Below are 57,318 nucleotides of genomic sequence, written 5' to 3' on the forward strand. Positions count from 1 at the left end.
TATCGCCGGTCTGGACCACACCGCCATGGGCGAAGACATGACCGCCCTGTACCAGTCGATCGTCGACAACGTACCGGCGCCGGACGTTGACCGTGAAGGCTCGTTCCAGATGCAGATCTCGGCACTGGACTACAACAGCTTCCTCGGTGTTATCGGTGTTGGCCGTATCGCCCGTGGCCGCATCAAGCCGAACACCCCGGTTGTTGCCATCGATGTCGACGGCAAGAAGCGTAACGGCCGTATTCTGAAGCTGATGGGCCACCACGGCCTGCACCGCGTTGACGTCGAAGAAGCCCAAGCTGGCGACATCGTCTGCATCAGCGGTTTCGACGAGCTGTTCATCTCCGACACCCTGTGCGCCCCGGACGCGGTAGAAGCGATGAAGCCGCTGACTGTCGACGAGCCAACCGTCTCGATGACCTTCCAGGTCAACGACTCGCCGTTCTGCGGCAAGGAAGGCAAGTTTGTCACCAGCCGTAACATCAAGGACCGTCTGGACAAGGAACTGCTGTACAACGTTGCCCTGCGCGTCCAGGAAACCGATTCCCCTGACAAGTTCAAGGTATCGGGCCGTGGTGAGCTGCACCTGTCCGTTCTGATCGAAACCATGCGCCGTGAAGGCTTCGAGATGGCCGTAGGCCGTCCTGAAGTGATCATCCGCGAAGTCGACGGCGTCAAGCAGGAGCCGTTCGAGAACGTCACCATCGACATCCCTGAAGAATCCCAGGGCAAGGTCATGGAAGAAATGGGTCTGCGTAAAGGCGACCTGACCAACATGGTGCCGGATGGCAAGGGCCGTGTTCGCCTGGAATACAACATTCCAGCCCGTGGTCTGATCGGTTTCCGTAACCAGTTCCTGACCCTGACCAACGGTGCAGGCATCCTGACCTCGATCTTCGATCGCTACGACACCATGAAGTCGGGCCAGATGTCCGGCCGCCTGAACGGCGTACTGGTTTCGGTCGAGACCGGCAAGGCACTGACCTACTCGCTGGAAACCCTGCAGGCGCGCGGCAAGCTGTTCGTCGAGCACGGCCAGGAGATCTACAACGGTCAGATCATCGGCCTGAACAGCCGTGACAACGACCTGGGCGTGAACCCGACCAAAGGCAAGAAGCTCGACAACATGCGTGCTTCGGGCAAGGACGAAGTCATCGCCCTGGTACCGCCGGTTCGCCACACCCTGGAACAGGCCCTGGAGTTCATCCAGGACGACGAGCTGTGCGAAGTCACGCCGAAGTCGATCCGTCTGCGCAAGAAGATCCTGGACGAAGGCGAGCGTACCCGCGCTGCCAAGAAAGCCAAGAACTGAGTTAGCTCAGGCGCAATGAAAACGCCCCCGGTCGAAAGGCCGGGGGCGTTTTTGTTTGTGTGTCTTTTGCCGCATGTTGCACTTGAAGCACTTGCTCACGAACCAGGTTTGGCAGGGCTTTGCCCGAGCATTAGCCTGACGCTTCGGTGCGTGGCTGAGGTGTGCATGAAAGGCAAGGGATGGCGGGAGCATCTGTCGGTGGGAGCAATCGAGGTAGCGGGCGAACCATGGTGCTTGCAGCACCTGCGTGCGCATTCTCATGAAGTGCAACTGCCGGGTTCGGGCGTGCAGCCCTCCATTGCGGTGATGCTGCGCCTTGAGTATTCAAGCCATTGCGTGAGCCACGGTGCCCGACAAGGGCTCGCGCTGGATTTCGACAGCATCGGTCTGGACAGTTTGGTAATAGATCATCGAGGGATCTACCGAGCGTTCTGCCCGACGCGACATAGGCTGTCGTTGCAGCTGCCTGCCATCATGTGCAGCCTGGCCGACCGCCAATGCCTGTTTACCGGGCACAGTAACTGGCTGACGTTGGAGGGCAATCAGTTCGGCTTCCCGGAAGGCAGCCATTATGAGGTGTATTTCAATATGCGTCGTGAGGCCGCCACAAGCCTCAGGATTTATGTCGAGAGTGCCTATGTGCGGGATGCACGCCATGCAGCGAGCAGCCAAAGCCGCTTCAAGCGACATGAAAAGATCAAAGGCTGGTTGCTGATGCTCAAAAAGTTGAGGAACGAGCCCGTTCGCAGGCCCATTCGCCACTGAGCAGCGCCCAGAAATACGAAACCCCCAATGAAGGGGGTCGTATCGCGGATGCCCTTAGGGATTGATCCCTTCAACCGGCACGGCCGGAACCAGATGGCGGCGTCTTGACACCTTCCAGAAGGAAAGCTCCGTATATATCCAGACGGCTCAGATTCTATGAGGTTGATCGCAGAGCGTCAACGCCCGACCACCTTGGGCTTGTACGCGCAATACCCCGGCCGCGGCCCGACCTTGGGGTGGTTGCGGCAGGTATCCGGGCGCTTGTCGTAGATGGTGCACAGGCGGCTCTTGCGATCCAGGTACATGCAGTCATCGTTGCTCATCCGGGTCAGGGTGAAGATCCCCGATTTCTGGTTGAAGCGCTCGATGATGCCTTCCTTCTGCAGGCGCTTGGCCACGTTCTTCGGCGGTTCGTCTTTCTCGAATTCGTCCACCACGCCAATGCGGATCAGATCCTTGATCTTCACCTCCACCGGCAGGGTGCAGCAGGTCGAGTGGCAGCCACCACACATATGGCTGGCATAGCGCTGCCAGGTCTCCAGGCGGTCGACTTCGGCGGCGGCGATCAGGGTCGTTTTCATGGTTATGGGGTGAATCACGGTCTTGGGGCGCGCGATCATACCGGAGTTGTTCAATTTGTGAACAACCTTTTGCCCGATTCCCCTGGCGGATGATGAAAACCGCGAACGCTCGCTGTCGCTGTGTGTCAGAGCGTCTAGGCTGAACACTCTCCCTGCGCTTTCGCCTACTTGCCCGAGGATGCCGCATGTCCCAGGAAAACAAGGCCCGTGAGGCCAAAGCTCATACCGACGAGGTGGCCGCGTTCCGCGCCGCCGTGCTGGCCAAGCTGACCTACGCGGTCGGCAAGGACCCGGAACACGCCTTCGACCACGACTGGTTCGAGGCCATTGCCCTGGCTGCCCGCGACCATATGGTCGACCACTGGATGGATCACACTCGCCAAGCTTACCGCCGTAGCCAGAAGCGGGTGTATTACCTTTCCCTCGAGTTTCTCATCGGCCGCCTGCTGTACGACAGCCTGAGCAACCTCGGCTACCTGGAGATCGCCCGCGAGGCCCTCGAAGGGCTGGACGTCGACCTGGAGCGTATCCGCCTGCTCGAGCCTGACGCGGCGCTGGGCAACGGTGGCCTCGGTCGCCTGGCGGCTTGTTTCATGGAGAGCATGTCGACCCTGGGTATTGCCGCCCATGGCTATGGCATTCGCTACGAGCACGGGTTGTTCCGCCAGGCGGTAGTCGATGGTTGGCAGCAGGAACAGACCGAGAACTGGCTGGATTTCGGCAACCCTTGGGAGTTCGAACGGGCGGAGGTGATCTACCCGATCAGTTTTGGCGGCAGCGTCGAGACCGTGCAGGAAGGCAATGGCCAACAGCGGCAGGTCTGGTGGCCGGGCGAGACGGTGCGGGCGGTGGCCTACGACACACCGGTGGTCGGCTGGCGCGGCTCCAGCGTCAATACCCTGCGCCTGTGGCGTGCCCGGGCGCTGGAGGAGCTGCACCTGGAGCGCTTCAACGCCGGTGACCACCTGGGCGCGGTGGCCGAGGTGGCCCGCGCCGAAAGCATCTCGCGGGTGCTGTACCCGGCCGACAGTACCGAGGCCGGCCAGGAGTTGCGCCTGCGCCAGGAGTACTTCTTCGTTTCGGCTTCGCTGCAGGACCTGCTGCGGCGCCACCTGAACATGCACAAGGACCTGCTCAACCTGCCAGATGCCGCGGCCATCCAGCTCAACGACACCCACCCGTCGATTGCCGTGGCCGAGCTGATGCGCCTGCTGGTCGACCAGCACGAAATCCCCTGGGACAAAGCGTGGGCGCTGACCGTCGGCACCCTGGCCTACACCAACCACACCTTGTTACCCGAAGCCCTGGAAACCTGGCCGGTGGCATTGATGGAGCGCATGCTGCCGCGGCACATGCAGATCATCTACCTGATCAACGCCTACCATATCGACGCACTGCGGGCCAAAGGCCTGCACGACTTCGACGTGCTGCGCGCGGTGTCGCTGATCGAGGAGGACAATGGCCGCCGGGTGCGCATGGGCAACCTGGCGTTCCTTGGCTCGCACAGCGTCAACGGCGTGTCGGCGCTGCACAGCAAGCTGATGAAAAGCACGGTGTTCGCCGAGCTGCACAAGCTCTACCCGCAGCGGATCAACAACAAGACCAACGGCATCACCTTCCGCCGTTGGCTGTACCAGGCCAACCCACCGCTCACGGCGATGCTGGTCGAGGCGCTGGGGCCGGATGTGCTGGATGACCCGGAAGGCAAGCTCAAGGCACTGGCGCCCTTCGCCGACAAGGCCACCTTCCGCAAGCAGTTCGCCGCCCAGCGCCTGCACAGCAAACGCGCCCTGGCCAGCATCATCCAGGACCGGATCGGCGTGACGGTCAACCCGGAGGCGCTGTTCGACGTGCAGGTCAAACGCATCCACGAGTACAAGCGCCAGTTGCTCAACCTGCTGCATACGGTGGCGCTGTACCAGGCCATCCGCAACGATCCGGGCACCGACTGGGTGCCGCGGGTGAAGATCTTCGCCGGCAAGGCGGCGGCCAGTTACCACCAGGCCAAGCTGATCATCAAGCTGGCCAACGACATTGCCCGGGTGGTCAATAACGACCCCACCGTGCGCGGCCTGCTCAAGGTGGTGTTCCTGCCCAACTACAACGTCAGCCTGGCCGAGAGCATCATTCCGGCGGCGGATCTGTCCGAGCAGATTTCCACGGCGGGATACGAGGCCTCCGGTACCAGCAACATGAAGTTCGGCCTCAATGGCGCGCTGACCATCGGCACCCTCGATGGCGCCAACGTCGAGATGTGCGAGCAGGTGGGGGCGGAGAACATGTTCATCTTCGGCCTGACCGCGCAGCAGGTGGAGGCGCGCAAACGCAGCGGCGACTTTGGCGCCGCGTCGGCGATCGCCGCCTCCCATCGTCTGGGCGACGTGCTGCAGGCGATTCGCAGCGGGGTGTTCTCGCCTGATGATCCGGCGCGCTATGCCGGGTTGGTGGACGGGCTGATCGCCTACGACCGCTTCCTGGTGTGCGCCGACTTCGATGCCTACTGGGACGCCCAGCGGCGGGTCGAGGAGTTGTGGCACGCGCCACAGGACTGGTGGCGCGTGGCGGTGCTGAACACGGCGCGGATGGGCTGGTTCTCGTCGGACCGGACCATTCGCGAGTATGCGACCGAGATCTGGAAGGCCTTGGATTAGCACATCGGGGCCGCTTTGCGGCCCATCGCCGGCAAGCCGGCTCCCACAAAGATCCACAGCACCGCCAAACTCTGTGGGAGCCGGCTTGCCGGCAATGGGCTGCGCAGCAGCCCTAATCGACAAGCTGCGTGAACTCAAAGCCCAATGAGCCCTCTGATCTGCCACACGAGTCTCTTTGCTCGCTAGCCTGTCACTCTCCCTGTAAACTGCGGGGGTTTTTCTCCCCCTTTCCTTTTCGGAGCCATACATGTCCCGCGTTACCCTGAGTCGCTATCTGATTGAGCAGACCCGCAGCAACAATACCCCTGCCGATCTGCGCTTCCTGATCGAAGTGGTGGCGCGTGCGTGCAAGGAGATCAGCCACCACGTGTCCAAGGGCGCCCTGGGCGGCGTGCTGGGCAGCATGGGCACCGAGAACGTGCAGGGCGAGGTGCAGAAGAAGCTCGACGTGATTTCCAACGACATCCTGCTCGAAGCCAACGAGTGGGGCGGTCACCTGGCCGGCATGGCCTCCGAAGAGATGGACAATGCCTACCAGATCCCGGGCAAATACCCCAAAGGCGCCTACCTGCTGGTCTTCGACCCGCTGGATGGCTCGTCGAACATCGACGTCAACGTCTCGGTCGGCACCATCTTCTCGGTGCTGCGTTGCCCGAACGAATACCTGAGCCAGAACGAAACCCTGAACGAGAATGCATTCCTGCAGCCGGGTACCCAGCAGGTCGCCGCCGGCTACGCCATCTACGGCCCGCAGACCATGCTGATCCTGACCCTGGGCAACGGCGTCAAGGGCTTCACCCTGGACCGCGAGCTGGGCAGCTTCGTCCTGACCCACGAAAACATCCAGGTACCGGCCACCACCGCCGAGTTCGCCATCAACATGTCCAACCAGCGCCACTGGGAAGCCCCGGTGCAACGCTACGTGGGCGAGCTGCTGGCCGGCGAGACCGGGCCGCTGAAAAAGAACTACAACATGCGCTGGATCGCCTCGATGGTGGCCGACGTGCACCGCATCCTGACCCGTGGCGGCCTGTTCATGTACCCACGCGATGCCCGCGAGCCGAGCAAGCCGGGCAAGCTGCGCCTGATGTACGAAGCCAACCCGATGTCGTTCATCATCGAACAGGCCGGCGGCGCTTCCACCAACGGTTACGAGCGTATCCTCGACATCAAGCCGGAGAGCCTGCACCAGCGCGTGTCGGTGATCCTCGGCTCGAAGGAAGAGGTCGAGCGCGTCACCGCCTACCACAAGGAGTAAGTCATGCTCGCACCTTGGCAGCCGTTGCTGGAGTGGTGGTTCGGTTGGGGCACGAGTGCCCAGGCCGTGGCTGACGAGAAGAACACGCTGTGGTTCGGCAAGCATCACGACGCCGATGCCCAGGCGCTGTTCGGCGACCTGGTCGAGCAAGCCCTGGCGGGCGGGCTCGACGAGTGGCAGCAGAGCCCCCAGGGCTGGCTCGGTCTGGTGCTGCTGCTGGATCAGCTGCCGCGCATGATCTATCGCGACACGCCGCGTGCCTTCGAGGGTGACCGGCGTGCCCAGGTAGTGGCCATGCAGGGGTTGCAGAAGGGCTGGGACTACCAGCTGCTGCCGATCCAGCGGGTGTTCGTGCTGCTTGTGCTGGAGCACGCCGAGGTGCTGGATTGGCAAAACCTGTGCGTCGAGCGTTACCAGACCTTGCTGGACGAGCAGCCCGAGGCCAACCGCCGGTTGTTCGAAGGCTTCCTCGACTATGCCGAGCAGCACCAGCGGGTGATCGCCCGCTTCGGGCGCTTCCCGCACCGCAACCTGGTGCTGAACCGCCCGAGCACCAGTGAAGAGATGGACTTCCTGCTGGAGCCTGGGTCCAGGTTCTAGTGCCAGTGGGGCTGCTTTGCAGCCCTATCGCTGGCAAGCCAGCTCCCACAGGATAAGCGCTGCCCTCGGATCTGGCGCTATCCCTGTGGGAGCTGGCTTGCCAGCGATGGGCCGCGAAGCGGCCCCAGCCATTTCAGATCCTGAAGCTGCCCACCAGATGCTTCAACCGCTCGACCTGATGCTCCAGGTCGGTACAGGCACGCAAGGTGCTCTGCAGGTTCTGCACCCCTTCCTGATTCAGCGTATTGATCTCGGTGATGTCGACATTGATCGACTCGACCACGGCCGTCTGCTCTTCGGTGGCGGTGGCCACCGACTGGTTCATGCCGTCGATCTCGCCGATGCGCTGGGTGACGCTGCCCAGGCGTTCGCCGGCCTGGTTGGCGATGCCGACGCTGCGGTCGCTGTGTTGCTGGCTCTGGTTCATGGTGCTCACGGCCACCTGGGCCCCGGCCTGCAGCTCCTCGATCAGGCGCTGCACCTGCTGTGCCGAGTCCTGGGTGCGGTGTGCCAGGTTGCGTACCTCGTCGGCCACCACCGCGAAACCGCGCCCGGCTTCACCGGCACGGGCTGCCTCAATGGCCGCGTTGAGCGCCAACAGGTTGGTCTGCTGCGAAATTCCGCTGATAACATCGAGGATCTGACCAATGTTGGCCGTGTGATTATTCAGCGTCTCGATGTTGCCGCTGGCATCGCTGATGCGCGCCGATAGCTGGTTCATCACATCGATGGTCTCGCCGACCACTTGCTGGCCTTCCTCGGCCAGGCCGCGGGCGGCGCTGGAGTGCTGCGAGGCGAGGGCGGCGTTCTGGGCGATTTCCTGGGCGGCGGCGCCGAGCTGGTTGATCGCCGCGGCGACACTGCTGGTGCGGCTGGACTGCTGGTCGGCGTTGTGGATCGAGGCGTTCGAGGCGCTGACCACCTGGCCGGCCACGGCATTCACCTGGCCGGTGGCCGAGGCCACTTCGCGGATCGATTCGTGGATCCGCTCGACGAAGCGGTTGAACGACTGCGCCAGGCTGCCGAACTCGTCCTGGGCGTGGATGGCCAGGCGCCGGGTCAGGTCGCCTTCGCCCTCGGCGATGTCGCGCATGGCGCGGCCCATGACGTGCAGTGGTTCCATCAGCACGCGGATCAGCAAGCCGAGCAGGGCGATGATCACCACCACCGCGATCAGTGTCGCCACCACGGCCGAAGTGCGCAGTTCGCCGAGCATGGCGAAGGCCGCTTCCTGGTCCAGCACCAGCGCCACGTACCAGTCCGCCGACGGCACGCCATCGACGTGGGTGAAGCTGATGAACTGTTTGCGACCCTCGACCTCCACTTCCTTCAGGCCGCTGCCGATGCGTAGGTTGCTGCCAGGGTAGACCTCCGCCAGGGGCTTGAGCGCCAGTTCGCCCTTGGGGTGGATGAGCACCTTGCCCTCGCCGTTGACGATGAAGGCGTGCCCGTGGCCGCCGAAGTCCAGGGTGTTGATCAGGTTGCTGATGGTCTGCAGGTCGGTGTCGACACCGCTGACGCCGATCATGCGCCCGCCCTGTTGCACCGGAGTGGCCAGGGTAATTACCAGCTTGCCGGCCGATACCGAGATGTACGGTTCGGTGACGATGGTCTGGCCCGCTGCGCTGGCCGCCTTGTACCAACCGCGCACGCGCGGGTCGTAGTCGGAGGCGCGGTTGCCCACCGGCACCGACTGCATGCTGCCGTCCTGGCCGCCGAAGTAGGTGAGGATGAAGTTGCTGCCGTACACCGGCAGCGCCAGGATGCGCTCGAGGCTGCTCTTGGCGGGACCGTCGACGGCAATCTGCTGGGCCACCGAGTTCACCAGCTGGATGCGGCTGTCGAGCCAGGTGCGGATGTTGCCGGCGGTGAGGTTGCCCAGCGATTGCAGCGTCGACTCGGTGTCGCTACGCAGCGACTGACGCTGTCGGTAGTCGTTGAACAGGACGAAGCAAGTGAAGGCGACGGCCACCACCAGGGCGGCGGCCAGCAGGATCTTGTGGCTGAACTTGAGGTTCTTGGTCATTTTTCTTGGAGTCTGCGCACGGGCACGAAGGGGAGGGTGCGGCAAAAGGCCACACCACCGCTCTATGTCGACGCGCAGGGATAAAACATTAATCGTTTGCGCGCCAGGCGACCAACGGTGCACAACGAAACCTCGTCGGCCAGGGAACCGAGGAGCCTTTTTCCCTTCTAAGCTCCCTGCAGGCCCTCGCGCCTGTGTATCCATCTCCAGGAGTGTCCCTTCATGTCGTTGCGTTCCCTCGCCCTGTTGTCCTTGTGCGTCGTCCTGACCGCTTGCAGCAAGATCAACCAGGAAAACTATTCCAAGCTCAAGGCCGGCATGAACAAGGCCGAGGTCGAGCAGTTGCTCGGCACGCCCAAGGAGTGTTCCGGCGCGCTGGGCATGAGCAGCTGCACCTGGGGTGACGAGAAGAGCTTCATCAGCGTGCAGTACGCGGCGGACAAGGTCCTGATGTATTCCGGGCAGGGCCTCAAATGAGGCACCTGCACCTGCTGCTGGGCGTGTGCCTGGTGATGCTGCTGGGTGGCTGCGCCACCTCGGCCACCGACCCGCTGGCGCCGAAGACCGCAGGTGCGGTCGACCTCAAGCGTTACCAAGGCAAATGGTTCGAGCTGGCGCGCCTGCCAATGAAGTACCAGGACGGTTGTGCCCAGTCCGAGGCCCATTACAACCTCAAGCCCGATGGCACGGTCGGTGTGCTGAACCGTTGCCGTACCCTGGGTGATGAATGGCTGCGTGCCGAGGGCCATGCCACGCCGCAGCAGGCGGGCCACACCGACAAGCTGTGGGTGGAGTTCGACAATTGGTTCACCCGGCTGGTGCCCGGAGTGGCCAAGGGGGATTACTGGATCCTGTTCGTCGACGAGCGCTATCGCACGGCGATCGTCGGCAGCCCGGACCGCAAGTACCTGTGGATACTTTCGCGTACGCCTTCGTTGCCGGCGTGGGAGCGTGAAAACCTGCTGGCCAAGGCGCGGCAGCAGGGCTTTGATACCAGCCGCCTGATCTGGCGCACGCCCGACAAGAGCATCGTCGCCCGGCATTGAGGACGCCATCGCAGGGCAAACCCGCTCCCCACACGTACCAGTGGGAGCGGGCCCCGCGATGTTTCGACTGTCAGTCCAGCAATTGTCGCAGCACTTGTACAAACGCTGCCGCGCTTTGCTCCTCCTGTTCATGCCGCCCTTGGCGCACCACCCACTGCCCGTTGACCATCACATCGCGCACCTGGCGATCAGAACCCGCGAACAACCAGCGGTTGAGAATGGCATCGCCGTCGGCCACGGCCAGATACGGATCCTGCCCGTCCAGTACCAGCCAGTCCGCCCGCTTGCCCACGGCCAGCTCGCCGATCGGCTGCCCCAGCGCCTGGGCGCCGCCCAGCAGCGCGGCGTCGTACAAGGTGCGCCCAACCATCGGCTGATCGGCGTGATACAGGCGATTGCGCCGCTGGTCACGCAGGCGCTGGCCGTACTCCAGCCAGCGCAGTTCCTCGACCACGCTCAAGGACACATGGCTGTCCGAGCCGATACCCATCCGCCCGCCCTGGGCCAGGTAGTCCACCGCCGGGAAGATGCCGTCACCCAAATTCGCCTCTGTGGTCAGGCACAACCCGGCCACCGCGCCACTGCGGGCCATGGCGGCGACTTCGTCGGCTTCGGCGTGGGTGGCGTGGACCAGGCACCAGCGCTGATCGACATCGACATGCTCGTACAGCCATTGCAGCGGGCGGCGGCCGCTCCAGGCCAGGCAGTCATCGACTTCCTTCTGTTGCTCGGCAATGTGGATATGGATCGGGCAGGATTTGTCGCTGGCACCGAGCACATCGGCGATCTGCCCCGGTGTCACGGCGCGCAGCGAGTGGAAGCACAGTCCCAGTGCCTGCGCCGGCTGTTGTGCCAGCAATGGCGCTAGCTGCTGTTGCAGGCGCAGGTATTGTTCGGTTGAGTTGATGAAGCGCCGTTGCCCGTCATTGGGCGCCTGGCCGCCGAACCCGGCATGGCTGTACAGGACCGGCAGCAAGGTCAGGCCGATGCCGCTGGCGGCGGCGGCGGCGCTGATGCGCCGTGACAATTCGGCAGGGTCGGCATAGGCCTGGCCGTTCTGGTCATGGTGCACATAGTGGAACTCGGCCACCGAGGTGTAGCCGGCCTTGAGCATCTCGATATACAGCTGGCGCGCGATCATTTGCAGTTGTTCCGGCGTGATCCGGCCGACCAGGCGGTACATCAGCTCGCGCCAGGTCCAGAAGCTGTCGTTGGGATTGCCGGCCACTTCCGCCAGCCCCGCCATGGCCCGCTGGAATGCGTGCGAGTGCAGGTTGGGCATGCCCGGCAGCAGCGGCCCGGCCAGGCGCTCGGCGCCCTCGGCATCGGCATCGGCCATGATCGCGGCCAGCCGACCGTCGGCGGCGACCTCCAGGCGGACATTGCGGGCCCAGCCCGAAGGGAGCAGGGCGCGTTCGGCGAAGTAGGCGGGCATCGGTGAAATCCTGTTATTGTTAACTTGTATATACATATACAGCCGTTTGCCTGCCGGGTAAACTCCGGCAAGCTACCGTTCACTCCAACCGCACAAGGATTCAACGCCGTGCCGACACTTCCTGTCTCCGCGCTGGTTGCCCAGATGGGCGAAGGGCCGGCGCCGCTCTACGCCCGGGTGAAACAGATGATCATCCAGCAGATCGAGAGCGGCAGCTGGCCGCCTCATCACCGGGTGCCATCGGAAAGCGAACTGGTCAGCGAGCTGGGCTTCAGCCGCATGACCATCAACCGCGCCCTGCGCGAACTCACCGCCGAAGGCCTGCTGGTGCGCATGCAGGGCGTCGGCACCTTCGTCGCCGAACCCAAGAGCCGCTCGGCGCTGTTCGAGGTCAACAACATCGCCGACGAGATCGCCGGCCGTGGCCACCAGCATAGCTGCCAGGTGATCAAGCTCGCCGAGGAAGCCGCCGGTTCCGAACGCGCCCTGGCCCTGGACATGCGCGAAGGCCAGCGGGTCTTCCACTCGCTGATCGTGCATTACGAAAATGGCGTGCCGGTGCAGATTGAGGACCGCTATGTCAACGCGGCCATTGCGCCCGACTACCTGAAACAGGATTTCACCCGGCAGACGCCCTATGCCTACTTGTCGCAAGTGGCGCCGCTCACTGAAGGCGAGCACGTGGTCGAGGCGATCCTTGCCGAACCTGAAGAATGCAAGCTGCTGCAGATCGAGCGGGGCGAGCCGTGCCTGTTGATCCGCCGTCGCACCTGGTCGGGACGCCAGCCGGTCACCGCTGCGCGCCTGATCCATCCCGGTTCCCGTCACCGTCTGGAAGGACGATTCAGCAAATGACCCAGTTGCAGCTGTTGCGTGCCCAGGATTATCCGCGCATGCCCTGGAAAAACGGTGGCGGTTTCACCGAAGAAATCACCCGCGACGCAGGCGATAGCCTGGACGGTTTCGGCTGGCGCCTGTCGATCGCAGATATCGAGGAATCCGGTGGTTTTTCCAGCTTCACCGGGTATCAGCGGATCATTACCGTGTTGCAGGGCGATGGCATGCGCCTGCTGGTCGATGGCCAGGCCAGCAGGCCGTTGCTGCCGTTCGACGCCTTCGCCTTCAGTGGTGAAAGCCAGGTGAGCTGCAAGCTGTTGGGCGGGGCGATTCGCGATTTCAACCTGATTTATGCGCCGCAGCGGTATCGGGCGCGGTTGCAGTGGTTCGATGGTTCGAATCGGCTGTTCAGCTCGGCTTCGACGCTGTTGCTGTTTGCCGCCAGCACTCATGTCGAGGTGGGGCTGGCTGGGGAGCAGACGCAGCAGCTTGAGCGGTATGACTGTCTGCGAATCGACGGCAATGAAGGGTTGTTGGAAATGGATGTACAGGGGCGACTCTGCCTGATCGAGCTGATTTCACACTGATCTGTCATCGCTGAAAGGGGGCTGCTGTGCAGCCCCATCGCTGGCAAGCCAGCTCCCACATGGGCCAAGTGAACCCTGTGGGAGCTGGCTTGCCAGCGATGGGGCGCGTAGCGGCCCCTTTTTCGTTTTTCATCCGAGGAATGGTCACTCTTTTTTGGTTGCCTATGCTTGTACATACAAGTAAAGGTGTGTTTGTATAGTCACCACGACACACACATGCCGTCGGACGACCGCAGAGGACATCCCCGTGACTGACAACAACAAGTACCGTGACGTAGAAATCCGTGCCCCGCGTGGCAACAAGCTGACCGCCAAGAGCTGGCTCACCGAAGCCCCGCTGCGCATGCTGATGAACAACCTCGACCCGCAGGTCGCCGAAAACCCGAAAGAGCTGGTGGTATACGGTGGCATTGGCCGCGCCGCGCGCAACTGGGAGTGCTACGACAAGATCGTCGAGACCCTGACCCGCCTGGAAGACGACGAAACCCTGCTGGTGCAGTCGGGCAAGCCGGTCGGCGTGTTCAAGACCCACAGCAATGCCCCGCGCGTGCTGATCGCCAACTCCAACCTGGTACCGCACTGGGCCAACTGGGAACACTTCAACGAACTGGACGCGAAAGGCCTGGCCATGTACGGCCAGATGACCGCCGGCAGCTGGATCTACATCGGCAGCCAGGGCATCGTCCAGGGCACCTATGAAACCTTCGTCGAGGCCGGCCGCCAGCACTACAACGGCAGCCTCAAGGGCAAGTGGGTACTGACCGCGGGCCTGGGCGGCATGGGCGGCGCCCAGCCACTGGCGGCAACACTTGCCGGCGCCTGCTCGCTGAACATCGAGTGCCAACAGAGCCGCATCGACTTCCGCCTCGAGACCCGCTATGTCGACGAGCAGGCCACTGACCTGGACGACGCCCTGGCGCGCATCGCCAAGTACACCGCCGAAGGCAAGGCCATCTCCATCGCCCTGCACGGCAACGCCGCCGAAATTCTGCCTGAGCTGGTCAAGCGTGGCGTGCGCCCGGACATGGTCACCGACCAGACCAGCGCCCACGACCCGCTCAACGGCTACCTGCCGGCTGGCTGGACCTGGGAGCAGTACCGCGACCGCGCTGTGACCGACCCGGCAGGCGTGGTCAAGGCCGCCAAACAATCGATGGCCGTCCATGTACAAGCCATGCTCGACTTCCAGAAGCAGGGCATCCCGACCTTCGACTACGGCAACAACATCCGCCAGATGGCCAAGGAAGAGGGCGTGGCCAACGCCTTCGACTTCCCGGGCTTCGTCCCGGCGTACATCCGCCCGCTGTTCTGCCGCGGCGTCGGCCCATTCCGCTGGGCCGCGCTGTCCGGCGATGCCGAGGACATCTACAAGACCGACGCCAAGGTCAAGGAACTGATCCCCGACGACGCCCACCTGCACCGCTGGCTGGACATGGCCCGCGAGCGCATCAGCTTCCAGGGCCTGCCGGCGCGCATCTGCTGGGTTGGCCTGGGCCTGCGCGCCAAGCTGGGCCTGGCGTTCAACGAGATGGTGCGCAGCGGCGAGCTGTCGGCTCCCGTCGTCATCGGTCGTGACCACCTGGACTCGGGCTCGGTATCCAGCCCCAACCGCGAAACCGAAGCCATGCGCGACGGCTCCGACGCGGTCTCCGACTGGCCGCTGCTCAACGCCCTGCTCAACACCGCAGGCGGCGCCACCTGGGTTTCGCTGCACCACGGCGGTGGCGTGGGCATGGGCTTCTCCCAGCATTCGGGCATGGTCATCGTCTGCGACGGTACCGATGAGGCCGCCGAGCGCATCGCCCGCGTACTGACCAACGACCCGGGCACCGGCGTGATGCGCCACGCCGACGCCGGCTACCAGATCGCCATCGACTGCGCCAAGGAGCAGGGCCTGGACCTGCCGATGATCACCGGCTGATCGCCGCGCTTTGGATCGCACCCTTCACGGGTGATACTGAACAACAAGAAGGGGGCCATGGCCCCCATGCGATTGGAGTAGCGAAGTGACCGAATTGACCCTCAAGCCCGGCACCCTGACCCTGGCCCAGCTGCGCGCCATCCACGCCGCGCCCGTGCGCCTGCAGCTCGATGCCAGCGCCGCGCCCGCCATCGACGCCAGCGTCGCCTGCGTCGAGCAGATCATCGCCGAAGACCGTACCGCCTACGGCATCAACACCGGTTTCGGCCTGCTGGCCTCGACCCGCATCGCCAGCCACGACCTGGAAAACCTGCAGCGCTCGCTGGTGCTGTCCCACGCCGCCGGTATCGGCGCGCCGCTGGACGACGACCTGGTGCGGCTGATCATGGTGCTCAAGATCAACAGCCTCAGCCGTGGCTTCTCCGGTATCCGCCGCAAAGTCATTGATGCGCTGATCGGCCTGGTCAACGCCGAAGTCTATCCGCACATCCCGCTGAAAGGTTCGGTCGGCGCCTCCGGCGACCTCGCGCCGCTGGCGCACATGTCGCTGGTGCTGCTGGGCGAAGGCAAGGCCCGTTACAAGGGGCAGTGGTTGCCGGCCACCGAAGCCCTGGCCGTCGCCGGCCTGGAGCCGTTGACCCTGGCCGCGAAAGAGGGCCTGGCCCTGCTCAACGGCACCCAGGCCTCCACCGCCTATGCCCTGCGTGGCCTGTTCCAGGCCGAAGACCTGTACGCCGCGGCCATCGCCTGTGGCGGTCTGAGCGTCGAGGCGGCGCTGGGTTCGCGCTCGCCGTTCGATGCGCGCATCCATGAAGTGCGCGGCCAGCGTGGCCAGATCGACACCGCCGCCTGCTTCCGCGACCTGCTGGGCGACTCCAGCGAAGTCTCGCTGTCGCACAAGAACTGCGACAAGGTCCAGGATCCGTACTCCCTGCGCTGCCAGCCGCAAGTCATGGGCGCCTGCCTGACCCAGATCCGCCAGGCCGCCGAAGTGCTGGGCATCGAAGCCAACGCCGTGTCGGACAACCCGCTGGTGTTCGCCGCCGAGGGCGACGTGATCTCCGGTGGCAACTTCCACGCAGAACCCGTGGCCATGGCTGCCGACAACCTGGCCCTGGCCATCGCCGAGATCGGCTCGCTGAGCGAGCGCCGCATCTCGCTGATGATGGACAAGCACATGTCGCAGCTGCCGCCGTTCCTGGTGGAAAACGGTGGGGTGAACTCCGGCTTCATGATCGCCCAGGTCACCGCTGCCGCCCTGGCCAGCGAGAACAAGGCACTGTCGCACCCGCACAGCGTCGACAGCCTGCCGACTTCGGCCAACCAGGAAGACCATGTGTCGATGGCCCCGGCCGCCGGCAAGCGTCTGTGGGAAATGGCCGAGAACACCCGTGGCGTGCTGGCCATCGAATGGCTGGGCGCCTGCCAGGGCCTGGACCTGCGCAAGGGCCTGAAGACCTCGGTCAAGCTGGAACAGGCGCGCCAGGCGCTGCGTCGCGAAGTGCCGCACTATGACCGCGACCGTTTCTTCTCGCCGGATATCGAGGCGGCTGCCGCGTTGCTGGCCAAAGGCACGCTGACCGGGCTGCTGCCGGTTGGCGTTCTGCCAAGCCTGTAACGCCCTCGGGGGCCGCAAAGCGGCCCCCATCCCGATATCACGACCAGAACAACAATAAGGACGTGACATGCAACAAGCTCAAGGTCTCAAGCGCGGGCTATCGGCCCGGCACATCCGTTTCATGGCGCTCGGTTCGGCAATCGGTACCGGGCTTTTCTACGGTTCGGCCTCGGCCATCCAGATGGCCGGCCCGGCCGTGCTGCTGGCCTACCTGATCGGCGGCGCCGCGGTGTTCATGGTCATGCGCGCCCTCGGCGAAATGGCCGTGCACAATCCGGTATCCGGCTCCTTCGGCCACTACGCCAGCACCTACCTCGGCCCCATGGCCGGCTTCATCCTCGGCTGGACCTACGCCTTCGAGATGGTCATCGTTGCCATCGCCGACGTCACGGCCTTCGGGATCTACATGGGCTTCTGGTTCCCCGAAGTGGCACGCTGGATCTGGGTACTCGGTATTGTCTTCCTGATCGGCGGCCTGAACCTGTGCAACGTGCGGGTGTTCGGCGAGATGGAGTTCTGGCTGTCGCTGCTCAAGGTCGGCGCCATCGTCGCGATGATCCTCGCAGGTCTCGGCATCATGGCCTTCGGCTTCAGCCAGGTGGGCAGCGGGCATGCGGTCGGGGTGAGCAACCTGTTCGAACATGGCGGCTTCATGCCCAATGGCGTCAGTGGCCTGATCGCCTCGTTCGCCGTGGTGATGTTCGCCTTCGGCGGCATCGAGATCATCGGCGTCACCGCAGGTGAAGCGAAAGACCCGCAACGCGTGATCCCGAAAGCGATCAACGCCGTGCCGTTGCGCATCCTGCTGTTCTACGTGCTGACCCTGTTCGTGCTGATGTGCCTGTACCCCTGGCCGCAGATCGGCAGCCAGGGCAGCCCGTTCGTGCAGATCTTCAGCAACCTGGGGATTGGCTCGGCGGCGGCGGTGCTTAACATCGTGGTGATTTCGGCAGCCATTTCCGCGATCAACAGCGACATCTTCGGCGCTGGCCGGATGATGTACGGCCTGTCCCAGCACGGCCAGGCGCCGCGTGGCTTTGGCAAGCTGTCCAGGCACGGCGTGCCGTGGATGACCGTGGTGGTGATGGGCGCGGCGCTGCTGGTCGGCGTGCTGCTCAACTACCTGATCCCGGAGAACGTGTTCCTGCTGATCGCGTCGATCGCCACCTTCGCCACCGTGTGGGTGTGGCTGATGATCCTGGTCACCCAGGTAGCCATGCGTCGCAGCATGAGCCGCGAACAAGTCGCCCAACTCAAGTTCCCCGTGCCGTTCTGGCCTTATGGCCCGGCCATGGCCATTGCCTTCATGCTGTTCATCTTCGGTGTGCTGGGTTACTTCCCGGATACCCAGGCGGCATTGATCGTCGGCGTTATCTGGGTCGTGTTCCTGGTCGCTTCCTACCTGCTGTGGTGCAAGCCGCGCGCAGGCGATGGCGAGCCGGTTCGCGAGCCTGCCGAGCTGCACCGCTGAGTCTTACAAGGAGATCCTGATGAGAACCCTCTGGCAGCACTGCCATGCGGCAACCATGGCCGAGGGCCGCTACTCGATCATCGAGGACGCGGCGATCGTCACCAGCGCAGGCCTGATCGAATGGATCGGCCCGCGTGACGAGGTGCCGCCGGTGGCGGCCGATCGCATCGTCGATCTCGGCGGTGCCTGGGTCACCCCGGGGTTGATTGATTGCCACACCCATGCGGTGTTCGGCGGCAACCGCAGCGGCGAGTTCGAGCAGCGCCTGCAAGGCGTCAGCTATGCCGAGATCGCGGCCCAGGGCGGCGGCATCGCCAGCACCGTGCGGGCTACTCGTGCCGCCAGCGAGGACGATCTGCTGGCCAGTGCCCGTCAGCGCGTCCAGGCGCTGATGCGCGACGGCGTGACCACGATCGAGATCAAGTCCGGCTACGGCCTGGACCTCGAGAGCGAGCGCAAGATGTTGCGTGTCGCCCGGCGCCTGGGCGAGGAACTGCCCGTGACCGTGCGCAGCACCTGCCTGGCGGCCCATGCCCTGCCGCCCGAATATGCGGGGCGGGCCGACGACTACATCGCCCATATCTGCGACGTCATGCTCCCGGCATTGGCTGCCGAGGGCCTGGTGGACGCGGTGGATGCGTTCTGTGAGCACCTGGCGTTCTCCCCAGCCCAGGTCGAGCGGGTATTCATCAAGGCTCGTGAGTTGGGACTGCCGGTGAAACTGCACGCCGAGCAACTGTCGTCGTTGCACGGTTCGAGCCTGGCGGCGCGTTACCACGCTCTGTCGGCCGATCACCTGGAGTTCATGACCGAAGAAGACGCCATTGCCATGGCCGAAGCCGGCACAGTGGCGGTGCTGCTGCCGGGGGCGTTCTACTTCCTGCGCGAAACCCAGCTTCCGCCGATGGATGCCCTGCGCCGGCACGGCGTGAAGATCGCCCTGGCCAGCGACCTCAACCCCGGCACCTCGCCAGGGCTGTCGCTGCGCCTGATGTTGAACATGGGCTGCACCTGTTTCCGCATGACCCCGGAGGAGGCTTTGGCCGGTGTCACCGTGCACGCCGCCACGGCGCTGGGCCTGGGCGATAGCCATGGCTCGCTGGAAGAGGGCAAGGTCGCGGACTTCATCGCCTGGCAGATCGAACGCCCCGCCGACCTCAGCTACTGGCTCGGCGGCGACCTGCCCAAGCGCGTGGTGCGCCTGGGCCATGAGATATCCAATTGAGCGAGGGCATATGGACAAGGTATTGAGTTTTCACCAGGGCCGTCTGCCGCTGCTGATCAGCATGCCCCACGCCGGGCTGGGCCTGACCGATGCTGTGCGCGATGGCCTGGTGGACCAGGCGCGCAGCCTGCCGGACACCGACTGGCACATCCCGCGCCTGTACGACTTCGCCCGCGACCTGGGCGCCAGCGTGGTGGCGGCGGAGTATTCGCGTTTCGTCATTGACCTCAACCGGCCGGATGACGACAAGCCACTGTATGCCGGTGCCACCACCGGTCTGTATCCGGCCACGTTGTTCGAGGGCGAGCCGCTGTTCAAGGACGGGCTGGAACCGACTGGCGAGCAGCGCAAACAGTACCTGGAGCAGATCTGGCGCCCTTACCACGACACCATCCGCAACGAGCTGGAGCGTCTGCGCGAGCACTTCGGCTACGCCTTGTTGTGGGATGCCCATTCGATCCGCTCGCTGATTCCGCACCTGTTCGACGGCAAGCTGCCGGACTTCAACCTTGGCACCTTCAACGGTGCAAGTTGCGACCCGGAGCTGGCTCAACGGCTGGAGGGCGTGTGCGCTGAGGCGCAGGGCTACAGCCATGTGCTCAATGGCCGTTTCAAGGGTGGGCATATCACCCGGCATTACGGCGATCCGGCGAACGACATCCATGCGGTGCAACTGGAGCTGGCGCAGAGCACCTACATGGATGAAGTGGAACCTTTCACCTATCGCGAGGAGCTGGCACACCCCACCCAGTCGGTCTTGCGCGGCCTGCTGGAAGCCACCTTGCAATGGGGGCGTGAGCGCTACGGGCGCTGACATGCAGCAATGGCCAGCGCCGTAGCTGCGGGCGCTGGCTTGCGGCTAGTGGTGCTCGGCGCGGATGCGCTGGGTCAGCTCGGCGATCAGGTTTGCCTCCTGTCGGTCGCGCTGAGCCTCCAACGCACGGGTCGGCGCCTCCAGTTCATCCAGGCTGGCCTCTGGATGGTCGTATTGCAGGTTGTTCACTGCGCTCTGGAACTTCGTTTCGAACCGCTCAAAATCGCCAGCGTAGACCTCGCGCAGGTAATCGACCCAGAACGGCGTATAGCCGGCGAACGTCAGGAAGTCCTCCCCCTCCTCAGCCTCCCATATCCGTAACGCAGCATCCGTGGCATCTGCCGAACTCACGTCGGCACCGAACATCATTTCGTCAGCCGGGCTCAGCAGGTCCAGGCGCGAGGCCAGCAGACGCCGATAAGCCAGGCGGACTTCGGCGGCATCCTGGTGCAGTGACCTGGCGCTGGCGATTTCGTCGAGGCGCTCTTGGCGGAAATGGCGGCGCAGCAAACGATAGAGGCGCGACTCGCGATCCGCCCCGGTCGTATCCAGGGCAGTCTGGGCAATCATGTGCATCTGCTCGACCTGCTGGAACTGCAGCAAGATCCCGTCCGGGCAGGTGCCTTCGCGGATGGCCTCGGCAGCAATCGCATCGAACACCTCACGTTCATCTGGCTGGTTCGCTGCCGTTGCCAGGACACGCCAGACACGCTCTATGATGGCTGGCCTGGTGTCGGTGTTGCGATAGGGCACGGCTGTTGTCAGCTGGGTGATCAGTTGCAGCAGGTTGTCCGCATCACCGGCCTGGCGAATTTGCTGCCACTGCGCGTCCCGTGACTGGCGCAAGCTGCCGGCACCCTCAAGCCAAGGGCTGGCATCCATCTCTAGCATCGGCGTCCAGGGGGCAAAGCCATGGCGATGGTAGCTGCCGGTACTGCCCGTGCTACCGAGGCTGCCCAGCGAGCTGCCGAAGGCAACGCCAGGCTCGATACCCATCGGCGACGCGCTGAGAATGTCGAAGGGCAAGTCCATGTCGAAGGTGAAGGTCCGATCGTAGCGCTGTGACAGGTGCGCTGCGCGCATCGTCGCGGGGGTCAACGGGTTGTCGGTCAACAGGATGGCAGTGCTGCCGAACGTGCTTGGCGGGTTTTCGAGAATCGTCTGGGGCAGGGTGGTCAGGCGGTTTTCCCGCAGGTCCAAGGTGTACCTGGGCATCAGGTTGTCCAGCCAGGTCGGCCAGCTTTCCAATCCCATGTTGCGCAGTGCAAGGCGATCAAGGCGTGGGGCCATGCCATTGAGGCTACGCAATTCCGGGCTCAGCCGGTTGCCAGAGATGTCCAGTTCCCGCAAGGCGGGTATGCGTGCGATCACGCGCATCGCCTGATTGTCGATTTCCAGTCCCTGGTTGATCACGCTCAAGCGGCTGAGCGCGGGCAGCCGGGTCAGTGCCTCGGGTAGCCGCGAAAGCGGCTGGACATGGCTGTCGAGGGTCAAATGGGTGATGTGCGTGAAACGCTCAAGCCACTGGTCAAGCTGCTCTGGCGTGCCCTGCATGCGGGTTAGTCGGACAATATCGGCGCAGCGGATGAAGAACTCCGGCAGTGAAGGTGGGAAGTGTTCAACACTGAAGTCATCCAGGTGCCAGGGGCTCAGGGAGTCGTCACGGACACGGCGTTCCCAGAAGTCGAGGATAGATTGGGCGATTCTGGCTCGGGCGTTTGCCGTTTGGCCGTCAGGCACCGACGTGGACGTGGAGGCCATGCTCCACTGGTCCAGGGTGTCGCGTAGCGCTTGATACTGCTCGATGACGAGATTGTGCCCCAGGCTGAAAACGAACCGGCGACGCAGGTTTGTCTGGCTGCGGTGCATATCCAGCAACTGCGCCGGGCGTATGGCATTGCCATCGAGCAGTACACGGGTGTGCGTGCTCTCGCTTTCGGCGTTTTCCAGTAGCAGTGTCGGTACGCGGGTCAGGCTGTTGTGTTGCAGCGACAAGGTGCCGATCCGTTCCAGCGCTGCCGCGTCAAGCCAGTCCGGCCACTGCGCCAGTGCCATCCGCTCCAGACCCAGGTAATCCAGATACCAGTCCGGGAGGCTGAAGCGCGTGAGTGGAGCAAGGCGGTTGCCGCTCAGGTCCAGATAGCTCAACTGAGTGCGAGAGGCGAAGCGCTCGAAGTCCAGCGGGTAGAACGTCAGGTTCTGGTTGATCAGTCTCAGTTCATCGAGCTGTGGAAAACTACTGACGATCAGCGGCAGGCTGTTGGCGAACTCCGAGCCGCCAGCGAGCGGGTCGTAATGACGGCTGATCTCCAGGGCTGACAGATTTGGGAAGTGCCCGAAGATATTGCTCAGTTGCGCTTCGAAATCTGTCCAGGCCAAGCTGCTGTCGGGTGAGTGATCGAGGGCGATGTCGTCCAGCTGCAAGCGGTTGACCCGTAAACCGATGAAGGCAGGCAACTGCCGGGGGAACTCGGCGATGAACATTCTGGAAAGCCGCAGTATCCCTGCTGACTCGTCGAGTTCGGGCACTGCACTATGAATCCAGTGCTGCCACAGGGCCATTTCGATCTCTTGTCGATTGGCGAGACTGGCTCCGAGAGCCAACACCTGGTTAGGGCCGGTGAAGGCCTCGTCCAAACTCTGGCGCAGCTCCTGGCGCTCGACACGCAATTGATCGATCCGCGCCTGTATTTGCGAGGGTGACCGGCCAGCGTTTTCCAGGGCCACCAGGACACGCGCCGAGGATACGGAGAATTCGGGTGCCAAGCTCATGTCGTCAAGTTGCGACAACAAGCTGCTCCTGCTCTGCGCTTCTGGAAGTTTCCCGTCACCGTTCAGGCGGTAGCCCAGCCGCCCATCGGCCAGACGCATGGGCGAACGGAACACCGGTGGCTGCATGTTGAAGACTTTGCGCAGTTCGGCGCGCGGTAGCAGGGGAGCATCCTGCACCCGCTCGTGCAGAGCTGACGCCGAATCGATGCCCAGCGCCAATTTATGCGAGTCGGTCAACGCGTCGAACACTGCGCCGTACAGGCTGTCGTGGATGCGAATCTGCTCATCCGGGGTCTCGGCCGTCGGGGTTTCCAGATAGCCCGCCCAGGCACTGGTTAGCGATACTGTCGAGCTGGTTTTCTCGGGGCCGATACTGTCGATGCGTTGCGGGGAAACCTGGCGATGGTGCAGATCCACCCGCAGGTCTTTGGGCCAGCCTGGCAGCCGTTCGAGCATGCGCAGGGCCAGACGGTCGCTGTCCCAGCTACGCGTGGAATCCAGATACAGGCCTTCGTAGGCACGGGCCAGGCGCACCTGTTGTTGATAGAGCCGAATTTCCCCAGCCAGGCGACCAGGTACCTTACCTGCAGTCAGCATGTGTCGTTCGGCGTACGAGGCATTGCGCGCCAGTTCTTCGCAAAGCCTGACAGGCAGTTTCGGGTAGACCCTTCGAAGCAGCGCCGCGTGAGCGGAAAGGGGGACGATGACTGCCTGGGTGCGGTGCGTGAACTCGGCGCTGCGCGCCATGACCGAGGCCTCGGGAAGCGCCTGCTGTATGTGCTGGTCCATGGCAAAGCGCTCCATCGTGTCTTCCAGCAGCGCCGGTAGCCTCTGGTTGTGACACAGAATGTTGCGCAGCATGTGCTCGTCGCTGCCGCTGACACGCAGTATCTGCTTGGCGGTACGTCCATCGAAGCTGACCTGCAGGTGTCCAAGCCGGCGGAACAGACGCATGTCGGCCCAGCTTCGCGGTTGCTCGGTGGGAAGCAGCCACGCCCCTGCGCCGTTGTGCAGCGCCGTCGGTTGGTAGCTGTTGGCGCGGCCAGGGTGTTCGAGGCGATACCCATTGTCTGCGCGCTTGACCGAGTACACCCGCTCCTCGACCGGCAGCCAGGTTTTGCCTTCGTGGTGGATCAAACCGAATTCGTCGGGCTTGAGTCCGGCCGGCAGCACTTTGTCGTGGTGGAAGGCGGCCAGGTCGGGTTTCCACAGGCGGCGTTCACCGTCAGGCATCTCGACGGGCTGGAGCTCTTCGATGAAGGACGGTGTCTCCACCGGTATTCGCTCGACCACCGGTGTGCCGTTGCCACGGTGAACCGCCGCCAGCGCCGCCATGATGGCGACGTTCTCGATCACATCCATCAGGTACTGCAGTGCTTGCTCGCGATCCCCGTCGAGCCAGCTGCCAATGCCCTCGAAGGTTTCGTTGAGCAGTTGCACTGCGGTTACCCCGAGCATCACGGCACCTAACGGTGCTATGAACATACCCGCGAAATTCAGGGTGTTTAACGCGATAGCCTTGAAGTAGGCGATGTGCCTTCGGGCGGTCTGCTTGTCCATCGTTGCCGTCGGCACGGCGTGGAACAGTCCATCGTCGCGCAGGCGCTGCTGTCGTTGAGTGACTCGCTCGTCCATGCACGGCCTGGTGAAGGGTTGTACGTGCAGGCTGATCTCGGGGTTGGGGGCGGGTAGGTGTTCCTTGTACTGGCCGCTGGCGTTCCAGGTATAGGGTTCAAGCGTGTCGGTGAGTCTGTCGAGGAAACTGCTCCGGTGCCGGTCGGGTATCAGTTGCTGGTGGTTCGCCTGGCGAAATGCTGGCAACTGCTTGGCCAGGAACGCTTCGGCATCGGCCCGGGAGGCATGGCAGGTCAGCGGCTCGGGGAGGCCTGGGAGGTAAAGCACCAGCCAGCCGTCATAGGGATACACCGGGCCGGGTGGGAAGCGCCCGGCACCTGTTGGGATGCGAGCGTCGATTCCAATCGTCATCGCGCCGGTGAGAGTGGTGTGCAGCAGCGTGATGCTGCCACACAGCACAGGGCGCCCGCCGTGTTCGACTTTGTCGTCGCTCGCGAGTTTCAGCAAGGTATCGTGGATGGCATTGCCAATCTTGCCCAGTAAAAAGGCGTGGTGAACGTGCAAGCAGAATGTAGAACGCTCGGCAGCCGTGAACACGCTCCGAACGGCTTCTGCGTCTGGGTGGTTGGCGGGGGGATCGAGCGAGTCGAGCAACGTTTGGTACTTGCCGCCGATATCCAGCTTACGTGCCAGCGCCGCGAAGTCTTCTGCAGCGATGGGCAGCCTGACGGCTTGAGAGGCGAGGCTGAGATCCTTCCTGTCGAGGATGGCCGACTCTTTGTTGCCAGCTTTCAAGCCCCCAGGTCGAGCTTCGAAGGCCTCGAAATTCTGCAGGGCGCTGTGCAGCAGGGATTGAGTCGCCAGTTTCAGGGCTCGGGCTGAAGTGGCGAACGGATCGCTGGTCAGGCTGGACCGCGTCTCTGTGATGGCCGCGGCCCTGGTCAGATTCATCAGGTAGGTTGTCGAAACCTCGATCTGCTGGTCGAAGCGCTGGCGGATCTCGTTCGACAGCAGCTCAGTGGCGTATTGCTCCAGCTGGGGCAGGCCCGCCAGAAGTGTCTTCAGGTCGGCTTCAGCCTGCAGGTGCTGGCCATAGGTTTGCGCCAGTGCCTTGGCCACCGCCGGGTTGTCCTCGCATGCGCGTTCGAGCTGTGGGTCGCGTTGGCTTGCCGCCTGGCGCAGGAGTTGCCGTTGCTCCGGCTGAGCGTCGATCAGCCAGCCGGGTAACTTGCGGCTGATCAGTTGGTGATAGAGACCAGGTTCGGAGGTTGCAGCGTTGGCCGGGTCGAGCATGAGGGCATCTCGTGTTGATTGAGTTCCCTCATGCTATTGAGCCGTGTCTGCGCCTTGCACATAAGATGATCTTGCTTAGACACATGCTCAAAGCGCAATTCGGGTTTATGATGGCCCACGGCCGAACCAAACCTCACACGGAGTGCGCGATGCAGACCCTCTACCCGCAGATCAAACCCTACGCCCGGCACGATCTGGCCGTGGAAGCGCCGCATGTGCTGTACGTCGATGAAAGCGGCTCGCCGGAAGGTCTGCCCGTGGTGTTCATCCACGGCGGCCCGGGCGCCGGTTGCGACGCCCAGAGCCGTTGCTACTTCGATCCCAACCTGTACCGCATCATCACCTTCGACCAGCGCGGCTGTGGCCGCTCCACGCCCCACGCGAGCCTGGAGAACAACACCACCTGGCACCTGGTCGAGGACCTGGAGCGTATCCGCGAGCACCTTGGCATCGACAAATGGGTACTGTTCGGCGGCTCCTGGGGCTCCACCCTGGCCCTGGCCTATGCCCAGACCCACCCCGAGCGCGTGCATGGGCTGATCCTGCGCGGTATCTTCCTGTGCCGTCCGCAGGAAATCAGCTGGTTCTACCAGGAAGGTGCCAGCCGTCTGTTCCCCGATTACTGGCAGGACTACATCGCACCGATTCCACCGGAAGAGCGTGGCGACCTGGTCAAGGCCTTCCACAAGCGCCTGACTGGCAACGACCAGATCGCCCAGATGCACGCGGCCAAGGCCTGGTCCACCTGGGAAGGCCGTACCGCCACCCTGCGGCCGAACCCGTTGGTGGTCGACCGCTTCTCCGAACCGCAGCGTGCCCTGTCCATCGCCCGCATCGAATGCCATTACTTCACCAACAATGCGTTCCTCGAGCAGGACCAGCTGATCCGCGACATGCCGAAGATCGCCCATCTGCCGGCGGTGATCGTGCATGGCCGCTACGATGTGATCTGCCCGCTGGACAACGCCTGGGAGCTGCACCAGGCCTGGCCGAACAGTGAATTGAAGGTGATCCGCGACGCCGGTCACGCCGCCTCCGAACCGGGCATCACCGACGCCTTGGTGCGCGCCGCCGACCAGATGGCTCGCCGTCTGCTCGACCTGCCCCTGGAAGAGGCATGAAAGGGCTGATCCAGCGTGTGCGCGGCGCACGGGTGGAAGTGGCGGGGGAGATCGTCGGGGCCATCGACCAAGGGTTGCTGGCGCTGGTGGCGGTCGAGCCTGGCGATTCGCCCGAGCATGCCGACAAACTGCTGCACAAGCTGCTGAACTATCGAGTGTTCAGCGACGAGCAGGGCAAGATGAACCGCTCGCTCAAGGATGTCGGCGGTGGCCTGTTGCTGGTGTCACAGTTCACCCTGGCCGCCGACACCCGCAACGGCATGCGCCCGAGCTTTTCGACGGCTGCGCCACCGGCCCTTGGCGCTGCGCTTTTCGACTATCTTTTGAATCAGGCACAAGGTCAGCACCCGCAGGTGGCCAGTGGTCGCTTCGGCGCTGACATGCAGGTGCATCTGGTCAATGATGGCCCGGTAACATTTATGTTACAAATATGAGGTCAAAAAACCCTTTGTTTGGCGAAAACAAGGGGTTTTGTACGATAAATAGTTTGTTCAGCCTGATGCGTTGTAACGCGACCTGCTGGATAATCGCGCGCTGCATGAACCTGCGTTCGCAGGTTCGTTTCACTTTGACTCGAGCATTGTCAGGATCCGTTTGGGGAATCATTACGCCCTCACGGGGTCCGAACAGTGCTCGCCAACCCGGCATTTGTCGCTGGCCGTTGGTTTCATGATCTGTTTTCGGCGAGGATTGCTCGTGATTGTAAGCCCCTGTATTGCACCTAGAATCCCCGGTACCCGGCTGCGCAAGGCCCTGTTGGCCGGCGTGGCGCTGGTCGGCCTGATGAGCGCGGGCCAGCTGTGGGCATTCAATCTGGACGATGTTGCAGCCAAGGCAAAGGATCTGGCCGGTCAGAAGTTCGAGGCACCGAAGAGCAACCTGCCGCCGGTGTTCCGCGACATGAAGTACGCCGACTACCAGAAAATCCGCTTCCTGCAGGAAAAGGCCGAGTGGGCCAAGGACAAGACGCCGTTCAAGCTGTCCTTCTATCACCAGGGCATGCATTTCGACACGCCGGTGACCATCAACGAGATCACTGCCAACAAGGTCAAGGAAATCAAGTACGACCCGAGCCGCTTCGAGTTCGGTGACGTGCCCCATGACGCTGATGCCACCAAGAACCTCGGCTATGCCGGTTTCCGTGTGCTCTTCCCGATCAACAAGGCTGACAAGCAGGACGAGATCATGACCCTGCTTGGCGCCAGCTACTTCCGCGTGGTCGGCAAAGGCCACCGCTATGGCCTGTCGGCCCGTGGCCTGGCCATCGACACCGCACTGCCGTCGGGCGAGGAATTCCCGCGTTTCCGCGAATTCTGGATCGAGAAGCCCAAGCCGAACGACAAGCACCTGGTGATCTACGCACTGCTCGACTCGCCGCGCTCCACCGGTGCCTACAAGCTGACCCTGCGTCCGGGCGAGGACACCCTGGTCGACGTCAAGTCGCGCGTCTACCTGCGTGAAAACGTCAGCCGCCTGGGCATCGCCCCGCTGACCAGCATGTACCTGTTCGGCCCCAACCAGCCGTCGAAGGTCATGAACTACCGTCCGGCCCTGCACGATTCCGAAGGCCTGGCTATCCATGCCGCCAACGGCGAGTGGCTGTGGCGCCCGCTGAACAACCCGAAACACCTGGCTGTGAGCAACTTCAGCGTCGAGAACCCGCGTGGTTTCGGCCTGCTGCAGCGTCAGCGGGCCTTCAGCGACTACGAAGACCTCGACGACGAGTACGAAAAGCGTCCGAGCGCCTGGATCGAGCCGAAGGGTGATTGGGGCAAAGGCACCGTCGACCTGGTCGAGATTCCGACCGCCGACGAGACCAACGACAACATCGTGGCCTTCTGGAGCCCGGAAAAGCTTCCGGAGCCAGGCAAACCGTTCGAATACGACTACCGCCTGCGCTGGACCATCAAGGAAGACCAGCTGCACTCGCAGGAACTGGGCTGGGTCAAGCAGACCCTGCGCTCCGCCGGTGACGTCAAGCAGTCCAACCTGATCCGTCAGACCGACGGCAGCGTTGCCCTGCTGGTCGATTTCATCGGCCCGAACCTCGCGGCATTGCCGGCTGATACCGCCGTGCGCAGCCAGGTCAGCGTCGGCGACAACGCCGAAGTGGTCGAGAACAATCTGCGTTACAACCCGGAAACCAAAGGCTGGCGCCTGACCCTGCGCCTGAAGGTGCAGGATCCGAAGAAGTCCACCGAGATGCGCGCCGCGCTGCTGCGTGACGTGCCGGTCGAGCAACCGAAGCCCGCCAAGGAAACCAAGCAGGACAAGGCCGCGGCCAAGCACGCCCACGCCAAGGCTGAGAAAGCCAAGGCCGAGCAGGCTGCCGAGCAACCCGCCGCCGACGCGGCATCCACCAACGGGGCCCCGGCCACCACCGAGAAGGTGCTGACCGAGACCTGGAGCTATCAGTTGCCTGCCGATGAGTAACTCAAGCGCAAGGCCGGAATCGCTTGGCGAATACCTGGCCCACCTCCCCCTGAGTGACGAGCAACGCGCGGAACTCGCCCGTTGCACTTCGTTCAGCGAGCTGCACCAACGTCTGGCGGCCAACCCGGCCGCCGCCACCGCCGAGGCCGTCCAGGCTTCGGTGGGGGCCCGTCTTACCGTAGGCAGCGCCGCCGAACTGGAAGAGGCCGAGATGCTCGGCGTCGATGGCAGCGGCCGCCTGTGCCTGAAGATCGCCCCACCGATCAAGCGCACCAAGGTGGTGCCCGAGCCGTGGCGCACCAACGTGCTGATCCGCATGTGGCGGCGCATGACCGGCCGCACCAACGCCCCGCAGCCGCCCAAACGCGAGCTGCCGCCGGCGCGCTGGCGCACGGTCGGCTCGATCCGCCGCTATATCCTGCTCACCCTGATGATCGGCCAGACCATCGTCGCCGGCTGGTACATGAAGGGCATCCTGCCTTACCAGGGCTGGTCGTTCGTCGACCTCGACGAAGTCATCCACCAGCCGCTGTGGGACACCGTGGTGCAGGTGTGGCCGTATGCGCTGCAGACGTCCATCCTGATCCTCTTCGGCATCCTGTTCTGCTGGGTGTCGGCGGGCTTCTGGACCGCGCTGATGGGCTTCCTCGAGCTGCTCACCGGGCGTGACAAGTACCGCATCTCCGGCAGCAGCGCCGGCAACGAGCCGATTCCCGCCGAGGCGCGTACCGCGCTGGTGATGCCGATCTGCAACGAAGACGTGCCACGGGTGTTCGCAGGCCTGCGGGCGACCTTCGAGTCGGTGGCCGCCAGCGGCAACCTCGATCGTTTCGACTTCTTCGTGCTCAGCGATACCAACGACACCGATATCGCCGTGGCCGAACAACAGGCCTGGCTGGACGTGTGTCGCGAGACCAAGGGCTTCGGCCGCATCTTCTACCGTCGCCGCCGGCGCCGGGTGAAGCGCAAGAGCGGCAACCTCGACGACTTCTGCCGTCGCTGGGGCGGCGATTACAAGTACATGGTCGTGCTCGACGCCGACAGCGTCATGAGCGGCGAGTGCCTGAGCAGCCTGGTGCGCCTGATGGAGGCCAACCCGGATGCCGGCATCATCCAGACCGGGCCGAAAGCCTCGGGCATGGATACCCTGTATGCGCGCATGCAGCAGTTCGCCACTCGCGTGTACGGCCCGCTGTTCACCGCCGGCCTGCACTTCTGGCAGCTGGGCGAGTCGCACTACTGGGGCCATAACGCGATCATCCGCATGAAGCCGTTCATTGAGCACTGCGCCCTGGCGCCGTTGCCGGGCAAGGGCGCGTTTGCCGGTGCGATCCTTTCCCACGACTTCGTCGAAGCCGCGTTGATGCGCCGTGCCGGCTGGGGCGTGTGGATTGCCTACGACCTGCCGGGCAGCTACGAAGAGCTGCCGCCGAACCTGCTCGACGAGCTCAAGCGCGACCGTCGCTGGTGCCACGGCAACCTGATGAACTTCCGCCTGTTCCTGGTCAAGGGCATGCACCCGGTGCACCGCGCGGTGTTCCTCACCGGGGTGATGTCGTACCTGTCGGCGCCGCTGTGGTTCCTGTTCCTGGTGCTGTCGACCGCGCTGCTGGCGACCAACACCCTGATGGAGCCGCAGTACTTCATCGAGCCGTTCCAGCTCTACCCGCTGTGGCCGCAGTGGCACCCGGAAAAAGCCATCGCGCTGTTCTCCACCACCATCGTGCTGCTGTTCCTGCCCAAGCTGCTCAGCGTCATCCTGATCTGGGCCAAGGGCGCCACCGAGTTTGGCGGTCGCATCAAGGTCACCTTGTCGATGCTGATGGAGATGCTGTTCTCCATGCTGCTGGCACCGGTGCGGATGATCTTCCACACCCGTTTCGTGCTGGCCGCGTTCCTCGGCTGGGCCGCGACCTGGAACTCGCCGCAGCGTGACGATGACTCGACTCCGTGGAGCGAGGCGGTACGTCGCCATGGTCCGCAGACCCTGCTGGGCATCGCCTGGGCCGGCCTGGTGGCCTGGTTGAACCCGAGCTTCCTCTGGTGGTTGGCGCCGATCGTCGGCTCGCTGGTGCTGTCGATCCCGGTTTCGGTGATCTCCAGCCGTACCCGCCTGGGCCTGGCGGCCAAGGACGAGAAGCTGTTCCTCATCCCCGAGGAGTACGCCACGCCGCAGGAGCTGCTGGCCACCGACCAGTACACCCACGAGAACCGCTGGCATGCCCTGCACGACGGCTTCGTCCGGGCCGTGGTCGACCCGCGCCAGAACGCCCTGGCCTGCGCCATGGCCACGGCGCGTCACGGCCAGGCGGCGCCGATCGAGGCGCTGCGCGTTGAGCGTGTGGCCAAGGCGCTGGAAGTTGGGCCACAGGGTCTGGACCTAAACACCCGCCTGGCGCTGCTCAGCGACCCGGTGGCGCTGTCGCGCCTGCACGAGCAGGTATGGGCCGGGCACAACACGGCGTGGATCGATGTATGGCGCGCTTCCATCGCCAACGATCCGCACTCGCCGTTGCTGCCGCTGCATCCGGAGCACGTGGTCCAGCCAGCACTGGCTTGATTGCATCGCACCGATAATCGCGGGGCAAGTCGGGCCGCCGCATCGCCGCTCCCACGCCGTATCAGCGCTGCGTGGGAGCGGCGATGCGGCGGCCCGACTTGCCCCGCGATTGTTTTACCTTCATCGATTTTTGGCCAACAAAGTCCCCACCGGCTCTAGGTCCCGGCCTTCGCATGCGTTAGCATCCGTCCCGACATTACGCATCGGTCTGTAGGACCGTGCTTACAAAAAAAATCTGCGTACTTCTTGCTAGGGGACTTGGTGATGATGAAGAAATACCTGTCGCGACTGCTGGTAGGTGCGACCGCCCTGATCGCGGTAGCCACCGCCCAGGCCGGCGCCATCGATGACGCGGTCAAGCGCGGCACCCTGCGTGTGGGCATGGACCCGACCTACATGCCGTTCGAAATGACCAACAAGCGTGGCGAGATCATCGGCTTCGAGGTCGATATCCTCAAGGCCATGGCCAAGTCCATGGGCGTCAAGCTGGAGATGGTCTCCACCGCCTACGACGGCATCATCCCTGCTTTGATGACCGACAAGTTCGACTTCATCGGCAGTGGCATGACCCTGACCCAGGAGCGCAACCTGCGCCTGAACTTCAGCGAGCCCTTCATCGTCGTCGGCCAGACCCTGCTGATCCGCAAGGAGCTGGCGGGCGAGATCAAGTCGTACAAGGACCTGAACAACGAGAAGTACCGCCTCACCTCCAAGCTTGGCACCACCGGCGAGATGGTCGCGAAGAAGCTGATCGGCAAAGCCAAGTACCACGGCTACGACAACGAGCAGGAAGGGGTGATGGACGTGGTCAATGGCAAGGCCGACGCCTTCGTCTACGACTCGCCCTACAACGTGGTGGCGGTGGAGAAGGCCGGCGCCGGCAAGCTGGTGTTCCTGGAAGAACCCTTCACCTATGAGCCGCTGGCCTTCGGCCTGAAGAAGGGCGACTACGACAGCATCAACTACATCAACAACTTCCTGCACCAGATCAAGCATGACGGGACCTACGATCGTATCCACGACAAGTGGTTCAAGAACAAGGACTGGCTGAAGGAAATGGAATAAGGCCCGGGCCAAAAACCCAAGCGCTGACCTCGACGCGCAGGCAAGCCCTGCGCGTTCGCATTTACGGAAGTACCCCACGTGATCAAACACAAGAAAGCACAGTGGCCCTGGCACGGGCTGACCGCGCTGGTCCTGGTGGGCCTGGCGATCAGCCTGTACCTGGCCACCTCGATGATTTCCTACGAGTGGCGCTGGAACCGCGTTCCGCAATACTTCGCCTACAAGGCCGAGGAAACCCAGCGTGCCGCCAACCCTGGCACGGTCGAGGAAATCGTGGTGTCCGGCGACAACGCCCGGGTCACTCTGATGGACGAGAGCGGCGACACCCAGGTCGTCGAAGTGGCCAAGGACAGCATGCTGCTGGCCCGTGGCGACGACGTCGCCGAGGGCGATGCCATCGGCGTCACCCGCCACTGGGCCGCCGGCCCCCTGGCATGGGGCCTTTGGACCACGCTGTGGATCTCGGTCATATCCGGCGCCCTGGGCCTGGTGATCGGCCTGTTCGCCGGGCTTTGCCGGCTGTCGAGCAACCCCACCCTGCGTGACCTGTCCACGGTCTATGTCGAACTGGTGCGCGGCACGCCGCTGCTGGTACAGATCTTCATCTTCTACTTCTTCATCGGCACCGTGCTCAACCTGTCCCGCGAGTTTGCCGGGGTGGCGGCGCTGGCACTGTTCACCGGCGCCTACGTGGCCGAGATCGTCCGCGCCGGGGTGCAGTCGATCGCCAAGGGCCAGAACGAGGCGGCACGCTCGCTGGGCCTGAACGGTGCGCAGTCCATGCGCCATGTGATCCTGCCCCAGGCCTTCAAGCGCGTGCTGCCACCGCTGGCCGGGCAGTTCATCAGCCTGGTCAAGGACACCTCGCTGGTGTCGGTGATCGCCATCACCGAGCTGACCAAGAGCGGTCGCGAGGCCATCACCACTTCGTTCTCGACCTTCGAGATCTGGTTCTGCGTGGCGGGCCTGTACCTGCTGATCAACCTGCCGCTGTCGCACATCGCCAGCCGGCTCGAGCGGAGGCTTGCGCAAAGTGATTGAAGTCCGTGACCTGCTGAAAGTCTTCGACACCCGCGGCCAGGTGGTGCGTGCGGTGGACAACGTCACCACCCAGGTCGCCAAGGGCGAAGTGGTGGTGGTGCTGGGGCCGTCCGGCTCGGGCAAGTCCACCTTCCTGCGTTGCCTGAACGGCCTGGAGCATTTCGACCAGGGCCATGTGTCCATCAACGGCGTGCAGCTGGACGACCCGAAGACCGACATCAACGCCTACCGCCGTGAAGTCGGCATGGTGTTCCAGCACTTCAACCTGTTCCCGCACATGACTGTGCTGGAAAACCTGTGCCTGGCGCAGAAGGTGGTACGCAAGCGCAACAAGGCTGAGCGCGAAGCCAAGGCCCGGGCGTTGCTGGAAAAGGTCGGTATCGCCCAGAAAGCCAACGAGTACCCGTCGCGCCTTTCTGGCGGTCAGCAGCAGCGGGTGGCCATTGCCCGTGCCCTGGCCATGGAGCCGAAGGTGATGCTGTTCGACGAACCGACCTCGGCGCTCGACCCGGAAATGGTCGGTGAAGTCCTCGATGTGATGAAGACCCTGGCCCAGGAAGGCATGACCATGGTCTGCGTGACGCACGAGATGGGCTTTGCCCGGGAAGTGGCTGACCGAGTGTTGTTCTTCGATCACGGCAAGCTGCTGGAGGATTCGCCGCCCCAGCAGTTCTTCGCCGCGCCGAAGGACCCGCGGGCCCAGGCGTTCCTGAGGCAGGTGCTATAAAAAGTGGGGCTGCACTGCAGCCCCTCGGCAATCCTAACGCCTTGCGTTGGGGGCAACGCTGAAAAGCAAGGTTAGAGGGGCGCCGTTTCTTACAGCTCCCCAGCGGTCCCTCTGCTTTTATATTTCCTGCTTCAGGTGAACATTATAAAGCTCATTGTATAAATCCGACTCACCGGGGTACAGAACCTGAATAGCGAGTGGGAGTTCTGCTCCTGGTTCAATGGTATGTCCTGTTTTATTTATCAAGGCAATGAATCCTTCTGTTGCCTCATCCACTTCCAACCAATCCTGTTGAGTTTTCAGCCAGTCAGGATCCAGCACTGCCCCCGTTTGCAGAAGAAAAGTAAGACGCCATTTCACTACGCGTGAATTTTCGGACTTCAGAGTAAGTTCATAATTATAGATGTATTCCGGCTGATTCCAGACTTTCTTCCAATGTCCAAGTAGCTTCTGACTCACCGTGAGGTCCCGTTCGGAGTCTACAGTTACCTGTGACCTTTTCTGAGTGTCACCCAGGTTTATTATTCCCGGTGGGGGTGTGAGAGTGACCGTCAATATGGTCCTTCCGTTACTGAGCCCACTGATGGGAATGTTGACTCTTTGCGACTTAGAAGCCGGAAGGGTTAAGGGGTCATCATGTTTCCCGACAGTTAGTATGGTTGTGTTTGCTGAAACGGCTTCCAGTACGATACCTTGTATATCAATATTGCTTTCATTGGTTATGTCAAGAGGCGCATAGGACTCTTCATTATCTTTGATTGTCATGCGTTGCGCCATTGACATTCGAATTGTTACAAGGACGCCCGCTACGCTGGCATTTGTTTCTTTAATGTTGTCCCCTTTGTTAATATATCCCAATGGCGTATACAACCTGGCCGTCAGTTTTGTGCTGCCCTCACGGTGGCCCTTCAGAGGGATTTTTACCGTTGTCGTGCCTTTGCCAGGGATGTTTATAGTTTGGTTGAAATCTTCTACCGAGACTATCGTTGCTTCATCGGACTCAAGAGTGATGGTGGCTCCGGTAATGGTAGTGTTACTCTCGTTTCTGATTTTTAATTCTGTTTCAACAGTCTGGTCGATCCCCAGGGAAATATTGTCTTCCAGTATTATCTGGAGCGTAACTTCTTCAACAGGTTGTGACACCACGGAGCGTGTTTTATCGTTCCAGGTTCCGCCGCCTGGAAATTCTGTATAAGCCAGGTCCGGTATGCTCCCTCCAGCGGCGATGCTCAGTGTTTCACCGTCGATGTATGGGCGGGATGCCAGAGTCCCCGGCTGCGCCATGTTATTGACAATGCCTGTTACACCCTTACGGTTCCCTACGGGAAAACCAAATTCTTTCAGACGCTCTTCATCTAGTTGTATATTCGGGCTGATGACCAGGATGTCACCGTCGTTACCCGCGGCGTTATAATCTTCATGGGTGTAAAGGCAAAGTTTTCCGGATGGGCACTTATCCTTTCCTACGCCGAGTTTTATCAAATATACATCTTCATTTTGGTTGTCCATTTTTTTCTCCGGCATGATCTCAGGGAGACTACTTTGTTAAGTCGCGAACCGATGACGTATTGGTTGCTGGTCAAACATCGAGGCCCTACAAAGGAGATGAGCGATAAGAGGCAAGGAATTTTCCGGTCAAGTCCGAAGATTTCTTGCCAGCGATCGAAAGTATCAGCGGCGAAGAAAGCCTGCGATTCCAGTTGCGCACGGCTAATGCGCTGTGTCGGACCCAGCCGTATTTGGCAGCGAACCAGCAGTAACCTTAGGTTACATCCAGCGCTCATTCCTTTTGTTAATTAAGATCTTCCTTTCAGGAAGATATAAAACTAGGGTTGGACGTAAATGGCCGAACGGTGATCAGGCAAGACGAAACCGTCTCGGAATGCTCATTAAATTCAGTAAAGTCGATCGCGACTTCGACCATTCCTCGACTGTTTTCGTCTTGCCTGACTGGTGTCTCAAGACTTTCATGCAGAGCCTAGTAATGAGTAAGTTGGCGTGCAACTGGCAGTTTTTGCAGTTGTCAGCTGCCCGCCAGTGTGTCTATAGGCTGAAACGTCCCACCATGCCCTGCAACGCTTTCCCAAGTTCCCCCAGCTCGACGCTCGATGCGGCCGTCTGCTCACTGGCCGCACTGGTCTGGTCCGACACATCGCGCACATTGATCACGCTGCGGTTGATCTGCTCGGCAACCACGCTCTGTTGCTCGCTGGCCGTGGCGATCTGTTGGTTCATGCCCTGGATGCTCGATACCGTTTCGGTGATCTGCCCCAGCGCGGCACCCGCCTTGCGGCTGAGCTCGACACTCTGCCCGGTCAGGCTCTTGCTGTCGTTGAGCAGGCCGGTGACCTCGTCGGTGCCACGGTGCAGGCTGTCGATCAGCAGCTCGATTTCCTCGGTCGACTGCTGCGTGCGTTGGGCCAGGCCGCGTACTTCGTCGGCCACCACGGCGAAGCCACGCCCTGCTTCCCCCGCCCGGGCTGCCTCGATGGCGGCGTTGAGCGCCAGGAGGTTGGTCTGCTCGGAAACCGACTTGATCACATCTAGAATCGATCCGATGCGCTGGCTTTCACCGGCCAGGTGGCCCATCGCGGTGAGACAGCGGTCCATCTGGCTTGCCAGTTGCTCGATGCGGGCGATGGCTTCGGCCACCACCTGGTCGCCCAGTTGTGCCTGATGATCGGCGGTGGTTGCCGCCAGCGAGGCCTGTTCGGCGTTCTGCGCGACTTCCTGTACCGTGGCGCTCATCTGGTTCATGGCCGTGGCCACCTGATCGGTCTCTTCGCGCTGCTGGCTGATGCGCTCGCGCGTATCCACACTGGCGCAGGCCAGCTCTGCCGCTGCCTTGGACAGCTGGCCGACGCCCTGATCGATGCCTCCGAGCAGCTCGCGCAGGCTCAAGGTCATCTCGCGCATGCTGATTTGCAGCTGGCCCATCTCGTCACGGCGGTGCACCGTCTGTACCTGGCTGAGATCGCCTCGGGCAATGCATGCGGCCTGGGACAGCACCTGGCGTAGCGGTTGGGTGATCTGGCGGGTGATGAGCCAGGCGGCCAGGATGCCGAACACCAGCGCCAACACGGCCACGCTGGTCAGCAACGAACGGTCGGCCAGGGCCTCGTTGTCGCGCTGCTCGACCTTGCGCTCGCTCAGTTCACGGCTCACGGCCTGCAGTTCGTCGCCCATTTTCTCCATGCCGCCCTGCAGTTGCTCAACCTTGAGCGCGGCCTCGCGGTATTGGCGCAGGGTGTCGCGGTAGCGGTCCAATTCCGCCTGTGGCCGCTGGGTCAACGTGGCGGGCAGTTCCAGTGGGGCAATGGCCCGCAGCAATTGCTCCAGGCTGACGTTCGCCGCCTGCAGCGCGGCATCGCCCATGCTGGCGAAACTGTCCTGGGGCGAGTAGGTATAGGCCGGCACCTGGCTTTGCTGGCTGGCAGACTCGATATGGCGGCCCAGGGTATCCATGAGACCGACCACGCTGCCCTGCTGTCCGTCGCCCGGCAGCTTCAGCAAGGCCTGGGTCTGCAGTTCGTCGATCACGCTTTCGAGCACGCCTGCCTGCGCCTGCATCGCCGCACGCAAGCCTTCGCGGCTGTCCACGGTGCCTTGCAGGATGGCGAAGTCGGCCTTCAGGCGCTGCAGCAGCTGCAGTTTCTGGTTCAGCATTTGCCGCGACGAATCGACGCCGCTGCGTTGCTGCAGCAGGGTCAGGCGGTCGTACAACTGCTCCAGGATGTTCGCGATGCGGGTCTTGCTGACGTCGTCGGCGAGTACCCGGTAGGTGATGCGTTCGGCGCGCAGGTCACGGGTCAGGTCGTTGAGTTCGCCGATGTCGCTGAGCTGCTCCGAGCGCTGGATGGCGCCGTCCAGGGCGCGCCAGCCGCTGAGCGTGGTGGCCAGGGTGAGCAACAGCACCACGGTGAAACCCAGGGCGAGCTTGAGCCCGACGCCAAGGTTGCCGAGCTGGCGGTCAAGGTATCCGAACATGGCAGGTCTCCGTCCAATTGAGAAAAGGCCATGGCGGCAGAGTGCCGCCATGGCCATTCCTCATCGGCCGGAAGTCCGTCGGACTGGACCTGCAAATCGAGTAGGAAAGTTCTCTGCGGGCTGAAGGGTAAGGCCTACAGCCCGCAAGCCTCGAATCAGAGCCTGAAACGCCCCACCAGACCCTGCAGGTGAGTCCCCAGGCGCGCCAGCTCGACACTGGAACTTGCTGTCTCCTCGCTGGCCGCGGAGGTCTGGTCGGAGATATCGCGTACGTTCATCACGCTGCGGTTGATCTCTTCGGCCACGGCGCTCTGCTGCTCGGCGGCGGTGGCGATCTGCTGGTTCATCGACTGGATCGACGACACGGTGCGGGTGATGGTGCCCAGCGAATCGCCGGCGCGGCGCGTCAGTTCCACGCTGCTGTCGGTGAGGGCGCGGCTGCTGTCCATGACGCCGGCCACGCGCTCGGTGCCGTTCTGCAGGCTGGCAATCAGCTCCTCGATCTCTTCGGTGGACTGCTGGGTGCGCTGGGCCAGGCTGCGCACTTCGTCGGCGACCACGGCGAAGCCACGGCCTGCCTCGCCGGCACGGGCGGCTTCGATGGCGGCGTTGAGGGCCAGCAGGTTGGTCTGCTGGGCCACCGACTTGATCACATCGAGCACACTGCCGATCTTGTCGCTCTCGGCCTTTAGCTGGTTCATCGCTTCGCTGGAGTTGACCACTTCGCTGGCCAGGCGCTCGATCTGGCTGATCGCCTCGCCCACAACCTTGTCACCTTCGCGGGCCTGCTGGTCGGCCATCAGCGCCGCTTCCGAGGCCTGTTCGGCGTTGCGCGCCACTTCCTGGACGGTGGCGGCCATCTCGTTCATGGCGGTGGCGACCTGGTCGGTCTCGACTTTCTGGTTGTTGACCCCGGCGCTGGTCTGCTCAGTGACCGCCGACAGTTCCTCGGCAGCACTGGCGATTTGCGTCACGCCGTCGCCGATGCCGCCGATCAGTTCGCGCAGGCTTTGGGTCATGCGCTGCATGCTGGCCTGCAATTGGCCCAGTTCGTCGCGCCGGTCGGCCTTGAGGTCCTGGCGCAGGTCGCCACCGGCCACGCGTTCTGCGGCGGCGAGGGTCTGGCGCAGGGGCACGATGATCTGCCGGGTAATGGCGAACGCGGCGAGTACGCCCAGCAGCAAGGCCAGCGCCGTGGCACCGGCCAGCAGGGTCTTGGCCTGCTGGGTGCCTTGGTCGCGCACGGTTGTTTGCGAAACGGTCATTGCCTGGCTGGCGTCCAACAGCACCTGGCCCTGTGCGGACATGCGCGTCAACGCTTGCTCGCTGGCGGCCTGGGCATTGCCGAACTGGTTCACCGCGTCGCGGTAGGCAGCCAGCGCGCTGGCGGCATCGTCCAGGCTGGCGGCGAACTCGGCCGGGAGCCTGGCGGGCAGGGCCTTGAGCACGGTCAGGGCCTGGTCGATGGCAGTGAGCGCGGTCTGCTGGAATTCGGCCTTGCCGCTATAGGTGTAGCCACGCACCTGGAAACGCGCCTGCTGCAGCAGCGCCGCAACTTGCACAGCCTCCTGGTACTGCTGGATATCGCCGCCCTGCAGCAGGCGCTGCTGGACCTTGCCGATCAGTTCGGCAGCCTTGTCGGCGCTGTCGCCCAGGGTGCCCCGGCTGGCCTCGCGGCGCTGGCCGGCCTGCCTGAGCTCGGCGAAGGCTTGCTGGTACTGGCGTACGGCGTCCTGTTGCTTGTCCAGGCGCTGGCGGTCGGCGGGGATTTCGATCTGCCCGAGCATGAACTGCACCTGGCGCTCGAGATTGGCCAGGGCCTTCTCCAGTTCGGCGACGGAGGCGTCGTCACGGCTGCGCTCGTAGGCCAGGCGGGCGAGACGCAGGTCCTGGGTGTACTGGTGGATCACAGAGATGTTGCCGAGCTTGTCGCCACGGCTGGTGACGCTGTCAATGCCCAGCCAACCGGTGAAGGTGATGCCGAGGGTGAGCAGCAACACCAGGCCGAAGCCGATCCCCAACTTGCGATTGACGCTTACATTTCCCAGTGACTGGGCAAACCAACGGTACATAGACGACTCCCCGGCGCGTGGCAGTGCGGATTATTGTTTTGTTGCACAGGGCATCGGCGCACGGCGGGGAAACTTGATGATAAAAAGCTGACTGGCGCGTCAGAAAATTCGCGAAAGCAAGGCCGTTACGGCCGTCTCCACCCGTAGGATCCTATCCCCCAATTGCACGGGCTCAAGGCCAGCCTCGCCCAGCAGCTCGATTTCATAGGGAATCCAGCCGCCCTCCGGGCCGATCGCCAGGGTTACCGGGCCTTCAACGGCCCGTGGGCAAGCGGGGTAGGGGCCAGGATGCCCGACCAGGCCGAGGGTGTCGGCGGCGATGGCGGGCAGGCGGTCTTCGACGAAGGGCTTGAAGCGCTTCTCGATGATCACTTCCGGCAGCACCGTGTCACGGGCTTGCTCCAGACCGAGAATGAGGTTTTCGCGGATGGTTTCGGGCTGGAGGAACGGCGTCTGCCAGAAGCTCTTCTCGACCTTGTAGCTGTTGACCAGGATCAGCCGCGGCACGCCCAGGGTGGCGACCGTCTGGAACAGCCGGCGCAGCATCTTCGGCCGTGGCACGGCCAGCACCAGGGTCAGTGGCAGTTTGGCCGGCGGCGGCTGGTCGAAGGCCACCCGCAGTTCGGCTTCGTGGCCTTCGAGGCGGATGACCTCGGCCTTGCCCATCAGCCCGCCGATGCGCCCGACGCGCAGGCTGTCGCCCACCGCTACGCGGTGGATCTCCTGCATGTGGGTGAAGCGGCGATCAGCCAGGACAACACGGTCGGCCGACACGAAGTCGGCCTCTTCAAGGAGCAACAGGTTCACGGTTGGGTCGCAGGCGGCTGGTCGTTGTGGTCGTTGCCGGTTTCTTCATGGGCGTGGCTGCGCTTGCGGATCAGGCTGCCGCACAGCACGCCGACCTCGAACAGCATCCACATGGGCACGGCCAGGAGGGTCTGGGAGAAGATGTCCGGTGGGGTGAGGATCATGCCGACCACGAAACAGCCGATGATCACGTACGGGCGGATCTTCTTCAGGTACTGCACGTCGACCACGCCAATCCACACCAGCAGCACTACCGCCACGGGGATTTCGAAGGCGACCCCGAAGGCGAAGAACAGGGTCATGACGAAGTCGAGGTAGCTGGAAATGTCGGTCATCATCGACACGCCTTCGGGTGTGGCGCTGGCGAAGAAGCCGAAGATCAGCGGGAACACCAGGAAATAGGCGAAGGCCATGCCGGCGTAGAACAGGAAGATGCTCGACACCAACAGCGGGATGGCGATGCGCTTTTCATGGCGGTACAGGCCTGGGGCAATGAAACCCCAGATCTGCTGGAGGATGAACGGGATCGCCAGGAACAGCGAGACGATCATGGTCAACTTGAACGGCGTCAGGAACGGCGAGGCCACGTCGGTGGCGATCATTGTCGCGTTGGCTGGCAAGTGCTCGCGCAGCGGTGCCGAGACCAGGGTGTAGATCTGCTGGGCGAAGGAGAACAGCCCGGCGAAGATCAGGAAGATGGCGGCGACGCAGCGCAGCAGGCGTGTGCGCAGCTCGGTCAGGTGCGAGACCAGCGGCATCGGCTGGTCGGTTTCCGGATTCTCGCTCATGGGGCTCGCGGCGGTTGTGGCGGTTCGGAGGGTGTTGCTGCGGCCGGCTGCGCGGGGGCGGCATCGGCAGCAGGTGCTACGGGCGTTTCAGCGTTGGCCGGCGGCTGTGCTGGTGGCGCCAGGGGGTTTAGGATGCGCTTGGCCTCCTGCTCCATCTGCAGGATGTGCTCGTTGTGCAACTGGCGGCGGATGTCGTCGGCGCCGATCTCGCGCTCGACTTCCATCTTGATCGCGTTGAAGCTGCGCTTGAGGCGGCCGATCCATAGCCCGGCAGTGCGTGCGGCCCCCGGCAGGCGCTCGGGGCCGAGCACCAGCAGGGCGACCAGGCCGACGAGCAGCAGCTCGCTGAAACTGATACCGAACATGGGTCAGTCTTTCCGCTGCGGCTCTTGAACCGGCTGGGCCTGGCCTTCGATGGTGTGGCCCTGGGCCTGCTGCGCGGTGTTCTGCACTGGCGGAACAGGTTGCGCCGGCGGTGGGGTCTGCTCGGCCGGCTTGGCTTCTTCTTCGTTCATGGCTTTGCGGAAGCCCTTGATCGATTCGCCCAGGTCGCTGCCGAAGTTCTTCAGTTTCTTGGTGCCGAACACCAGCACCACGACGACCAGCAGGACGATCCAGTGTTTCCAGTCAAAAATACCCATTTCGTACTCCTGAAAAATGTATGTCAGCCGGAACCGGCGCTATCGCGGGGTGAGCCCGTTCCTGTAAATACGCGCGGTCAGGCCTGTGGCTGACGGGCGGCCTTCTCGTCATGGCCGGAAAGGCCGAAGCGGCGCTCCAGTTCGTCGAGCACCGCCTGCGGATGCTGGCCCAGCGCGCTGAGCATGACCAGGCTATGAAACCACAGGTCTGCGGTCTCGTAGATGACATCGCTGTAATCCTTGCTGACGGCGGCATCCTTGGCAGCGATGATGGTCTCGATGGACTCTTCGCCAAGCTTCTCGAGGATCTTGTTCAGGCCCTTGTGATGCAGGCTGGCCACGTAGCTGCTGTCGGGCGCCGCGTGCTTGCGTTCTTCCAGCACCTCGGCGAGGCGGTCTAGCGTGTCGCTCATGTCAATGCCCTGCGCTATAGATGGCGTCCGGATCCTTGAGGACCGGATCGACGATTTTCCACTGGCCGTCTTCGAACACGCGATAGAAGCAGCTTTCGCGGCCGGTATGGCAGGCGATATGGCCCAGTTGCTCGACCATCAGGATGATCACGTCGGCGTCACAGTCCAGGCGCATTTCGTGCAGCTTCTGCACATGGCCCGACTCTTCGCCCTTGCGCCACAGCTTGCCCCGCGAGCGCGACCAATAGATGGCGCGATGCTCGGTAGCGGTCAGGGCGAGGGATTCACGGTTCATCCAGGCCATCATCAGCACGCGCCCGGTCTTGTGGTCCTGGGCGATCGCCGGTACCAGGCCATCGCTGTTCCACTTGATCTCGTCCAGCCAGTCTTTCATCGTCGACTCCAAACCGGGCCCGCTCCCGTACCGGGCCCCTGTGCGCTAGTGTGCCAGCCGGCGGCGCGGCTGGCTATCGGCGCACGATCAGGTACAGGCCCGCTGCCAGCATCAACCACGCGGGCCAGGCGGCCGGGGCGCTGAGGCTGACCGCGCCGGCCGCCAGGGTGGCGCCACCGCCGAGCAGGCCGGCACCGAGCAGGCGCAGCGCCCAGTTGTCGCCGGCGCGGCGCCGCTCGGGCAGTTGCGGGTCGTGCAGGTGCGGTTGCGACAGGCGTTCGAGCAGGTCGCGGGTCATGTCGGCCAGGTGCGGCAGTTGCTCGGCCTGGCTGTAGAGGTTGCCGATTACCGCCTTCGGGCTCATGCGCTCGCGCATCCAGCGCTCGAGAAACGGCTTGGCGGTGCTCCACAGGTCCAGGTCGGGGTAGAGCTGGCGACCCAGGCCTTCGATGTTGAGCAGGGTCTTCTGCAGCAGCACCAGTTGTGGCTGGACTTCCATGTTGAAGCGCCGGGCCGTCTGGAACAGGCGCATCAGCACCTGGCCGAAGGAGATATCCTTGAGCGGTTTTTCGAAGATCGGCTCGCACACCGTGCGGATCGCCGCTTCGAACTCGTTGACCTTGGTCTGCGCCGGTACCCAGCCCGAATCGATGTGCAGCTGGGCCACGCGGCGATAGTCGCGCTTGAAGAAGGCGATCAGGTTGCGGGCCAGGTAGTCCTGGTCCTCGGCGGTGAGGCTGCCGACGATACCGCAGTCGATGGCGATGTATTGCGGGCTCCACGGCTTGACCGTGCTGACGAAGATGTTGCCCGGGTGCATGTCGGCGTGGAAGAAACTGTCGCGGAACACCTGGGTGAAGAACACCTCGACGCCGCGTTCGGCCAGCATCTTCATGTCGGTGCGCTGGTCGGCCAGCGTCGCCATGTCGGTGACCGGCACGCCGTAGATGCGCTCCATCACCAGTACCTTGGGCCGGCAGAAGTCCCAGTAGACTTGGGGCACGTACATCAGTTCGGAGCCTTCGAAGTTGCGCCGCAGCTGGCTGGCGTTGGCGGCCTCGCGCAGCAGGTCGAGCTCGTCGTAGATGGTCTTTTCGTAGTCGCCGACGATTTCCACCGGGTGCAGGCGACGGGCATCGGCCGAGGCGCGCTCGGCGGCCTTGGCGATCAGGAACAGCCAGGCCAGGTCCTGGGCGATGACCGGTTTCAGGCCCGGGCGCACCACCTTGACCACCACTTCCTCGCCGCTCTTCAGGCGTGCGGCGTGTACCTGGGCCACCGAAGCCGAGGCCAGCGGCTCGACGTCGAAACGGCTGAACACCTCACCTACCTTGGCGCCGAGCTGTGCTTCGATCAGCGCCACGGCATGCTGCGGGTCGAACGGCGGCACGCGGTCCTGCAGCAGCATCAGCTCGTCGGCGATGTCGGTGGGCAGCAGGTCGCGGCGGGTGGAGAGCAACTGGCCGAACTTGATGAAGATCGGCCCCAGGTCCTGCAGCGCCAGGCGCAGGCGTGCGCCGCGGCTCAGCTCCAGGGGCTTGCGCGGCAACCAGCGCCAGGGCATCAGCAGGCGCAGGCTGGCCAGCCACCAGGGCAGCAGGGGTTGTTCGAACAGCAGGTCATCGAGGCGGTAGCGGATCACGACGCGCTGGATGCGCAACAGACGGCGGACGGCGAGCAGCTTCATGCGTTATCGCTGGTATCAAGAGTGTGGGCGAGGCGGCGCAGGCGTGCCTCGAGGCGTTCGATATCGACCTTCAGCGCATCGAGCTCGCTGAATGCCGCTTCGGCTTCGCGTTTGCCGACCAGGGTACGCGATTCCTCGGCCAGGTACTCGGAGAGATTTTCGCCGAAGCGGGCCAGGCCTTGGCGGGTCCAGCGCGCGCGCAGGCGCAGGTGGCCGGCGATCAGCGCGGTGGGTACTGGCCCCAGCCAACGCTGCAGCTCGTGTTCCCAGTCCAGTTCCAGGTCCTGCAGGATGCCGAACAGGTCGAGCAGCACGGCGCTGTCGCCATGCAGCTCGACCTGGGGGCTGTGCAGCACGGCGGTCTTGTCTTTGGCCAGCGCCAGCTGTGCCAGGCGCCCGGCGGGGGCGCGCAGGGTGCAGTCGACCTCGCTTTCCCAGTGGGCGGCAAGCATCAGGCCTTCCTCGTCGGGCAGCACGAACAGCTTCAGGGCCGGCTGCACGCAGTCGATCTCGATCACCTTGCCTTCCAGCGCCGCCAGGCGCGGGAGGGCGGTGCTGTCCAGGCGCAGGACACGGTTGAGCCCGTGCTCGACGCTGGCGAGCAGGCCGGCCAGGAGCATCAGGGCTTGATCCCCCGGTGCACGGCGACGATGCCGCTGGTCATGTTGTGGTAGGTGACGCGGTCGAAGCCGGCCTCGACCATCATGCTCTTGAGCGTTTCCTGGTCGGGGTGCATGCGGATCGATTCGGCCAGGTAACGGTAGCTTTCCGAGTCGTTGGTGATGAGCTTGCCGGCCAGCGGCATGAAGGCGAACGAGTAGGCGTCGTAGGCCTTGGACATCAGCTTGTTGGTCGGCTTGGAAAATTCCAGGATCAACAGGCGGCCACCGGGCTTGAGCACGCGCAGCATGGAGCGGATGGCCGCATCCTTGTGCGTCACGTTGCGCAGGCCGAAAGCGATGGTCACGCAGTCGAAGTGGTTGTCCGGGAATGGCAGCTTTTCAGCATCGGCCTGGACGAATTCGATATTGCCCGACACGCCGCGGTCGAGCAGGCGGTCGCGGCCGACCTTGAGCATCGATTCGTTGATGTCGGCCAGCACCACCTGCCCGGTCGGGCCGACCAGGCGCGAGAACTTGGCGGCCAGGTCGCCCGTGCCACCGGCAATGTCCAGCACGCGGTTGCCGCTGCGCACCCCGGACAGCTCGATGGTGAAGCGCTTCCACAGGCGGTGCATGCCGCCGGAGAGCACGTCGTTCATCAGGTCGTACTTGGCGGCCACCGAGTGGAACACCTCGGCGACTTTCTTCGCCTTCTGGCTCTCGGGAACGTCCTGGTAGCCGAAGTGGGTGGTGGGTTCGGCGTGGTCGCCTTTGCGCTGGTCGGTCATATCGCTTCACCAGAAAAAAATTACGGCCATTCTAGGGGCTACGGGCGGATTTGTCTTGGCGGGGTGTGTCATGCAAAGGGGGCGGGCATAATGGCGATTATGTCTTCATATCCAGGATCACCCGCATGACCCAGATCAGCGTCGAACGCAAACACACCCTCGGCCGTGAAGCCGCCCGCGCCAAGGCCGAGGCGCTGGTGGACAAGCTGACCCGCGAATACGACCTCAAGGCCAGCTGGAACGGTGATCGCGTCGATGTGAAGCGCAGCGGCGCCAACGGCAGTGTGCATATCGGTGAGGACACCATCCGCGTCGAGCTCAAGCTGGGCATGATGCTGTCGATGATGAGCGGCACCATCAAGGGCGAGATCGAGCGGGCGCTGGACAAGGCGCTGGCCTGAGGTCACGTGCTCCTTGCTGTTTGCGGGAGCAGGCCTTGTGGGAGCGGCGATGCGGCGACCCGACTTGCCGCTCCCACAATAAACGCACACTAACCCTGCATGACCGCACCTTAGGGTGAGGATTCTAATTTTTCCGCCTACCTTCACGCTCAAGCCCTACCACCCCGGGCAGTTCCTCCCTCCCTTAAATGAGCATGAGGTGCAGAGCATGGCCAAAGTGAATCTCAAGCAAAAAGACGACGCCCAAGGCAGCACGCTGGGCGAGGTGCGCGGCTACGCCCGCAAGATCTGGCTGGCGGGCATCGGTGCCTACGCCCGTGTCGGCCAGGAAGGCTCCGACTACTTCAAGGAGCTGGTGAAAGCCGGCGAAGGCGTCGAGAAGCGCGGCAAGAAACGCCTCGACAAGGCTGTAGAAGCCGCCAATACCCAGATCGACGAAGCCACCCAGGAAGTCACCCGCGTGCCCGGTCGGGTCGAGGCGCAGCTGGACAAAATCGAACGCGCCTTCGACGCCCGTGTCGGTCGCGCCTTGAATCGCCTCGGCATTCCGTCTAAACATGACGTTGAGGCGTTGTCCATCAAGCTTGAACAGCTGCACGAGCTGCTCGAGCGCGTCGCGCACAAACCATAAGGAGAGCAGGATGGCTGGCAAGAAGAACACCGAGAAAGAAGGCAGTTCCTGGATCGGCGGAATCGAGAAGTACTCCCGCAAGATCTGGTTGGCTGGCCTGGGTATCTACTCCAAGGTCGACCAGGACGGTCCGAAGCTGTTCGATTCGCTGGTGAAGGACGGCGAGAAGGCCGAGAAGCAGGCGAAGAAAACCGCCGAAGACGTGGCCGAAAGCGCCAAGTCGTCGACCAACTCGCGAGTGTCGGGCGTGAAGGATCGTGCGCTGGGCAAGTGGAGTGAGCTGGAGGAAGCCTTCGACAAGCGCCTGAACAGCGCCATCTCGCGCCTGGGCGTGCCCAGCCGCAATGAGATCAAGGCCCTGCACCAGCAGGTCGATTCGCTGACCAAGCAGATCGAGAAACTGACCGGTGCGTCGGTCACGCCGATCTCCAAGGCCAGCGCCAGCAAGACGGCCGCCAAGCCATTGGCCAAGGCGGCCGCCAAGCCTGCGGCCAAGACCGCTGCGGCAAAACCTGCGGCGAAAACCGCAGCGGTCAAGGCTGCGGCCAAGCCTGTAGCGGCCAAGCCCGCTGCCAAACCGGCAGCCGCCAAGAAACCGGCCGTGAAGAAAGCGGCGCCGGCCAAACCTGCGGCAGCCAAGCCCGCCGCACCGGCGCCTGCCGCCACCGCAGCCCCGGCACCGAGCGCGGCGCCGGCCAGCAGCACCCCGTCGGCACCGGTGAACGCGGCCACCCAGGCCTGATATCGGGTCGCACTGATCGCGGGGCAAGCCCGCTGCCACGAAGCCTGCACAGGACTCGTGGCAGCGGGCTTGCCCCGCGGTCGTTTCAGCCTTCCAGATACCTCATTGCCAACTGCTCCGCCGCCATGCGCGCCGGGGCCTGCAGATGCGGCGCCACCAGCATCATCACCTGGTACACGACCACGCCGACATCGCCCTCGCGGCCAAGCACGCGCTGATAATCAAGCGAGCACATCAGGGTCAGGGTGATCTGTTCCACCAACTGCCCCAGTGCCTGGGTCTCGCTGGTCACCTGGCCCTGCCCCTTGAGACTGGCCAGCAGCGCGGCCAGGGTGCGCTTGAGGGCGTTGATCAGGCTGCGCATGCCCCGCGCCAGCTTGGGCAGGCGCCCGGTCAGGTTGGACAGGTCCTGGAACAGGAAACGGTACTGGGCCATGCGTTCGACGATCAGGTGCAGGAACAGCCAGTAGTCCTCGGCATCCAGGCGTACGTCCAGCGGTGGGTCGAGCAGTGGCATCAATTGCTCTTCGAAACGCTCGAACAGGCCGATCACCAGCGGCTCCTTGCCGTGGAAGTGGTAGTACAGGTTGCCTGGGCTGATCCCCAGTTCGTTGGCGATCTCCAGGGTCGAGACGTTGGGTTCGCCCTGGCGATTGAACAGCTGCAAGGCACATTCGAGGATACGGTCGCGGGTCTTCATCCGGTCAGCGTGCCAGTACGTAGCTGCCGGGCGCGGGGCCCAGCGGTGGATAAGTGGTGTTGCCCAGCTCGTCGCGTGGCGTCCTGAGCGTGCCGGAGCGCTGCTCTATCCATTCCAGCCACAGGGGCCACCAGCTGCCGTCGCGGCGTTGGGCGTCGTGGAACCAGGCCCGCGGGTCGCTGGAGAGCTTGGGGTTTTCCAGGTAGTAGGCCTTGGGGTTGCCGGGCGGGTTGATGATGCTCTGGATATGGCCGCTGTTGGCCAGGATGAAGCGCCGCTCGCCGCCGAGCAGCAGGGCCGAGCGGTACACCGCGTCCCAGGGGGTGATGTGGTCGTTGCTGCCGGCCACGGTGAAGCTGTCCAGCCCGACCTGCGTGAGGTCGATCGGGGTGCCGCACACCTCCAGGCCTTCGGGGAAGGTCAGCGGGTTGAGCTTGAAGAAATCCAGCAGGTCGCCGTGCAGTGCGGCCGGCAGGCGCGTGCTGTCGGCGTTCCAGTAGAGGATGTCGAAGGCCGGCGGCGTCTTGCCCATCAGGTAGTTGTTGACCCAGTAGTTCCAGATCAGGTCGTTGGGGCGCATCCAGGCGAAGATCCGTGCCACCTCGCCGCCGTCCAGCACGCCGCGCTGGTAGGAGCGGCGCTTGGCCGCCTCGATGGTCTGCTCGTCGGCGAACAGGCTTGCGGGGCTGTCGAACTGGCTGTCGAGCAGACTCACCAGGTAGGTGGCACTGCGCACCTTGCGCAGCTGTTTCTTCGCCTGCAGGTGGCCCTGCAGCGCGGCCATGGTCAGGCCGCCGGCACAGGCGCCCATCAGGTTGGGGTCGCGGCTGCCGCTGATGCTGCGACAAGCGTTGAGCGCCTCCTCCAGGGCCTGCACATAGCTGGACAGACCCCACTCGCGGTGGCGTGGGTCGGGGTTGCGCCAGCTGACCATGAATACCTGCAGGCCCTGCTTGAGCATGTACTGGACGAAGCTGTTGGTCGGGCCCAGGTCGAAGATATAGAACTTGTTGATCTGCGGCGGCACCACCAGCAGCGGTCGGGCGTACTGTTTCTCGCTCATGGGCTTGTACTGGATCAGCTCCAGCAGTTCGTTGCGAAACACCACTGCGCCCGGTGTGGCGGCCAGGTTGCCGCCAACCTCGAAGGCCCGTTCGTCCACCTGCCGTGGCAGGCCGTCGTTGTGGCGCAGGTCGTCGAGCAGGTGGCTGACACCGCGCAGAAGGCTCAGGCCGCCGGTGTTGAACAGTTCCTTGACCGCCAGCGGGTTGAGCAATGAATTGCTGGGCGCGAAGGCGTCGCTGACCAGGTTGAACAGGAACTGCGCCCGGGCCCGATCGTCGTCGGCCAGGCTGCTTTCCTCGATCCACAGGCGCGTCTGCTTCTGCCAGGCAAGGTAGGCCTGCAGCCCGCGGCGGTAGAACGGGTTCTGGCTCCAGGTCGGGTCGCTGAAGCGTGCGTCCCGTGGGTGGGGCTGGTAGGGGCTGTCGCCGATCAGCACGCGCCCCAGCTGGCCACCCAGGCTCAGCAGGTGATGCGCGGTGTGCAGCGGATTGCGCAGACCGATCCGGCCGACCTGGCGCAGGGTCGAGAACAGGTCGCGACCGCGCAGGCCGGTGATGGCGTTCTGCACGTTCATGCTCGTGGCGGGGACCGGTGTCGATCCTCTGGCCGGTTTGTCCTTCATGCCAACACTCCTTCGTCAGATCCATTTCCGCGTTGGCCTTGATGCGGGTAAAGCTACTCCTGCAGGCTCGCATCACCTGCCTGGGAAGTGCCCGCAAAGGCCCGTGCTGACGCAATAAAAAGCCTTCCTACCCCCGTGCCGCTGGCCGAGGGTGCATGACCGCGCGTTGGCGTTCTTGCTCGAGGAATTTCATGATGATCGGGGCGACGGCCTCGGCCCGGGTGATCAGGAACAGGTGGCCATCATCGATTATGTGTAGCTGGGCATTGGGAATCCGCCAGGCCAGCAGGCGCATGTTGATCAGCGGGATCAGCGGATCGTCGTCGCCGGCCAGCACCAGGGTGGGCTGGTGGATCTTGTGCAGCCAGTGGATGCTGGTCCAGCCGAGCCCGGCAAACAGCTGCCAGTAGTAGCCCAGCTTGCCGCCCGAACGGACCTTCGAGGCATGGTGCATGGCCAGGTCCGGATCCCGGCGAAAGCCGCCGCCATAGATCAGCGGCGCGATGCGGATGACATGGGAGGGCTGCACGTAGCGCCGTGGGCTGGCCATCATCCACAACACCTTGGGCTTGCCCGGTACCATCACCGCGCCGGCGGCGGTGGCGGCCAGCACCAGTTTCTTGCAGCGTTCGGGGTAGTCGTGGGCGAACTGCTGGGCCAGGGCGCCGCCCCAGGACACGCCGATGACATTGACCTGGCCGTAGTCCAGGTAGTCGAGCATCCTTGCCGTCAACTTGGCCAGGCCGGGAAAACGGTAGGGGTGACGAGGCGTGGACGAGCCGCCCACCCCGGGCACGTCGAAGGCGATGACCTCCAGGTCCGGGTCCAGGGCCTCGATGAATGGAAACACCAGCTCGAGGTTGGCGCCGATGCCGTTGAAGATCAGCAGCGGCGTCAGGTGTGGCTTGCCCGGGCGGACCGCAGTGCGGATGGACTGGTCGTCCAGCTCGACGGTCCTGAAGATATACGGTTGCGGCATGCGCGTGACTCTGTGGTGAAAGTAGCGCCGCGCTGCGCCACCAGGCGCACCACGGCGGTTCGGCTCAACGCTCGTGCACGTATGTTCCCGGTGCGGCCTCGCCCGCGGTATAGGCGCGGTTACCCAGGCGTGTAGGTGCCTTCTTGAGTTCGCCGGCGCGCTCACCCAGCCAGGCCTGCCAATGCAGCCACCAGGAGTCGGCATGCTTGACCGCGTTCTCCTGCCAGGCCACCGGGTCGTCCGGGCGATCCTCGCCGGTCATGAAGCGCGCCTTGGGGTTGCCCGGTGGGTTGAGAATGCTCTGGATATGGCCACTGTTGGACAGCACGAACTCGATCTTGCCGCCGAACAGGTGCGCCGAGCGGTAGCACGACTGCCAGGGCGTGATGTGGTCGGCGGTGCCGGCAACGCTGTAGATGTCGCAGTCGACCTGCTTCAGGTCGATGGCCGTGCCGCACACCTCGAGGGCGTTGGAGCGGATCAGCGGGTTGTTCTTGAACATCTCGATCAGGTCGCCGTGGAAGGCGGCCGGCAGCCGGGTGGTGTCGTTGTTCCAGAACAGGATGTCGAACACCGGCGGCTCGTTGCCGAGCAGGTAGTTGTTGACCCAGTAGTTCCAGATCAGGTCGTTGGGGCGCATCCAGGCGAACACCTTGGCCATGTCGCTGCCTTCGAGCACGCCGGATTGATAGGAGTGGCGCTTGGCCGCCTCCAGGGTCTGCTCGTCGACGAACAATGCCACCTGGGTGTCGACGGTAGTGTCGAGCACGCTCACCAGCAGGGTCAGGGCATTGACCTTTTTCTCGCCGAGGGCGGCGTAATGGCCCACCAGCGCGGTGCAGGTGATGCCGCCGGAGCAGGCACCGAGCATGTTCAGGTCCTTGCTGCCGGTGATCGCCAGCACCGCGTCGACGGCTTCCTTGAGTGCGTCGATGTAGGTGGACAGGCCCCACTCGCGCTGGGCCTTGGTCGGGTTGCGCCAGCTGACGATGAAAGTCTGTTGCTGCGAGCGCAGGCAGAAGCGCGCCAGGCTCTTTTCCGGGCTCAGGTCGAAGACGTAGAACTTGTTGATCTGCGGCGGCACTACCAGCAGCGGGCGGCTGTGCACCTGCTCGGTGATGGGGCTGTACTGGATCAGCTCCAGCACATCGTTGCGGTACACCACCGCGCCTTCGCTGGTGCCGAGGTTCTTGCCGACCTCGAAGGCCTCCATGTTCACCTGGCTGGGCATGCCGCCGTTGTTGACGATGTCCTTGGCCAGGTTGGACAACCCGTCGAGCAGGCTCTTGCCGCCGGTCTCGAAGAAGCGTTTGACTGCAGCCGGGTTGGAGAGGGTGTTGGTGGGCGCCATGGCCTCGGTCACCAGGTTGATGACGAACTGCCCGCGGCTGATGTCCTGCGGCGACAGGTCGCTCTCGCTGATCCAGTCGTTGAGTTCCTTGCGCCAGGCGAGGTAGGTCTGCAGGTAGCGGCGATAAAGGGGGTTCTTGCTCCACGCCGGGTCGCTGAAGCGACGGTCGTCGCCTTCCGGCTGCAGCGCCGACTTGCCCAGCAGGACGTTCTTCAGCTCCAGGCCGAAGTGCGCCACGTGCTTGGCGCTGTGCAAGGGCTGGCGCATGGCCTGGCGCAATACCGTGCGCGCCGATGTAAGTAGATCCTTGCGGCGAATGCCGATGACCGGGTTGAGCCCCAGGGTGTTTTCCGAGGCCTGCCGCTGCAACTCATCGTTGTTCTTGTTACTCATCTACGACGCTCCGTTGTCCTGAGACGAGTACCGGTGTGCTGTGACAGCCCGGTACTGCTACTCGGGTGACCAGTGATAAGGAACAGCGGTGCTGCGACCGGATGCGTGCCGATGATGAGCTGCGGGGGTTTCTGCGTGTGAAGACAACCTGCTTTCGCTCGCGACCTCTACATACCGGCCTGGCCCTGCCTGCCCGGAGGCGATGCAGGGAACTTGCCAGCTCCATTGGTTACCCGACTTTCGTGTAATGCGCAAGACAGCCAATCTTTGGCAGTCATCCAGGCATTCAAGCAGATGAGATTAGAAAATGCGCTCTAAAGCTTGCGGGGCTTGAGCTAGAGCATCAATTTCACCACCGATTCGGACGGGTCGCGGGATTTGCCGGCCTTGTGCAATTCGTCGAGGTAGTCGGCCCATAGCTGTTCCTGGCGCAGGCACAGCTGCTCGAGGTATTCCCAGGTGAACAATCCTGAGTCATGGCCGTCGTCGAAGGTCAGTTTCAGTGCATATTGACCGGCCGGTTCCAGACCGCTGAGACCGACGTTGATCTTGCCGAATTGCAGGATGGGATTGCCGTGGCCCTGGACTTCGGCGGAGGGCGAGTGCACGCGCAGGAACTCGGCGGGCAGGTGGTAGACCTCGCCGGGGGCGTAGGTGAGGGTGAGGGTCTTGGAAGCTTTGTGCAGATTGATCGCGGTGGGCAGGCGGGCCATGGGTGACTCTCTCTTTGGCTTCAAGCTGCAAGCTTCGAGTGATTCCAGGCATTGTGCAAGGGGGCCGCAAGGCGGCCCCCTGCGGTCTTACAGGATGTAACGCGACAGGTCTTCGTTCTGCGCCAGCTCACCCAGGTGGCTGTTGACGTAGGCGGCGTCGATGTGGATCGGCGTCTCGTCGTGGGCGCTGGCCAGGTCGCCGGCGCTGAACGACACCTCTTCGAGCAGGCGCTCGAGCAGGGTGTGCAGGCGGCGGGCACCGATGTTCTCGGTCTTCTCGTTGACCTGGTAGGCGATCTCGGCCAGGCGCTTGAGGCCCTCGTCGGCGAACTCGATGTTCAGGCCCTCGGTCTTGAGCAGGGCACTGTACTGCTCGGTCAACGAGGCGTGCGGTTCCTTGAGGATGCGCTCGAAGTCTTCCGGGGTCAGCGCCTTGAGCTCGACACGGATCGGCAGGCGGCCTTGCAGCTCGGGCACCAGGTCGCTCGGCTTGCTCAGGTGGAACGCGCCGGAGGCGATGAACAGGATGTGGTCGGTCTTGACCATGCCCAGCTTGGTGTTGACGGTGCAGCCTTCGATCAGCGGCAGCAGGTCGCGCTGCACGCCTTCACGGGAGACATCGGCGCCGCCAACGTTGCCACGCTTGGCAACCTTGTCGATTTCGTCGATGAACACGATACCGTGCTGCTCGACCGCTTCCAGGGCCTTGGCCTTGAGCTCTTCCTCATTGACCAGGCGGCCGGCTTCTTCGTCGCGGACCATCTTCAGCGCGTCCTTGACCTTGAGCTTGCGCGCCTTGCGCTTGCCCTTGCCCATGTTGGCGAACAGGCTCTGCAGCTGGTTGGTCATCTCTTCCATGCCGGGCGGCGCGGCGATTTCGACGCCCATGTTCTCGGCGACTTCGATCTCGATTTCCTTGTCGTCCAGCTGGCCTTCGCGCAGGCGCTTGCGGAACAGCTGGCGGGTGTTGGAGTCGCTGCTGCTCTGCTGGGCTTCCTCGCTGAAGCTGCTGACCCGCGCCTGTGGCAACAGGGCATCGAGGATGCGGTCCTCGGCGGCGTCCTCGGCGCGGTGGCGCACGCGGACGATCTCCTGCTCGCGCAGCATCTTCAGCGCGGCATCGGCCAGGTCACGGATGATCGACTCGACATCACGGCCAACGTAGCCGACCTCGGTGAACTTGGTCGCCTCGACCTTGATGAACGGTGCATTGGCCAGCTTGGCCAGGCGGCGGGCGATTTCGGTCTTGCCCACGCCGGTGGGGCCGATCATCAGGATGTTCTTGGGGGTGACTTCGGCACGCAGCTCGGCGGGGAGCTGCATGCGCCGCCAGCGGTTGCGCAGGGCAATGGCGACGGCGCGCTTGGCGTCGTCCTGGCCGATGATGTGGCGGTTGAGTTCGTGGACGATTTCGCGTGGGGTCATGGACATGATGTATGGGGTCCTCAAGCACAGTGATCAGTGTGGAAAAGTCCCGCTGCGAGCGGGACGCCAAAACAACTGATTCACTCGGCCAGGTCCTGCTCCTCGATGGTCAGGTTGTGGTTGGTGAACACGCAGATGTCGCCGGCGATGTTCAGGGCGGCCTCGGTGATCTCGCGGGCCGACAGGTCGGTCTTGTTCAGCAGGGCGCGGGCCGCGGCCTGGGCATAGCCACCGCCGGAACCCATGGCGATCAGCCCGTCCTCGGGTTCGACCACGTCGCCGTTGCCGGTGATGATCAGGGATGCATCCTTGTTGGCCACGGCCAGCATCGCTTCCAGGCGGCTCAGCGAGCGGTCGGTACGCCATTCCTTGGCCAGCTCTACGGCGGCACGCACCAGGTGGCCGGAGTGTTTCTGCAGCTGGGCTTCGAAGCGCTCGAACAGGGTGAAGGCATCGGCGGTGGCACCGGCAAAGCCGGCGATGACCTGGCCGTTGTACAGGCGACGCACTTTCTTGGCGTTGCCTTTCATCACGGTGTTGCCGAGGGAAACCTGGCCGTCGCCGCCCATGACGACTTTGCCGTTACGGCGGACAGAAACGATGGTAGTCAAGGGAGAGTCTCCACGCAGCGGGGCGAAAATGCCTGATGCAGACTCATATGGGGGGAGGGGGGAAGGATTTCAACCGAGAGGGATGAATGGTTGTTTCAAGGCATTGCCTGGCAGGCCTGCTCCACACGATGACCCCAGGGGGCTTCGTGGGAGCGGGCTCGCCCCGCGATGGCGTTAGTCAGGCCTCGTGGCAGACGTGTCCATCGACCAAGGTATAACGCACTGCGCCCGGCAGGCAGTGGCCGATGAACGGGCAGTTCTCACCGCGGGAGAACCAGTGTTCGCCGGCCACGGTCGAGGCTTTCGGGTCGAACAGCACCAGGTCGGCGGCGGCGCCGACTTTCAGCTCGCCGGCTGGCAGGCGCATGGCTTTGGCCGGGCCGCTGCTCAGGCGCGCCAACAGGGTCGGCAGGTCGAGCAGGCCATCCTCGACCAGGGTCATGGCCAGCGGCAGCAACAGCTCGACACTGCTGATACCCGGCTCGGTGGCACCGAACGGCACCAGCTTGGCATCGCGTTCGTGGGGCTGGTGATGACTGGAGATCGCCTGGATCACCCCGGATTTCACCGCTTCGCGCAGTCCGTCGCGGTCGGCGGCGGTGCGCAGAGGTGGTTGCACGTGGTAAAGGCTTGAGAAGTCGCGCAGCGCCTCGTCGGTGAGGATCAGCTGGTACAGCGCCACATCGGCGGTGACCGGCAGTCCCAGTTGCTGGGCCTGGGCGATCAGCCGGGCGCCACGGGCGCTGGTGATCTGGGTGAAGTGGGCGCGCAC

Annotated in this window: 48 protein-coding genes (2 of these 48 running past the window's edge); 24 read left to right on the forward strand and 24 right to left on the reverse strand. The window is 63.5% G+C overall.

Annotated elements, in window-relative coordinates; all coding sequences use genetic code 11:
* A protein-coding gene (gene typA, locus AAHK21_RS15840) for a translational GTPase TypA (RefSeq protein WP_046853888.1) crosses the window boundary here: on the forward strand, window positions 1-1,312 show its 3' portion. It extends 509 nt beyond the left edge of the window; the window shows 1,312 of its 1,821 coding nt (coding positions 510-1,821); the start codon falls outside the window, past its left edge; it ends in the stop codon at window positions 1,310-1,312.
* Between the two features lie 165 nt (window positions 1,313-1,477).
* Window positions 1,478-2,077: a hypothetical protein gene (locus AAHK21_RS15845; protein WP_367857741.1), complete on the forward strand. Its 600-nt coding sequence runs from the start codon at window positions 1,478-1,480 to the stop codon at window positions 2,075-2,077.
* A 176-nt stretch (window positions 2,078-2,253) separates the two neighbouring features.
* Here AAHK21_RS15845 and AAHK21_RS15850 read toward each other — a convergent pair whose 3' ends face one another.
* Window positions 2,254-2,658: a YkgJ family cysteine cluster protein gene (locus AAHK21_RS15850; protein WP_016712459.1), complete on the reverse strand. Its 405-nt coding sequence runs from the start codon at window positions 2,656-2,658 to the stop codon at window positions 2,254-2,256.
* Between the two features lie 185 nt (window positions 2,659-2,843).
* Here AAHK21_RS15850 and AAHK21_RS15855 point away from each other — a divergent pair, with 185 nt between their 5' ends.
* The 3 genes from AAHK21_RS15855 to AAHK21_RS15865 all read left to right on the forward strand — a co-directional run bounded on the left by AAHK21_RS15855 (window position 2,844) and on the right by AAHK21_RS15865 (window position 7,167).
* Window positions 2,844-5,309 carry a glycogen/starch/alpha-glucan phosphorylase gene (locus AAHK21_RS15855; protein ID WP_046853889.1) on the forward strand — a complete coding sequence of 822 codons (2,466 nt, stop codon included), beginning with the start codon at window positions 2,844-2,846 and terminating at the stop codon, window positions 5,307-5,309.
* A 247-nt stretch (window positions 5,310-5,556) separates the two neighbouring features.
* Entirely contained in the window at window positions 5,557-6,567 is a 1,011-nt protein-coding gene (locus AAHK21_RS15860; protein WP_038706942.1) for a class 1 fructose-bisphosphatase, read from the forward strand.
* Window positions 6,568-6,570: 3 nt separating this feature from the next.
* Entirely contained in the window at window positions 6,571-7,167 is a 597-nt protein-coding gene (locus AAHK21_RS15865; protein WP_046853890.1) for a DUF924 family protein, read from the forward strand.
* A gap of 133 nt (window positions 7,168-7,300) precedes the next feature.
* On the opposite strand, the gene AAHK21_RS15870 is transcribed toward AAHK21_RS15865, so the two are convergent.
* Window positions 7,301-9,193, reverse strand: coding sequence for a methyl-accepting chemotaxis protein (locus tag AAHK21_RS15870; protein WP_367857742.1), 1,893 nt, complete (start codon window positions 9,191-9,193; stop codon window positions 7,301-7,303).
* A gap of 222 nt (window positions 9,194-9,415) precedes the next feature.
* Between AAHK21_RS15870 and bamE the strand changes: the two genes are divergently transcribed.
* A complete protein-coding gene (gene bamE, locus AAHK21_RS15875) occupies window positions 9,416-9,670 on the forward strand; it encodes an outer membrane protein assembly factor BamE (protein ID WP_011536093.1) in 255 nt (84 codons plus the stop codon).
* Window positions 9,667-10,239 carry a lipocalin family protein gene (locus AAHK21_RS15880; protein WP_023631132.1) on the forward strand — a complete coding sequence of 191 codons (573 nt, stop codon included), beginning with the start codon at window positions 9,667-9,669 and terminating at the stop codon, window positions 10,237-10,239. Before bamE ends, AAHK21_RS15880 begins: the two co-directional genes overlap by 4 nt.
* Before the next feature lie 70 nt (window positions 10,240-10,309).
* On the opposite strand, the gene AAHK21_RS15885 is transcribed toward AAHK21_RS15880, so the two are convergent.
* Window positions 10,310-11,674: a formimidoylglutamate deiminase gene (locus tag AAHK21_RS15885; protein WP_367857743.1), complete on the reverse strand. Its 1,365-nt coding sequence runs from the start codon at window positions 11,672-11,674 to the stop codon at window positions 10,310-10,312.
* A gap of 144 nt (window positions 11,675-11,818) precedes the next feature.
* Between AAHK21_RS15885 and hutC the strand changes: the two genes are divergently transcribed.
* The 7 genes from hutC (at window position 11,819) to hutG (ending at window position 20,147) form a co-directional block, all read left to right on the forward strand.
* Entirely contained in the window at window positions 11,819-12,529 is a 711-nt protein-coding gene (gene hutC, locus AAHK21_RS15890) for a histidine utilization repressor (protein WP_167659468.1), read from the forward strand.
* Window positions 12,526-13,098: a HutD family protein gene (locus AAHK21_RS15895; protein WP_367857744.1), complete on the forward strand. Its 573-nt coding sequence runs from the start codon at window positions 12,526-12,528 to the stop codon at window positions 13,096-13,098. The genes hutC and AAHK21_RS15895 overlap by 4 nt, the downstream gene beginning before the upstream one ends.
* A 247-nt stretch (window positions 13,099-13,345) precedes the next feature.
* A complete protein-coding gene (hutU, locus tag AAHK21_RS15900; RefSeq protein WP_038706939.1) occupies window positions 13,346-15,019 on the forward strand; it encodes a urocanate hydratase in 1,674 nt (557 codons plus the stop codon).
* A gap of 85 nt (window positions 15,020-15,104) precedes the next feature.
* Window positions 15,105-16,637 carry a histidine ammonia-lyase gene (gene hutH / locus AAHK21_RS15905; protein ID WP_046853895.1) on the forward strand — a complete coding sequence of 511 codons (1,533 nt, stop codon included), beginning with the start codon at window positions 15,105-15,107 and terminating at the stop codon, window positions 16,635-16,637.
* A 67-nt stretch (window positions 16,638-16,704) separates the two neighbouring features.
* Entirely contained in the window at window positions 16,705-18,108 is a 1,404-nt protein-coding gene (locus AAHK21_RS15910) for an amino acid permease (RefSeq protein ID WP_046853896.1), read from the forward strand.
* A 19-nt stretch (window positions 18,109-18,127) separates the two neighbouring features.
* Window positions 18,128-19,333 carry an imidazolonepropionase gene (gene hutI, locus AAHK21_RS15915; RefSeq protein ID WP_367857745.1) on the forward strand — a complete coding sequence of 402 codons (1,206 nt, stop codon included), beginning with the start codon at window positions 18,128-18,130 and terminating at the stop codon, window positions 19,331-19,333.
* A gap of 10 nt (window positions 19,334-19,343) precedes the next feature.
* Window positions 19,344-20,147 carry an N-formylglutamate deformylase gene (gene hutG, locus AAHK21_RS15920; RefSeq protein ID WP_367857746.1) on the forward strand — a complete coding sequence of 268 codons (804 nt, stop codon included), beginning with the start codon at window positions 19,344-19,346 and terminating at the stop codon, window positions 20,145-20,147.
* Window positions 20,148-20,192: 45 nt separating this feature from the next.
* Here the strand turns inward: hutG and AAHK21_RS15925 are convergent, their stop codons facing one another.
* Window positions 20,193-25,787 carry an NEL-type E3 ubiquitin ligase domain-containing protein gene (locus AAHK21_RS15925; RefSeq protein ID WP_367857747.1) on the reverse strand — a complete coding sequence of 1,865 codons (5,595 nt, stop codon included), beginning with the start codon at window positions 25,785-25,787 and terminating at the stop codon, window positions 20,193-20,195.
* Window positions 25,788-25,936: 149 nt separating this feature from the next.
* Here AAHK21_RS15925 and pip point away from each other — a divergent pair, with 149 nt between their 5' ends.
* The 7 genes from pip to AAHK21_RS15960 all read left to right on the forward strand — a co-directional run bounded on the left by pip (window position 25,937) and on the right by AAHK21_RS15960 (window position 34,734).
* Window positions 25,937-26,908: a prolyl aminopeptidase gene (gene pip / locus AAHK21_RS15930; RefSeq protein WP_046853900.1), complete on the forward strand. Its 972-nt coding sequence runs from the start codon at window positions 25,937-25,939 to the stop codon at window positions 26,906-26,908.
* A complete protein-coding gene (gene dtd, locus AAHK21_RS15935; RefSeq protein ID WP_046853901.1) occupies window positions 26,905-27,342 on the forward strand; it encodes a D-aminoacyl-tRNA deacylase in 438 nt (145 codons plus the stop codon). The genes pip and dtd overlap by 4 nt, the downstream gene beginning before the upstream one ends.
* 262 nt (window positions 27,343-27,604) lie before the next feature.
* Window positions 27,605-29,341 (forward strand): glucan biosynthesis protein G, encoded by a 1,737-nt coding sequence (locus AAHK21_RS15940; protein ID WP_367857748.1) that lies wholly within the window; start codon window positions 27,605-27,607, stop codon window positions 29,339-29,341.
* A complete protein-coding gene (gene mdoH, locus AAHK21_RS15945) occupies window positions 29,334-31,901 on the forward strand; it encodes a glucans biosynthesis glucosyltransferase MdoH (protein ID WP_367857749.1) in 2,568 nt (855 codons plus the stop codon). Before AAHK21_RS15940 ends, mdoH begins: the two co-directional genes overlap by 8 nt.
* A 267-nt stretch (window positions 31,902-32,168) precedes the next feature.
* The gene (locus tag AAHK21_RS15950) at window positions 32,169-32,966 is read left to right on the forward strand and encodes a transporter substrate-binding domain-containing protein (RefSeq protein WP_167335937.1); all 798 of its coding nucleotides are present in this window, start codon (window positions 32,169-32,171) and stop codon (window positions 32,964-32,966) included.
* A 78-nt stretch (window positions 32,967-33,044) separates the two neighbouring features.
* Entirely contained in the window at window positions 33,045-34,007 is a 963-nt protein-coding gene (locus tag AAHK21_RS15955) for an amino acid ABC transporter permease (protein ID WP_367857750.1), read from the forward strand.
* Window positions 34,000-34,734, forward strand: a complete 735-nt coding sequence (locus AAHK21_RS15960) for an amino acid ABC transporter ATP-binding protein (RefSeq protein ID WP_367858995.1) — start codon at window positions 34,000-34,002, stop codon at window positions 34,732-34,734. The genes AAHK21_RS15955 and AAHK21_RS15960 overlap by 8 nt, the downstream gene beginning before the upstream one ends.
* Window positions 34,735-34,851: 117 nt before the next feature.
* On the opposite strand, the gene AAHK21_RS15965 is transcribed toward AAHK21_RS15960, so the two are convergent.
* The 12 genes from AAHK21_RS15965 to ubiE all read right to left on the reverse strand — a co-directional run bounded on the left by AAHK21_RS15965 (window position 34,852) and on the right by ubiE (window position 46,913).
* Window positions 34,852-36,243 carry a hypothetical protein gene (locus tag AAHK21_RS15965; protein WP_367857751.1) on the reverse strand — a complete coding sequence of 464 codons (1,392 nt, stop codon included), beginning with the start codon at window positions 36,241-36,243 and terminating at the stop codon, window positions 34,852-34,854.
* 534 nt (window positions 36,244-36,777) lie between these two features.
* Entirely contained in the window at window positions 36,778-38,721 is a 1,944-nt protein-coding gene (locus tag AAHK21_RS15970; RefSeq protein ID WP_367857752.1) for a methyl-accepting chemotaxis protein, read from the reverse strand.
* Window positions 38,722-38,876: 155 nt separating this feature from the next.
* Complete coding sequence (locus AAHK21_RS15975; RefSeq protein WP_367857753.1) at window positions 38,877-40,793, reverse strand: methyl-accepting chemotaxis protein; 1,917 nt, start codon at window positions 40,791-40,793, stop codon at window positions 38,877-38,879.
* A gap of 99 nt (window positions 40,794-40,892) precedes the next feature.
* Window positions 40,893-41,600, reverse strand: a complete 708-nt coding sequence (locus tag AAHK21_RS15980) for a 16S rRNA (uracil(1498)-N(3))-methyltransferase (RefSeq protein WP_367857754.1) — start codon at window positions 41,598-41,600, stop codon at window positions 40,893-40,895.
* Entirely contained in the window at window positions 41,597-42,388 is a 792-nt protein-coding gene (tatC, locus tag AAHK21_RS15985) for a twin-arginine translocase subunit TatC (RefSeq protein ID WP_023632588.1), read from the reverse strand. The genes AAHK21_RS15980 and tatC overlap by 4 nt, the downstream gene beginning before the upstream one ends.
* Complete coding sequence (tatB, locus tag AAHK21_RS15990) at window positions 42,385-42,753, reverse strand: Sec-independent protein translocase protein TatB (protein WP_367857755.1); 369 nt, start codon at window positions 42,751-42,753, stop codon at window positions 42,385-42,387. The genes tatC and tatB overlap by 4 nt, the downstream gene beginning before the upstream one ends.
* A 3-nt stretch (window positions 42,754-42,756) precedes the next feature.
* Window positions 42,757-43,029, reverse strand: a complete 273-nt coding sequence (locus tag AAHK21_RS15995; RefSeq protein ID WP_046853910.1) for a twin-arginine translocase TatA/TatE family subunit — start codon at window positions 43,027-43,029, stop codon at window positions 42,757-42,759.
* Between the two features lie 77 nt (window positions 43,030-43,106).
* On the reverse strand, window positions 43,107-43,442 hold the full coding sequence (locus AAHK21_RS16000; protein WP_023632586.1) for a phosphoribosyl-ATP diphosphatase: 336 nt from the start codon (window positions 43,440-43,442) through the stop codon (window positions 43,107-43,109).
* A gap of 1 nt (window position 43,443) precedes the next feature.
* Complete coding sequence (gene hisI / locus AAHK21_RS16005) at window positions 43,444-43,836, reverse strand: phosphoribosyl-AMP cyclohydrolase (protein ID WP_367857756.1); 393 nt, start codon at window positions 43,834-43,836, stop codon at window positions 43,444-43,446.
* A 73-nt stretch (window positions 43,837-43,909) separates the two neighbouring features.
* Window positions 43,910-45,523: a ubiquinone biosynthesis regulatory protein kinase UbiB gene (gene ubiB / locus AAHK21_RS16010; RefSeq protein WP_038706931.1), complete on the reverse strand. Its 1,614-nt coding sequence runs from the start codon at window positions 45,521-45,523 to the stop codon at window positions 43,910-43,912.
* Window positions 45,520-46,143 carry an SCP2 domain-containing protein gene (locus tag AAHK21_RS16015; protein ID WP_038706930.1) on the reverse strand — a complete coding sequence of 208 codons (624 nt, stop codon included), beginning with the start codon at window positions 46,141-46,143 and terminating at the stop codon, window positions 45,520-45,522. Before AAHK21_RS16015 ends, ubiB begins: the two co-directional genes overlap by 4 nt.
* On the reverse strand, window positions 46,143-46,913 hold the full coding sequence (ubiE, locus tag AAHK21_RS16020) for a bifunctional demethylmenaquinone methyltransferase/2-methoxy-6-polyprenyl-1,4-benzoquinol methylase UbiE (RefSeq protein WP_023632556.1): 771 nt from the start codon (window positions 46,911-46,913) through the stop codon (window positions 46,143-46,145). Before ubiE ends, AAHK21_RS16015 begins: the two co-directional genes overlap by 1 nt.
* 125 nt (window positions 46,914-47,038) lie before the next feature.
* Between ubiE and AAHK21_RS16025 the strand changes: the two genes are divergently transcribed.
* From AAHK21_RS16025 to AAHK21_RS16035, 3 genes are all read left to right on the forward strand, one after another.
* Complete coding sequence (locus AAHK21_RS16025; protein ID WP_023632555.1) at window positions 47,039-47,314, forward strand: polyhydroxyalkanoic acid system family protein; 276 nt, start codon at window positions 47,039-47,041, stop codon at window positions 47,312-47,314.
* A 208-nt stretch (window positions 47,315-47,522) separates the two neighbouring features.
* Complete coding sequence (locus tag AAHK21_RS16030) at window positions 47,523-47,945, forward strand: phasin family protein (protein ID WP_023632554.1); 423 nt, start codon at window positions 47,523-47,525, stop codon at window positions 47,943-47,945.
* A gap of 10 nt (window positions 47,946-47,955) precedes the next feature.
* Window positions 47,956-48,687 carry a phasin family protein gene (locus AAHK21_RS16035; RefSeq protein ID WP_367857757.1) on the forward strand — a complete coding sequence of 244 codons (732 nt, stop codon included), beginning with the start codon at window positions 47,956-47,958 and terminating at the stop codon, window positions 48,685-48,687.
* A gap of 85 nt (window positions 48,688-48,772) precedes the next feature.
* Here AAHK21_RS16035 and AAHK21_RS16040 read toward each other — a convergent pair whose 3' ends face one another.
* The 8 genes from AAHK21_RS16040 to AAHK21_RS16075 form a co-directional block, all read right to left on the reverse strand.
* Entirely contained in the window at window positions 48,773-49,387 is a 615-nt protein-coding gene (locus AAHK21_RS16040) for a TetR/AcrR family transcriptional regulator (RefSeq protein WP_046853913.1), read from the reverse strand.
* A 4-nt stretch (window positions 49,388-49,391) separates the two neighbouring features.
* Entirely contained in the window at window positions 49,392-51,074 is a 1,683-nt protein-coding gene (phaC, locus tag AAHK21_RS16045; protein ID WP_367857758.1) for a class II poly(R)-hydroxyalkanoic acid synthase, read from the reverse strand.
* A 127-nt stretch (window positions 51,075-51,201) separates the two neighbouring features.
* Window positions 51,202-52,053 (reverse strand): poly(3-hydroxyalkanoate) depolymerase, encoded by an 852-nt coding sequence (phaZ, locus tag AAHK21_RS16050; protein WP_038706927.1) that lies wholly within the window; start codon window positions 52,051-52,053, stop codon window positions 51,202-51,204.
* Window positions 52,054-52,117: 64 nt separating this feature from the next.
* Window positions 52,118-53,797, reverse strand: coding sequence for a class II poly(R)-hydroxyalkanoic acid synthase (gene phaC / locus AAHK21_RS16055; protein ID WP_046853916.1), 1,680 nt, complete (start codon window positions 53,795-53,797; stop codon window positions 52,118-52,120).
* Between the two features lie 335 nt (window positions 53,798-54,132).
* A complete protein-coding gene (locus tag AAHK21_RS16060; RefSeq protein WP_046853917.1) occupies window positions 54,133-54,510 on the reverse strand; it encodes a gamma-butyrobetaine hydroxylase-like domain-containing protein in 378 nt (125 codons plus the stop codon).
* Between the two features lie 87 nt (window positions 54,511-54,597).
* Window positions 54,598-55,941 carry an ATP-dependent protease ATPase subunit HslU gene (gene hslU, locus AAHK21_RS16065; protein WP_046853918.1) on the reverse strand — a complete coding sequence of 448 codons (1,344 nt, stop codon included), beginning with the start codon at window positions 55,939-55,941 and terminating at the stop codon, window positions 54,598-54,600.
* Between the two features lie 74 nt (window positions 55,942-56,015).
* Window positions 56,016-56,546 (reverse strand): ATP-dependent protease subunit HslV, encoded by a 531-nt coding sequence (gene hslV / locus AAHK21_RS16070; protein WP_011536056.1) that lies wholly within the window; start codon window positions 56,544-56,546, stop codon window positions 56,016-56,018.
* A 178-nt stretch (window positions 56,547-56,724) separates the two neighbouring features.
* Window positions 56,725-57,318: the final stretch of a dihydroorotase gene (locus AAHK21_RS16075; protein WP_367857759.1), read on the reverse strand. The gene runs 678 nt beyond the window's last position; 594 of the gene's 1,272 nt are visible here — the last part of the coding sequence; its start codon lies off the right edge, out of view; it ends in the stop codon at window positions 56,725-56,727.

Origin of the sequence: Pseudomonas sp. TE50-2 (assembly GCF_040813665.1) — a bacterium.
Classification (GTDB): domain Bacteria; phylum Pseudomonadota; class Gammaproteobacteria; order Pseudomonadales; family Pseudomonadaceae; genus Aquipseudomonas; species Aquipseudomonas soli.

What these genes read in the sequence shown, in the direction of transcription:
- AAHK21_RS15895 (WP_367857744.1), top strand. Translation starts at nt 12,526, where the DNA reads ATGACCCAGTTGCAGCTGTTGCGTGCCCAGGATTATCCGCGCATGCCC.
- AAHK21_RS15965 (WP_367857751.1), bottom strand. Translation starts at nt 36,243, where the DNA reads ATGGACAACCAAAATGAAGATGTATATTTGATAAAACTCGGCGTAGGA.
- hslU (WP_046853918.1), bottom strand. Translation starts at nt 55,941, where the DNA reads ATGTCCATGACCCCACGCGAAATCGTCCACGAACTCAACCGCCACATC.
- ubiE (WP_023632556.1), bottom strand. Translation starts at nt 46,913, where the DNA reads ATGACCGACCAGCGCAAAGGCGACCACGCCGAACCCACCACCCACTTC.
- tatC (WP_023632588.1), bottom strand. Translation starts at nt 42,388, where the DNA reads ATGAGCGAGAATCCGGAAACCGACCAGCCGATGCCGCTGGTCTCGCAC.
- phaC (WP_367857758.1), bottom strand. Translation starts at nt 51,074, where the DNA reads ATGAAGGACAAACCGGCCAGAGGATCGACACCGGTCCCCGCCACGAGC.
- AAHK21_RS15850 (WP_016712459.1), bottom strand. Translation starts at nt 2,658, where the DNA reads ATGAAAACGACCCTGATCGCCGCCGCCGAAGTCGACCGCCTGGAGACC.
- AAHK21_RS15885 (WP_367857743.1), bottom strand. Translation starts at nt 11,674, where the DNA reads ATGCCCGCCTACTTCGCCGAACGCGCCCTGCTCCCTTCGGGCTGGGCC.
- AAHK21_RS15975 (WP_367857753.1), bottom strand. Translation starts at nt 40,793, where the DNA reads ATGTACCGTTGGTTTGCCCAGTCACTGGGAAATGTAAGCGTCAATCGC.
- AAHK21_RS15880 (WP_023631132.1), top strand. Translation starts at nt 9,667, where the DNA reads ATGAGGCACCTGCACCTGCTGCTGGGCGTGTGCCTGGTGATGCTGCTG.
- AAHK21_RS16030 (WP_023632554.1), top strand. Translation starts at nt 47,523, where the DNA reads ATGGCCAAAGTGAATCTCAAGCAAAAAGACGACGCCCAAGGCAGCACG.
- AAHK21_RS16015 (WP_038706930.1), bottom strand. Translation starts at nt 46,143, where the DNA reads ATGCTCCTGGCCGGCCTGCTCGCCAGCGTCGAGCACGGGCTCAACCGT.
- tatB (WP_367857755.1), bottom strand. Translation starts at nt 42,753, where the DNA reads ATGTTCGGTATCAGTTTCAGCGAGCTGCTGCTCGTCGGCCTGGTCGCC.
- AAHK21_RS15995 (WP_046853910.1), bottom strand. Translation starts at nt 43,029, where the DNA reads ATGGGTATTTTTGACTGGAAACACTGGATCGTCCTGCTGGTCGTCGTG.
- AAHK21_RS15970 (WP_367857752.1), bottom strand. Translation starts at nt 38,721, where the DNA reads ATGTTCGGATACCTTGACCGCCAGCTCGGCAACCTTGGCGTCGGGCTC.
- AAHK21_RS15845 (WP_367857741.1), top strand. Translation starts at nt 1,478, where the DNA reads ATGAAAGGCAAGGGATGGCGGGAGCATCTGTCGGTGGGAGCAATCGAG.
- hisI (WP_367857756.1), bottom strand. Translation starts at nt 43,836, where the DNA reads ATGAAAGACTGGCTGGACGAGATCAAGTGGAACAGCGATGGCCTGGTA.
- AAHK21_RS15950 (WP_167335937.1), top strand. Translation starts at nt 32,169, where the DNA reads ATGAAGAAATACCTGTCGCGACTGCTGGTAGGTGCGACCGCCCTGATC.
- AAHK21_RS15870 (WP_367857742.1), bottom strand. Translation starts at nt 9,193, where the DNA reads ATGACCAAGAACCTCAAGTTCAGCCACAAGATCCTGCTGGCCGCCGCC.
- AAHK21_RS16040 (WP_046853913.1), bottom strand. Translation starts at nt 49,387, where the DNA reads ATGAAGACCCGCGACCGTATCCTCGAATGTGCCTTGCAGCTGTTCAAT.
- dtd (WP_046853901.1), top strand. Translation starts at nt 26,905, where the DNA reads ATGAAAGGGCTGATCCAGCGTGTGCGCGGCGCACGGGTGGAAGTGGCG.
- AAHK21_RS15860 (WP_038706942.1), top strand. Translation starts at nt 5,557, where the DNA reads ATGTCCCGCGTTACCCTGAGTCGCTATCTGATTGAGCAGACCCGCAGC.
- phaZ (WP_038706927.1), bottom strand. Translation starts at nt 52,053, where the DNA reads ATGCCGCAACCGTATATCTTCAGGACCGTCGAGCTGGACGACCAGTCC.
- hutC (WP_167659468.1), top strand. Translation starts at nt 11,819, where the DNA reads ATGGGCGAAGGGCCGGCGCCGCTCTACGCCCGGGTGAAACAGATGATC.
- hutG (WP_367857746.1), top strand. Translation starts at nt 19,344, where the DNA reads ATGGACAAGGTATTGAGTTTTCACCAGGGCCGTCTGCCGCTGCTGATC.
- AAHK21_RS15855 (WP_046853889.1), top strand. Translation starts at nt 2,844, where the DNA reads ATGTCCCAGGAAAACAAGGCCCGTGAGGCCAAAGCTCATACCGACGAG.
- AAHK21_RS16060 (WP_046853917.1), bottom strand. Translation starts at nt 54,510, where the DNA reads ATGGCCCGCCTGCCCACCGCGATCAATCTGCACAAAGCTTCCAAGACC.
- AAHK21_RS15865 (WP_046853890.1), top strand. Translation starts at nt 6,571, where the DNA reads ATGCTCGCACCTTGGCAGCCGTTGCTGGAGTGGTGGTTCGGTTGGGGC.
- pip (WP_046853900.1), top strand. Translation starts at nt 25,937, where the DNA reads ATGCAGACCCTCTACCCGCAGATCAAACCCTACGCCCGGCACGATCTG.
- AAHK21_RS16035 (WP_367857757.1), top strand. Translation starts at nt 47,956, where the DNA reads ATGGCTGGCAAGAAGAACACCGAGAAAGAAGGCAGTTCCTGGATCGGC.
- AAHK21_RS16025 (WP_023632555.1), top strand. Translation starts at nt 47,039, where the DNA reads ATGACCCAGATCAGCGTCGAACGCAAACACACCCTCGGCCGTGAAGCC.
- bamE (WP_011536093.1), top strand. Translation starts at nt 9,416, where the DNA reads ATGTCGTTGCGTTCCCTCGCCCTGTTGTCCTTGTGCGTCGTCCTGACC.
- ubiB (WP_038706931.1), bottom strand. Translation starts at nt 45,523, where the DNA reads ATGAAGCTGCTCGCCGTCCGCCGTCTGTTGCGCATCCAGCGCGTCGTG.
- AAHK21_RS15910 (WP_046853896.1), top strand. Translation starts at nt 16,705, where the DNA reads ATGCAACAAGCTCAAGGTCTCAAGCGCGGGCTATCGGCCCGGCACATC.
- AAHK21_RS16000 (WP_023632586.1), bottom strand. Translation starts at nt 43,442, where the DNA reads ATGAGCGACACGCTAGACCGCCTCGCCGAGGTGCTGGAAGAACGCAAG.
- mdoH (WP_367857749.1), top strand. Translation starts at nt 29,334, where the DNA reads ATGAGTAACTCAAGCGCAAGGCCGGAATCGCTTGGCGAATACCTGGCC.
- AAHK21_RS15925 (WP_367857747.1), bottom strand. Translation starts at nt 25,787, where the DNA reads ATGCTCGACCCGGCCAACGCTGCAACCTCCGAACCTGGTCTCTATCAC.
- hutI (WP_367857745.1), top strand. Translation starts at nt 18,128, where the DNA reads ATGAGAACCCTCTGGCAGCACTGCCATGCGGCAACCATGGCCGAGGGC.
- phaC (WP_046853916.1), bottom strand. Translation starts at nt 53,797, where the DNA reads ATGAGTAACAAGAACAACGATGAGTTGCAGCGGCAGGCCTCGGAAAAC.